The organism is Gloeocapsopsis sp. IPPAS B-1203 (genome assembly GCF_002749975.1).
GTDB lineage: Bacteria > Cyanobacteriota > Cyanobacteriia > Cyanobacteriales > Chroococcidiopsidaceae > Gloeocapsopsis.
Genome location: NZ_PEIG01000002.1, coordinates 345,752 through 402,446 on the forward strand (window position 1 = coordinate 345,752; position 56,695 = coordinate 402,446).

At 40.5% G+C, this 56,695-nt stretch carries 61 protein-coding genes, 1 tRNA gene and 1 pseudogene (1 of these 63 only partly in view); 32 read left to right on the forward strand and 31 right to left on the reverse strand.

Annotation, left to right across the window (positions count from 1 at the left end; genetic code table 11):
- Positions 1 to 305: 305 nt before the first annotated feature.
- From CSQ79_RS04985 to CSQ79_RS05020, 8 genes are all read right to left on the reverse strand, one after another.
- Positions 306 to 914, reverse strand: coding sequence for a hypothetical protein (locus CSQ79_RS04985; RefSeq protein WP_099700082.1), 609 nt, complete (start codon positions 912 to 914; stop codon positions 306 to 308).
- Positions 915 to 1,339: 425 nt separating this feature from the next.
- Positions 1,340 to 2,119, reverse strand: coding sequence for a GNAT family N-acetyltransferase (locus tag CSQ79_RS04990; RefSeq protein WP_099700083.1), 780 nt, complete (start codon positions 2,117 to 2,119; stop codon positions 1,340 to 1,342).
- A gap of 83 nt (positions 2,120 to 2,202) precedes the next feature.
- Positions 2,203 to 2,685, reverse strand: coding sequence for a hypothetical protein (locus CSQ79_RS04995; protein ID WP_099700084.1), 483 nt, complete (start codon positions 2,683 to 2,685; stop codon positions 2,203 to 2,205).
- Positions 2,686 to 2,794: 109 nt separating this feature from the next.
- Positions 2,795 to 4,243, reverse strand: coding sequence for a glutamate--tRNA ligase (gene gltX, locus CSQ79_RS05000; protein WP_099700085.1), 1,449 nt, complete (start codon positions 4,241 to 4,243; stop codon positions 2,795 to 2,797).
- Between the two features lie 137 nt (positions 4,244 to 4,380).
- Positions 4,381 to 4,454, reverse strand: a tRNA-Asp gene (locus tag CSQ79_RS05005).
- A 68-nt stretch (positions 4,455 to 4,522) separates the two neighbouring features.
- On the reverse strand, positions 4,523 to 5,377 hold the full coding sequence (locus tag CSQ79_RS05010; protein WP_099700086.1) for a sulfotransferase family protein: 855 nt from the start codon (positions 5,375 to 5,377) through the stop codon (positions 4,523 to 4,525).
- A gap of 179 nt (positions 5,378 to 5,556) precedes the next feature.
- Positions 5,557 to 6,696: an esterase-like activity of phytase family protein gene (locus CSQ79_RS05015; RefSeq protein ID WP_099700087.1), complete on the reverse strand. Its 1,140-nt coding sequence runs from the start codon at positions 6,694 to 6,696 to the stop codon at positions 5,557 to 5,559.
- A 46-nt stretch (positions 6,697 to 6,742) separates the two neighbouring features.
- Positions 6,743 to 8,224 (reverse strand): TM0106 family RecB-like putative nuclease, encoded by a 1,482-nt coding sequence (locus tag CSQ79_RS05020; RefSeq protein WP_289500567.1) that lies wholly within the window; start codon positions 8,222 to 8,224, stop codon positions 6,743 to 6,745.
- A gap of 152 nt (positions 8,225 to 8,376) precedes the next feature.
- Here CSQ79_RS05020 and CSQ79_RS05025 point away from each other — a divergent pair, with 152 nt between their 5' ends.
- From CSQ79_RS05025 to CSQ79_RS05040, 4 genes are all read left to right on the forward strand, one after another.
- A complete protein-coding gene (locus CSQ79_RS05025) occupies positions 8,377 to 9,567 on the forward strand; it encodes an aminotransferase class V-fold PLP-dependent enzyme (RefSeq protein WP_099700089.1) in 1,191 nt (396 codons plus the stop codon).
- 93 nt (positions 9,568 to 9,660) lie between these two features.
- A complete protein-coding gene (locus CSQ79_RS05030; RefSeq protein WP_099700090.1) occupies positions 9,661 to 10,737 on the forward strand; it encodes a glycosyltransferase family protein in 1,077 nt (358 codons plus the stop codon).
- 2 nt (positions 10,738 to 10,739) lie between these two features.
- Positions 10,740 to 11,153 (forward strand): secondary thiamine-phosphate synthase enzyme YjbQ, encoded by a 414-nt coding sequence (locus CSQ79_RS05035; RefSeq protein WP_099700091.1) that lies wholly within the window; start codon positions 10,740 to 10,742, stop codon positions 11,151 to 11,153.
- A 348-nt stretch (positions 11,154 to 11,501) separates the two neighbouring features.
- On the forward strand, positions 11,502 to 11,834 hold the full coding sequence (locus tag CSQ79_RS05040; RefSeq protein WP_099700092.1) for a hypothetical protein: 333 nt from the start codon (positions 11,502 to 11,504) through the stop codon (positions 11,832 to 11,834).
- Positions 11,835 to 11,871: 37 nt separating this feature from the next.
- On the opposite strand, the gene CSQ79_RS05045 is transcribed toward CSQ79_RS05040, so the two are convergent.
- The gene (locus CSQ79_RS05045) at positions 11,872 to 12,351 is read right to left on the reverse strand and encodes a PspA/IM30 family protein (RefSeq protein WP_143755420.1); all 480 of its coding nucleotides are present in this window, start codon (positions 12,349 to 12,351) and stop codon (positions 11,872 to 11,874) included.
- 185 nt (positions 12,352 to 12,536) lie between these two features.
- Here CSQ79_RS05045 and CSQ79_RS27420 point away from each other — a divergent pair, with 185 nt between their 5' ends.
- From CSQ79_RS27420 to CSQ79_RS05060, 4 genes are all read left to right on the forward strand, one after another.
- On the forward strand, positions 12,537 to 12,971 hold the full coding sequence (locus CSQ79_RS27420; protein ID WP_289500571.1) for a hypothetical protein: 435 nt from the start codon (positions 12,537 to 12,539) through the stop codon (positions 12,969 to 12,971).
- Between the two features lie 162 nt (positions 12,972 to 13,133).
- Positions 13,134 to 13,262: a hypothetical protein gene (locus CSQ79_RS27425; protein WP_289500572.1), complete on the forward strand. Its 129-nt coding sequence runs from the start codon at positions 13,134 to 13,136 to the stop codon at positions 13,260 to 13,262.
- A 96-nt stretch (positions 13,263 to 13,358) separates the two neighbouring features.
- Positions 13,359 to 14,168 (forward strand): Nif3-like dinuclear metal center hexameric protein, encoded by an 810-nt coding sequence (locus CSQ79_RS05055; protein ID WP_099700094.1) that lies wholly within the window; start codon positions 13,359 to 13,361, stop codon positions 14,166 to 14,168.
- Between the two features lie 457 nt (positions 14,169 to 14,625).
- Positions 14,626 to 14,934, forward strand: a complete 309-nt coding sequence (locus CSQ79_RS05060) for a DUF6679 family protein (protein ID WP_015188739.1) — start codon at positions 14,626 to 14,628, stop codon at positions 14,932 to 14,934.
- Between the two features lie 65 nt (positions 14,935 to 14,999).
- On the opposite strand, the gene CSQ79_RS05065 is transcribed toward CSQ79_RS05060, so the two are convergent.
- A complete protein-coding gene (locus tag CSQ79_RS05065; RefSeq protein ID WP_099700095.1) occupies positions 15,000 to 16,664 on the reverse strand; it encodes an MBL fold metallo-hydrolase in 1,665 nt (554 codons plus the stop codon).
- Positions 16,665 to 16,763: 99 nt separating this feature from the next.
- Entirely contained in the window at positions 16,764 to 16,886 is a 123-nt protein-coding gene (locus tag CSQ79_RS27430) for a DUF8629 family protein (RefSeq protein WP_015188741.1), read from the reverse strand.
- Positions 16,887 to 16,954: 68 nt separating this feature from the next.
- Between CSQ79_RS27430 and CSQ79_RS05075 the strand changes: the two genes are divergently transcribed.
- The 10 genes from CSQ79_RS05075 to CSQ79_RS05120 all read left to right on the forward strand — a co-directional run bounded on the left by CSQ79_RS05075 (position 16,955) and on the right by CSQ79_RS05120 (position 24,954).
- The gene (locus tag CSQ79_RS05075; RefSeq protein WP_099700096.1) at positions 16,955 to 17,560 is read left to right on the forward strand and encodes a DNA-3-methyladenine glycosylase; all 606 of its coding nucleotides are present in this window, start codon (positions 16,955 to 16,957) and stop codon (positions 17,558 to 17,560) included.
- 65 nt (positions 17,561 to 17,625) lie between these two features.
- Entirely contained in the window at positions 17,626 to 17,946 is a 321-nt protein-coding gene (locus CSQ79_RS05080; RefSeq protein ID WP_099700097.1) for an ArsR/SmtB family transcription factor, read from the forward strand.
- Entirely contained in the window at positions 17,925 to 18,464 is a 540-nt protein-coding gene (locus CSQ79_RS05085; protein WP_099700098.1) for an SRPBCC family protein, read from the forward strand. The genes CSQ79_RS05080 and CSQ79_RS05085 overlap by 22 nt, the downstream gene beginning before the upstream one ends.
- Before the next feature lie 89 nt (positions 18,465 to 18,553).
- Positions 18,554 to 19,150 (forward strand): ATP-dependent Clp protease proteolytic subunit, encoded by a 597-nt coding sequence (locus CSQ79_RS05090; protein WP_099700099.1) that lies wholly within the window; start codon positions 18,554 to 18,556, stop codon positions 19,148 to 19,150.
- Positions 19,147 to 20,184 carry an NAD-dependent epimerase/dehydratase family protein gene (locus tag CSQ79_RS05095; protein ID WP_099700100.1) on the forward strand — a complete coding sequence of 346 codons (1,038 nt, stop codon included), beginning with the start codon at positions 19,147 to 19,149 and terminating at the stop codon, positions 20,182 to 20,184. The genes CSQ79_RS05090 and CSQ79_RS05095 overlap by 4 nt, the downstream gene beginning before the upstream one ends.
- Before the next feature lie 151 nt (positions 20,185 to 20,335).
- Positions 20,336 to 21,790, forward strand: a complete 1,455-nt coding sequence (locus CSQ79_RS05100; protein WP_099700101.1) for a site-specific integrase — start codon at positions 20,336 to 20,338, stop codon at positions 21,788 to 21,790.
- A 134-nt stretch (positions 21,791 to 21,924) separates the two neighbouring features.
- Positions 21,925 to 22,752, forward strand: coding sequence for a 16S rRNA (adenine(1518)-N(6)/adenine(1519)-N(6))-dimethyltransferase RsmA (gene rsmA / locus CSQ79_RS05105; RefSeq protein WP_099700102.1), 828 nt, complete (start codon positions 21,925 to 21,927; stop codon positions 22,750 to 22,752).
- Between the two features lie 74 nt (positions 22,753 to 22,826).
- On the forward strand, positions 22,827 to 23,780 hold the full coding sequence (ispE, locus tag CSQ79_RS05110; protein ID WP_099700103.1) for a 4-(cytidine 5'-diphospho)-2-C-methyl-D-erythritol kinase: 954 nt from the start codon (positions 22,827 to 22,829) through the stop codon (positions 23,778 to 23,780).
- 5 nt (positions 23,781 to 23,785) lie between these two features.
- Positions 23,786 to 24,115, forward strand: a complete 330-nt coding sequence (locus CSQ79_RS05115) for a DUF3082 domain-containing protein (RefSeq protein WP_099700104.1) — start codon at positions 23,786 to 23,788, stop codon at positions 24,113 to 24,115.
- A gap of 638 nt (positions 24,116 to 24,753) precedes the next feature.
- On the forward strand, positions 24,754 to 24,954 hold the full coding sequence (locus CSQ79_RS05120) for a DUF2811 domain-containing protein (RefSeq protein ID WP_099700105.1): 201 nt from the start codon (positions 24,754 to 24,756) through the stop codon (positions 24,952 to 24,954).
- Between the two features lie 152 nt (positions 24,955 to 25,106).
- On the opposite strand, the gene CSQ79_RS05125 is transcribed toward CSQ79_RS05120, so the two are convergent.
- Positions 25,107 to 25,823: a response regulator transcription factor gene (locus CSQ79_RS05125; protein ID WP_502693908.1), complete on the reverse strand. Its 717-nt coding sequence runs from the start codon at positions 25,821 to 25,823 to the stop codon at positions 25,107 to 25,109.
- 335 nt (positions 25,824 to 26,158) lie between these two features.
- Between CSQ79_RS05125 and CSQ79_RS05130 the strand changes: the two genes are divergently transcribed.
- Positions 26,159 to 26,785: a CPP1-like family protein gene (locus tag CSQ79_RS05130; RefSeq protein WP_099700107.1), complete on the forward strand. Its 627-nt coding sequence runs from the start codon at positions 26,159 to 26,161 to the stop codon at positions 26,783 to 26,785.
- A 57-nt stretch (positions 26,786 to 26,842) separates the two neighbouring features.
- Here the strand turns inward: CSQ79_RS05130 and CSQ79_RS05135 are convergent, their stop codons facing one another.
- The 3 genes from CSQ79_RS05135 to CSQ79_RS05145 form a co-directional block, all read right to left on the reverse strand.
- The gene (locus CSQ79_RS05135; protein WP_099700108.1) at positions 26,843 to 27,541 is read right to left on the reverse strand and encodes an HAD family hydrolase; all 699 of its coding nucleotides are present in this window, start codon (positions 27,539 to 27,541) and stop codon (positions 26,843 to 26,845) included.
- A 103-nt stretch (positions 27,542 to 27,644) separates the two neighbouring features.
- The gene (gene hppD / locus CSQ79_RS05140) at positions 27,645 to 28,688 is read right to left on the reverse strand and encodes a 4-hydroxyphenylpyruvate dioxygenase (RefSeq protein WP_099700109.1); all 1,044 of its coding nucleotides are present in this window, start codon (positions 28,686 to 28,688) and stop codon (positions 27,645 to 27,647) included.
- Between the two features lie 100 nt (positions 28,689 to 28,788).
- Positions 28,789 to 29,502, reverse strand: a complete 714-nt coding sequence (locus tag CSQ79_RS05145; protein WP_099700110.1) for an SDR family oxidoreductase — start codon at positions 29,500 to 29,502, stop codon at positions 28,789 to 28,791.
- Positions 29,503 to 29,905: 403 nt separating this feature from the next.
- Between CSQ79_RS05145 and ftsH2 the strand changes: the two genes are divergently transcribed.
- From ftsH2 to CSQ79_RS05160, 3 genes are all read left to right on the forward strand, one after another.
- Entirely contained in the window at positions 29,906 to 31,789 is a 1,884-nt protein-coding gene (gene ftsH2 / locus CSQ79_RS05150; RefSeq protein WP_099700111.1) for an ATP-dependent zinc metalloprotease FtsH2, read from the forward strand.
- A 584-nt stretch (positions 31,790 to 32,373) separates the two neighbouring features.
- Complete coding sequence (gene sigC / locus CSQ79_RS05155) at positions 32,374 to 33,612, forward strand: RNA polymerase sigma factor SigC (RefSeq protein ID WP_099700112.1); 1,239 nt, start codon at positions 32,374 to 32,376, stop codon at positions 33,610 to 33,612.
- Between the two features lie 158 nt (positions 33,613 to 33,770).
- The gene (locus CSQ79_RS05160) at positions 33,771 to 34,226 is read left to right on the forward strand and encodes a Fur family transcriptional regulator (RefSeq protein WP_099700113.1); all 456 of its coding nucleotides are present in this window, start codon (positions 33,771 to 33,773) and stop codon (positions 34,224 to 34,226) included.
- Between the two features lie 36 nt (positions 34,227 to 34,262).
- Here the strand turns inward: CSQ79_RS05160 and CSQ79_RS05165 are convergent, their stop codons facing one another.
- The 6 genes from CSQ79_RS05165 to CSQ79_RS05190 all read right to left on the reverse strand — a co-directional run bounded on the left by CSQ79_RS05165 (position 34,263) and on the right by CSQ79_RS05190 (position 38,247).
- Positions 34,263 to 34,736: an SH3 domain-containing protein gene (locus CSQ79_RS05165; protein ID WP_099700114.1), complete on the reverse strand. Its 474-nt coding sequence runs from the start codon at positions 34,734 to 34,736 to the stop codon at positions 34,263 to 34,265.
- A 51-nt stretch (positions 34,737 to 34,787) separates the two neighbouring features.
- Positions 34,788 to 35,519 (reverse strand): TIGR04283 family arsenosugar biosynthesis glycosyltransferase, encoded by a 732-nt coding sequence (locus CSQ79_RS05170; RefSeq protein WP_099700115.1) that lies wholly within the window; start codon positions 35,517 to 35,519, stop codon positions 34,788 to 34,790.
- Positions 35,520 to 35,566: 47 nt separating this feature from the next.
- Entirely contained in the window at positions 35,567 to 35,881 is a 315-nt protein-coding gene (locus tag CSQ79_RS05175) for a carbon dioxide-concentrating mechanism protein CcmK (protein WP_099700116.1), read from the reverse strand.
- Between the two features lie 424 nt (positions 35,882 to 36,305).
- Positions 36,306 to 36,686, reverse strand: a complete 381-nt coding sequence (locus CSQ79_RS05180; protein ID WP_099700117.1) for a rhodanese-like domain-containing protein — start codon at positions 36,684 to 36,686, stop codon at positions 36,306 to 36,308.
- 201 nt (positions 36,687 to 36,887) lie between these two features.
- Positions 36,888 to 37,313, reverse strand: a complete 426-nt coding sequence (locus CSQ79_RS05185) for a hypothetical protein (RefSeq protein WP_099700118.1) — start codon at positions 37,311 to 37,313, stop codon at positions 36,888 to 36,890.
- 49 nt (positions 37,314 to 37,362) lie between these two features.
- Entirely contained in the window at positions 37,363 to 38,247 is an 885-nt protein-coding gene (locus CSQ79_RS05190; protein ID WP_099700119.1) for a M48 family metalloprotease, read from the reverse strand.
- 379 nt (positions 38,248 to 38,626) lie between these two features.
- Between CSQ79_RS05190 and mgtE the strand changes: the two genes are divergently transcribed.
- On the forward strand, positions 38,627 to 40,027 hold the full coding sequence (gene mgtE / locus CSQ79_RS05195; RefSeq protein WP_099700120.1) for a magnesium transporter: 1,401 nt from the start codon (positions 38,627 to 38,629) through the stop codon (positions 40,025 to 40,027).
- A 10-nt stretch (positions 40,028 to 40,037) separates the two neighbouring features.
- Here the strand turns inward: mgtE and CSQ79_RS05200 are convergent, their stop codons facing one another.
- From CSQ79_RS05200 to CSQ79_RS05220, 5 genes are all read right to left on the reverse strand, one after another.
- The gene (locus CSQ79_RS05200; protein ID WP_099700121.1) at positions 40,038 to 40,292 is read right to left on the reverse strand and encodes a hypothetical protein; all 255 of its coding nucleotides are present in this window, start codon (positions 40,290 to 40,292) and stop codon (positions 40,038 to 40,040) included.
- Between the two features lie 82 nt (positions 40,293 to 40,374).
- Positions 40,375 to 41,592: a M20 family metallopeptidase gene (locus CSQ79_RS05205; protein WP_099700122.1), complete on the reverse strand. Its 1,218-nt coding sequence runs from the start codon at positions 41,590 to 41,592 to the stop codon at positions 40,375 to 40,377.
- Between the two features lie 174 nt (positions 41,593 to 41,766).
- Complete coding sequence (locus CSQ79_RS05210) at positions 41,767 to 42,231, reverse strand: DUF732 domain-containing protein (RefSeq protein WP_099700123.1); 465 nt, start codon at positions 42,229 to 42,231, stop codon at positions 41,767 to 41,769.
- 148 nt (positions 42,232 to 42,379) lie between these two features.
- A complete protein-coding gene (locus CSQ79_RS05215) occupies positions 42,380 to 42,859 on the reverse strand; it encodes a pentapeptide repeat-containing protein (protein WP_099700124.1) in 480 nt (159 codons plus the stop codon).
- Between the two features lie 328 nt (positions 42,860 to 43,187).
- Positions 43,188 to 44,867: a serine/threonine protein kinase gene (locus CSQ79_RS05220; RefSeq protein WP_099700125.1), complete on the reverse strand. Its 1,680-nt coding sequence runs from the start codon at positions 44,865 to 44,867 to the stop codon at positions 43,188 to 43,190.
- 312 nt (positions 44,868 to 45,179) lie between these two features.
- Between CSQ79_RS05220 and CSQ79_RS05225 the strand changes: the two genes are divergently transcribed.
- The 3 genes from CSQ79_RS05225 to CSQ79_RS05235 all read left to right on the forward strand — a co-directional run bounded on the left by CSQ79_RS05225 (position 45,180) and on the right by CSQ79_RS05235 (position 46,867).
- A complete protein-coding gene (locus tag CSQ79_RS05225) occupies positions 45,180 to 45,938 on the forward strand; it encodes a WecB/TagA/CpsF family glycosyltransferase (RefSeq protein ID WP_289500581.1) in 759 nt (252 codons plus the stop codon).
- A 121-nt stretch (positions 45,939 to 46,059) separates the two neighbouring features.
- Positions 46,060 to 46,449, forward strand: coding sequence for a phage holin family protein (locus CSQ79_RS05230; protein ID WP_099700126.1), 390 nt, complete (start codon positions 46,060 to 46,062; stop codon positions 46,447 to 46,449).
- Between the two features lie 232 nt (positions 46,450 to 46,681).
- Complete coding sequence (locus CSQ79_RS05235; protein WP_099700127.1) at positions 46,682 to 46,867, forward strand: YqaE/Pmp3 family membrane protein; 186 nt, start codon at positions 46,682 to 46,684, stop codon at positions 46,865 to 46,867.
- 12 nt (positions 46,868 to 46,879) lie between these two features.
- On the opposite strand, the gene CSQ79_RS05240 is transcribed toward CSQ79_RS05235, so the two are convergent.
- Both CSQ79_RS05240 and CSQ79_RS05245 read right to left on the reverse strand, forming a co-directional pair.
- Positions 46,880 to 47,755, reverse strand: coding sequence for a histidine kinase (locus CSQ79_RS05240; RefSeq protein ID WP_502693911.1), 876 nt, complete (start codon positions 47,753 to 47,755; stop codon positions 46,880 to 46,882).
- A 148-nt stretch (positions 47,756 to 47,903) separates the two neighbouring features.
- Positions 47,904 to 49,523: a peptide ligase PGM1-related protein gene (locus CSQ79_RS05245; RefSeq protein ID WP_099700128.1), complete on the reverse strand. Its 1,620-nt coding sequence runs from the start codon at positions 49,521 to 49,523 to the stop codon at positions 47,904 to 47,906.
- A gap of 487 nt (positions 49,524 to 50,010) precedes the next feature.
- Between CSQ79_RS05245 and CSQ79_RS05250 the strand changes: the two genes are divergently transcribed.
- Entirely contained in the window at positions 50,011 to 50,868 is an 858-nt protein-coding gene (locus CSQ79_RS05250) for an SDR family oxidoreductase (RefSeq protein ID WP_099700129.1), read from the forward strand.
- 68 nt (positions 50,869 to 50,936) lie between these two features.
- On the opposite strand, the gene CSQ79_RS05255 is transcribed toward CSQ79_RS05250, so the two are convergent.
- The 3 genes from CSQ79_RS05255 to CSQ79_RS05265 all read right to left on the reverse strand — a co-directional run bounded on the left by CSQ79_RS05255 (position 50,937) and on the right by CSQ79_RS05265 (position 53,443).
- Positions 50,937 to 51,365 carry a hemerythrin domain-containing protein gene (locus CSQ79_RS05255; protein WP_099700130.1) on the reverse strand — a complete coding sequence of 143 codons (429 nt, stop codon included), beginning with the start codon at positions 51,363 to 51,365 and terminating at the stop codon, positions 50,937 to 50,939.
- Between the two features lie 86 nt (positions 51,366 to 51,451).
- Complete coding sequence (locus tag CSQ79_RS05260) at positions 51,452 to 52,489, reverse strand: hemerythrin domain-containing protein (RefSeq protein ID WP_099700131.1); 1,038 nt, start codon at positions 52,487 to 52,489, stop codon at positions 51,452 to 51,454.
- A gap of 384 nt (positions 52,490 to 52,873) precedes the next feature.
- Entirely contained in the window at positions 52,874 to 53,443 is a 570-nt protein-coding gene (locus tag CSQ79_RS05265; protein ID WP_099700132.1) for a hemerythrin HHE cation-binding protein, read from the reverse strand.
- Positions 53,444 to 53,709: 266 nt separating this feature from the next.
- Between CSQ79_RS05265 and CSQ79_RS05270 the strand changes: the two genes are divergently transcribed.
- From CSQ79_RS05270 to CSQ79_RS05290, 5 genes and pseudogenes are all read left to right on the forward strand, one after another.
- Positions 53,710 to 54,450 (forward strand): LmeA family phospholipid-binding protein, encoded by a 741-nt coding sequence (locus CSQ79_RS05270; protein ID WP_099700133.1) that lies wholly within the window; start codon positions 53,710 to 53,712, stop codon positions 54,448 to 54,450.
- Between the two features lie 222 nt (positions 54,451 to 54,672).
- Positions 54,673 to 55,215, forward strand: a complete 543-nt coding sequence (locus CSQ79_RS05275; RefSeq protein ID WP_099700134.1) for a DUF2231 domain-containing protein — start codon at positions 54,673 to 54,675, stop codon at positions 55,213 to 55,215.
- A gap of 99 nt (positions 55,216 to 55,314) precedes the next feature.
- A pseudogene (locus tag CSQ79_RS28805) lies at positions 55,315 to 55,523 on the forward strand (DUF167 domain-containing protein); the annotation flags it as partial.
- A 302-nt stretch (positions 55,524 to 55,825) separates the two neighbouring features.
- Positions 55,826 to 56,545 carry a V4R domain-containing protein gene (locus CSQ79_RS05285; protein ID WP_099700135.1) on the forward strand — a complete coding sequence of 240 codons (720 nt, stop codon included), beginning with the start codon at positions 55,826 to 55,828 and terminating at the stop codon, positions 56,543 to 56,545.
- Positions 56,542 to 56,695: the beginning of a hypothetical protein gene (locus tag CSQ79_RS05290; RefSeq protein WP_099700136.1), read on the forward strand. 296 nt of this gene lie beyond the right edge of the window; 154 of the gene's 450 nt are visible here — the first part of the coding sequence; the start codon lies at positions 56,542 to 56,544; its stop codon lies off the right edge, out of view. Before CSQ79_RS05285 ends, CSQ79_RS05290 begins: the two co-directional genes overlap by 4 nt.

Sequence of the window (56,695 nt, forward strand, 5' to 3'; positions counted from 1 at the left end):
CAATGAATTACAGTAGGTAACTTAAATGCATTTCTGGATGAGAAAAAGACTAAATTAAACGAGTGCAGATTGCATTCTAACAACTCAAGCTAAACCTATTTTTAATGGCATCTGAAAAAAAACGAGTTGTCGTCATTCGGGTAACGTACCGCAATTCAACATGATATTTAATATGTAGATAAAGTAGCTGTCGCTGCGGTTGTCCGATAACTAACTAATTATAATTATTCCGTTATTGGATGGTTTAAAACTACACACCAATGACGATTCAACTCGCCAAGTAGATACTCTATTAAGTTAGTGCTTTATCTTCTAGTGATACGCTCAAAACTTCCGCTTCTAGACGAGCCTAGACTACCATAGCTAGATAAATTTTCAATCAGGTTTATGCCGTCTATCGTAACACTACCTGCAGCTTGTGCTTCTCTAAAAGAACCATTAGAACGATAGCGTGTCATGTATGTTGGTGTTTGATAAGTATAACTGTATTTGTCGTTAGACGTAGAGCCTATGCCTGTCCATGTCAGTGCCACTGACGCAGTTTTGCTAGTCCCTGACCAGTAGTCGTAAACTACAAATGTCCCATTTAAAGAGGCTGAGCTAAGCTGATTGTCAATTGTGAAGTTGGCATCTGGACTAGAGCCGTATCCAGATGAATATGTTCCATTGCAATAATTGTAGTTATCGTAATATAAGTCTGCTCCCATCTGTGCAGTAGGTGCGCCTGGACCATCTTTAACCCTGCTAGTAAAAGCAGTAACGTAGACGGATGTTGAATTGCACTCGTCATACTGGTAAAATGAGGCATAAGCATTTTGCCCTTTAAACTGGTACTTAGTTGTGGTAGCAGCCACTGCTGGCAAGCTAAAGCTGAGGGCAGCTACAATGGTTCCAGCAACAATTGCTGTTTTCATGGTTTCTCTCCTAAGTATTTCTATTTATTTCCAGCTCGAATTAGGACTTAATAAGTCCTGTAAAAGTCTATGTCCGCAGAAAACACTTGCGGAATCAGGTTGGTAAGTCTGTTACCGCATTATTCTTTAGGACGACCAATAAATATATTCAGTAAAAATGGCTACTGTTTTATTTATTAAGTAACTTTGATATATCTCAAAGAACAGCAAGTATTCTTCGTAAGTTGCAATATATTTACAGTAATATCTCTGTAACTTACTGTGGCATTGCATTATCTATTTTGCATATTTAAGTGTTGAAAAATATTGATTATAGACAGAATGTTTGTCTATTAAATCTTTTATTGTATGAATACAAGTGCAAAGAAATTTGCCGTTATACAAACTCTTTGATCCCTACGATTAGTAAAAGTAATTATTTGTAGTTAGACCAAAGTTAATAAACATTCTTCAAACGTTGCTATCCACGCAAAGCCGAGTTTTTCATAACACGCGATCGCGATCGCATTATCTGCTTTCACATTCAAGCCTATATAATTCACTCTCTTCAAAAGTTCTTGACACAACCTGGCTACAACTTTTTTACTCAACCCTTGTCCGCGAAATTGTGGATGTGTTGTAATGTTACCTAACGCTGCGACTTTGTACTGTGGGGAATATACGTGAACTCCCGCAATACTAACAAGCGTGTTTTCGCATCGAATACCATAGTAATATCCAGTTTCTAGCATTCGCGAGTCAAACCAGTTTTCTGGATAGCTTATACGATACAACTCTGCTATTTCATCGGCATTTTCTACTGCAAGTTGAATAACTTCAGATGTATCAAAATTAGCTAAAAACTGACTATTAGTTAAAGCCATCTTTTTGTGCAAACCGTGGGATTGTATTTGGTAATCTTCCGCAAATACTTGAGCTAAGTCTTCACTAAGATGAGCATAAAATTGTCTTGGGAGAAGATGTATGATTGATCGCAGTAGATGTGCCATTAAAGTTGGTTCTGTTGTCAAGCCCAAGAGTACAGGTAAATCGGAACCTTTGTATATCAAAACCACCTGTTTAAGCGTATCTTCCTGCAAGCCGTACCAAGTTGTGTGTTGCCAGAAAAAATTGTCTAAATCTCCAATACTATAAAGATGGAGAAAAGTATTTTGACGTAGCAGCGCCTCTATTTCATTTTTATCGTGTAAGCAAACTATTTTCATCAGGACTTACGCAAAAACTCTTTGAAACTCTTATTCCTTCGTGTCCTAACGGCTTGTGGTTCGTTTTCAAAATACAATCTAGACTAACGCTTCTTGCTAATTCTCAAAATATAAGGATAATAGCTATCCCTATCAAATGACCCTACCCAGACATCATAGCTACCAGCTAGCCACTCTCCACCAATACCAGGATCTTTACCGTCAGCATCATCATTGCACCAAGTACCACCAGGACCGCGAACGATGATAGTAGTATCTTGAGGACTTTGTATTTGAAGTCGGAGATATTCAAAAAAATCTTTGAGTACCAGAGTATGGTCAGGTTCTGTATCAACAAAACCTACACATGGTCCATTGACAGTTTCCGTTCTTCCAGCAACTTTTTGTGCTGGTACTGAACCACCGCTAATTCCCCTTAGCGTCAACGGTGAGGAAAAATTGCGATCAATTGTCACGTTCTCAAATAAAGGTGGTGCTGGCTGTGCTTGAACTTGTAATGTTGTCATTCCAGAAATAGTGACGGAAATGGCTAAAATTAAGCTTTGATTTAGCACTTTATGGTGCATTCTATAGTTATCAAGGTCGGGGATAGAATAGCAGAATGTTGCTCTTTAATTCGACTTATAGTTAACAAAGATAGTTCCAAAAAAAAAGCCCGCCGCAGCGGACTTAGATTTATTTAGCAGTTGCGATCGCAATTTCTAATCGCGCTTTATCAAACTGCCTTTGATGTAAAATTACCCAAGATTGAATTAAGTCAGGACCTTGCATATCTCCAGTTAATGCTGCACGTAGCGATCGCATCACCAATCCTTTCTTGACGTTTTTCTCTTTTACTACGTGTTTAATGATATCCTGACTACTTGCTTCGCTCAGTTCAGTACCATGATTGAGTGCAGACAAAACACCTTCAAGAACTGCTTGTGAACCTGCTTGCTGTAACTGATGCGTTGCATCTGCGCTGTATGTTAATGAGTCAGTAAAAAATAGCCAACTCATATCTACTGCATCTTTGAGCCGAGTTAAACTAGGACCAATAACACGAGCGATTTTTTCTAACCAAATGCGATCGCCTACAGCATCAAATTCATATCCTGCAGCTTGCCAATAGGGTATCAACAAATCTGTCAGTTTCTCTACAGGCATAGAGTGTAGATACTGACTATTAATCCAATCTAACTTTGCCCAGTCAAATTTTGCCCCAGCTTTATTAACACGATCAAAACTGAATTGCTGTGCTGCTTCTTCTAGGGTAAAAAATTCCTGCGTTGAATCAGGTGGCGACCAACCCAATAACGTCATATAGTTTACCATTGCTTCGGCGACAAAGCCCATTTCTTTGAAGTCGAAAATTGAGGTAACACCGTCACGTTTGGAAAGCTTGCGCCCTTCCATATTTAAGATTAAAGGTGTATGGGCAAATTCTGGGACAGTTGCCCCAAAAGCTTCATATAGTAAAATTTGCTTGGCAGTATTGGCAATATGATCTTCTCCACGAATGACGTGGGTAATTTGCATATCTATGTCATCAACCACGACAGCAAAGTTGTACAATGGTTGACCAATTCCCTTATTTTCTGCCGCACGGGCAATAACCATATCACCACCCAAGTCACTACCGCGCCAACTCATCTGTCCGCGTACCATGTCATTCCAGACAATTTCGCGATCGTCTTCAATCTTAAAACGAATTACTGGACGGCGACCTTCAGCAGTAAATGCAGCTTGTTGTTCGGGTGTTAAATTGCGATGGCGGTTATCATAACGCGGCGCTTCGTTTCGTGCTTTTTGGGCTTCGCGCATCGCGTCTAATTCTGCTTCAGAACAGTAGCAGTAGTAAACTAGTCCTTTATCAAGTAAATCTTGCACTCTTTGGCGATACACATCCAAACGGCGTGACTGAAAAATTGGTCCTTCATCCCAATTCAGCCCCAACCACGTTAAACCATCAAGGATATTTTGCGTATACTCTTCACGCGATCGCTCAGTATCAGTATCTTCGATTCGTAGAATGAACTTACCACTATGATGACGGGCAAATAACCAGTTAAATACCGCAGTTCTTGCGGTTCCAATATGTAGATTTCCTGTAGGACTAGGGGCAATGCGCACTCTAACAGTCATGTTAACTCTAAATTTTAGATGTAAAGTTTAGTGAGAGAAGCTTGAAGCTTCTACTATCGTGTATTTCCAATAACCAATTGGCACAGGTTAATTATGTTAACCTATGTCTCGCCTACTTTGAGTACTTACGATGAGAACGGGACTGACGGGGCTCGAACCCGCAACTTCCGCCGTGACAGGGCGGTGCTCTAACCAATTGAACTACAGTCCCAATTTTTGACCGATTTCTATCTTCGCATACTTTTTCTGAGCTGTCAATGCGAATAATTTCTCATGAGGTCAACTTGCGTATAATGTCTTCCATTCAGGAAACTGACGACCTAACAACTCACTCAACGTCTCAACTTGTTTAACTTGAATTGGTCTAAGAAACGCTTTGACTGGCTCTAAATCTACAACTTCGCGATCAACATAAGTATTTGACCAACTCTTTGCCCATGTACGCATTGATTTAGGTACTACAGGCTTTACCGCTTGCCAATACTTAGAGTTACGCAAACTACCAGCAAGAGATTTTTCTTGCCACAAGACTTTACGAGGTGTAACATTCTTCCGTTCTTCAAGGTTTTGGGGAACAAAGGACGAATCAACTCCCAACCACGCAAACAACTTTTGCATTTCTTTGGTAGCGTCTTTTTTTAAATCTTCAAGGGTGAGAGTTGCGACTCGTTCTTTACCGAAAGTATCAAAATATAACTTGAGTTGCATCGCATAATCACTAACTTCCAAATAGTGAGGCTGTTGCTGAATTGCCGTCACAATATCACGTCTTTCCTTAAAATAGGATACATGAAACCAGTAATGGCTGATTGTACGTTCTATTGGATCTCGCATAATGTAAATAAAACGAGCATCAGGATTGAACTGTGCTATGAGTTCTGGTACACCACTGTAGTATGGAGCTTTTGAATAGTTTGTACTCGATTCTCCCACTAGCAAAGCGTCCCCAGCATTCTCAAAAAGCTTGAGATATTCTTGTTCACCCTTCTCCCAATTAGAGTGATTAGAGAAAAACATTGGCTCTTTGGGACTACACATAAAAATTTGAGGATGATTATTTAAATAGTTGTGCAGTGACGAAGTTCCTGCTTTCATTGCACCGATAACAAATAGATTGGGGCGTGGTTTTGACATATTCAATTACTTCCATCGACCTTTTAAGTTTTATTGCTGCAATCCTTAGTACAGTCGCTCAATAGCTCTTGCTGAATAATTTTAGGTAACTAACAAATTCATAATGTGTTGTACCTTACAGTAACCATACTTTGTATAAGTATAAGTTTATACAGTAGAATCGCTGCAATTGTGAAAAACTAATCCTTAAATTGAGATTGGATAGTAAGAGCTAAAAATTGAGTACGCTGCGCAGGTTGAAAGTTATTATCGCTAACTAGGATTAACGATCTTTGCCCATCAGTCAACTCCGGACCTAATGTTAAGCCTTCGATGTTATCTAGTGCAATGTTTTTCAATGTTTTGAGATCGAGCAACAATCTTTTCTTTACTGGTTTGATGCTACTGAAATCAACTTGACGCAGACTATCGATATCACTGATATCATCGGCTTGTGCTAAAGAAACTGCGTACAAGCGAATGCTGTATCCTAAACCTGTAAATGCGCGTTCTAAGCTAATGAAATTGCCGTTATTGTCTATAGCTAGTAAATCAACTAGCCCGACACGCATAAATTTAGGTAGATTGATTTGTGTTGGTACAGTTTCAGTGATGTACAGGTACTCATGCGATCGCACTCCTGAACGCAAGTCATATTGTAAAATTCGGCAAGGCGAACTAGTATCAGGTTGACCAATTGGTTCATCTTGCAATAGAGCATTTTCGGTTGCACTAAATAAATATTGCTGATTAGGCGTCACTGTTAAACTTTCAAACGCATTATTATTGCGAATACCGCGATCGCGACTTGCAGTTGGTAAAAATCTTTCAGGTATGGGTAGCGATCGCAACTCTTTCCCACTTGCTAACGAGAACTCTTTGATAAATGGATCGATTAATCTTTGTGTATCACCTTCGGAAGAAATAAACACAGTCTGGCGATCAGTTACTGCAATTCCCTCGGCATCAATATTATATTTGGCAAAGGGTTGATTCTCGGCATTGAGTAGAGTTGTAACTTTTAAAGGAGTCACATCACCTTGCTGTAATCCCTGTTCTAAATTAATTTTTAAAGTATAAAATCGTGCTGGTGCTCTTTCGCTGCGATCGTCAGAGATGGCGTAATAAACATTTTTATTAGAATCATAAGTAATTCCTGATAACCCACCGAGTTCCGTCCCCTGATGAGAAAATCCTGTGGGTAATGTTGCTTCCCCCAGAAAATTAACTGCAGTGACTGGTACTGCGGGCGTAGGTTGGCGTGTAACAAAAATAACACTCAATAATAGACAAAAAAGCACCAATGTAATTGGCTGTAATAGTTTGCGGCTCAATGACATAGAAAAAAGGGTCAGGGTTCGGAGGTCAGAGAAATGATTTTGACTTCTATGGTGTTCTAATCACTTGGAGATTGGTAGGAGGTAAATCAGTAGTAAAATCTATCAACCAATCTTTGACATGGCGTGTAGCATGACAATCATCTTCGTTATAGCGGACAATGGATTCAAGTAACGTGCGATCGCCAGTTGCCAACCATTGATCGTACCAATAAATACAATGCGAACCATTCGCTTGCTGATCGCGCCACTCAAACCCCAACCACCGCGCGATCGCTTTTAAAGTATAGTTTTCTACAGGTAAAGCCACTGTTTGCGTCACTTGCTCGTAAACATCTACAAACCGTGCTAGAAGTGTTTTAATTTGCTGTCGTGGAGTGTGATAAAGTTTGCCCAAACGTTTGATAGTATCGACCTCATAAGCACAAAAATGATAAATTGGTGCAGTCGGATACTGGTGAACTAAATCTAAAAACTGTTGCCAAATCCTTTCTTCTTGGGCGGGTGTTTCGGCTAGGAGTTTATGGAATGTTTCGGTTCCTGTTTGACGATCGACAACTAAAACTCCCAACAAGTAATCTAAATTGAGATCGGGTTCAGCTTCAATATCAAAGTAAAGTTCTATAGGTGCTTGTGGTATGGGCGTCTCTCCTGTGCCTATTCTACAAGTTGTATCCAACAAAATCGGACGATTTTCAAAAACAGCTTGAGCTTGTAAAACTAATTTCTGTGCAACTTGGCGATCAAATCCTGGTAAAGATTCTAATTGTGCAGGATTGACTTGAGTCAAAGATTCCAGAGTGACAACATTTAATGCTTGTAATTGAGTGTAGCGATTAGGAGTTACTCCAGGAATTAGCGAAAGATGTTGTTGAGATTTAGCGATCGCATAACACTGAGTATACCAACGACAAAGACTACATCGCTGTCGAGAAATAAAGACTTCCGGTGCTAATTTGGCTTCTAAAATTTCCAGACATTGCGCCAAACTACGTTGCATCTGGGACGTCCACCTAGCAATATCCACGGTATAAACTTCTGGACGACGCAGAAATAACCATGCCGATTTTGGTGAAATTCCTTGGATATGCTCTAATACGTAGGCATTATACGCCGCAATAATTTGATATTCTAGCTTGGGGCGCTTTCCCAATTCTATTTGAGCAGGAATATAAACCCAGTCACCAAACCATGAGTCTCCAGGTTGTTTGATCAGTAAATCTGGACGACTTATCAGGGTATATTTTTCTAAATAGTTGGTGAGTAAGACTCCTTGACTAATACGCTCAACGCCTTGCTGCATCAGTTTTAGTGTTGCGATCGCACCTGCTTCCCAATTTCCTTTGTAATAATCAGGTTTTTGAGGATCTTGTTGTGCTAAAGCATTTTGTTGATGAACAACTTTGTCTTGTTGTAGCCGTAGTAAAAAGTCACTAGGAGTATCTCGCTGGCTGCGATCGCCATGAGTATCTAAAAAAGCCCGTCTTTGACAACGTTGATATTGCAGCAGCAGTTCAGCAGTCATTAGCATGACTCTAGACTAGCAATTTTTAGGGGTCAGGGGTCAGGGATCGGAGGACGCTTGCGCAGACCTACGGTTCAGAGGAGATATTTTAGGTTTCCTGATTTCTTTATTATGTGTGCGATCGCGTCATACTATTCACTAACGAGCTACTTCTGATAATGACGAGTATTTCTATTACCCCAACAGCACAACACCGACAACGATTTCCGGCTTTAGCAAATAAAGCTTATTTTAACTATGGCGGTCAAGGACCAATGCCGCAAGCGGCGATTGATGCCATCAATCAAGCACAAGAATACATTCAAACTCATGGTCCCTTTTCCACAAAGGTGAATGGTTGGATTGTTGAGGAAGTCCAACAAACACGACAGGCGATCGCCTCAGAACTCAATGCGCCTGCTGAATCAATGACAATCACAGAGGACGTGACAGTTGGCTGCAATATTGCTTTATGGGGTATCAACTGGCAAGCAGGTGATCGTATACTACTGACAGACTGCGAACATCCTGGTGTCATTGCAACAACACGAGAAATTGCCCGACGATTTAATGTCGAAGTTTCGTTTTGCCCTGTTATGGCGACTCTCAACAGCAGCGATCCGGCTGAAGTGATTGCCCAACACCTTACACCAAATACGCGACTCGTCGTTTTAAGTCACATTCTGTGGAATACAGGTCAAGTTTTACCTATAAACAAAATTGCCCAAGTTTGCCGAGAGTATAACAGTAGAATACAAATTTTGGTTGATGCAGCCCAGTCAGTTGGTTTATTGCCATTGAACTTAACTGAGTTACAAGCAGACTTTTATGCTTTCACAGGTCATAAGTGGTGGTGTGGTCCTATGGGGGTCGGTGGATTGTATGTTCGTCCCGAAGCAAGGGAATCGCTGCAACCAACATTTATTGGCTGGCGTAGTATCACGATGGATAGTCAAGGTAAACCTGTAGATTGGCAACCTGATGGGCGACGTTATGAAGTCGCAACTTCTGCTTTTGGACAGTATTGCGGATTAAGAGCAGCGATCGCAACACATCAACAGTGGGGAACTGCGACACAACGCTATGAACAAATTCTGCAACTGAGTCACTATCTTTGGCAACGGTTAAACGAACTATCAGATATTGTTTGTTTACGCACTACTTCCCCTGAATCGAGTCTTGTATCATTTCAGTTAAAACAACAAAAACCTGGTAGACATCAACAGCTAGTACAGTACTTAGAATCACAAAACATGATGACGCGGACACTCCTAGATCCTGACTGTGTTCGCGCTTGTGTTCACTACTTCACCACAACAAGTGAAATCGATCAACTCATCGCCGGAATCGAAAGTTATTGTGGAATATGACTAGTAGGAGTGTGGGAGAGATTTGATTATTGTTTTTTACTACCCTACTCTAAAAACCCTGACCCCCGACCTCTGACCTCTGACCCCTAACATATGTTTCCCATCATCTACGTAGCCGTTACTAGCCACGGATTTGGTCATGCAGCGCGGACTGCATCGGTTGTGGCGACGATTAAAAAACTCTGTCCAGAAGCATTATTAATTTTCGTGACAACGACACCACGCTGGTTCCTTGAATCGTACATTCAAGATGATTTTATCTATCGTCCGCGATCGTTTGATGTTGGTGTAGTACAAAGCGACAGTCTCAAAATGGACAAAGCCGCTACACTCGAAAAAATGCAGCACATTCGCACTCAACAAAACGCAATTGTTGCTGGGGAAGTTAACTTTATTAAGCAAAATCGTGTCGGGTTAATTTTGGCAGACGTTCCACCTTTAGCTGGAGTCATGGGTAAAACCGCAGGGGTTCCGTGTTGGACTATTAGTAATTTTGGTTGGGACTTTATTTATCGTGATTGGGGAAGTGAATTCCAAGAAAGTGCCGATTGGATTTCTGATTGCTACAGTCAATGCGATCGCTTACTCCGCTTACCATTTCACGAACCAATGAGTGCGTTTAAAAATATCACAGACTTTGGGCTTCCTGGTGGTTCTCCATCCCACCCAGCCGATGCGCTACGATCTACATGGAATATCACAACACCAAAAGAACGCACAATCTTACTAACTTTCGGTGGTTTAGGTTTACAGCAGATTCCTTACGACAATGTGCAGCGATTTCCTGATTGGCAATTTATCACGTTTGCTCGTAACGCCCCAAATTTACCCAACTTACTCAAAATCACCGATCCGCAATATCGTCCAGTTGATTTTATGCAGCTTTGTGGCAGAGTTGTTTCTAAACCTGGTTTTAGTACGTTCGCCGAAGCTATTCGACAACAAGTGCCTATTGTTACTTTGACACGCGATGATTTTGCGGAAGCAGCTTTGTTGATTGAAGGTATTAAAGATTATGCCCACCATCAAATTATTAGCCCAACAGAATTTTTCCATAACGGTTGGGAATTTCTGCAACATGAACCTTTGACACCAAGAAAATCTCAAGGAATCGCCCTTGATGGCAATGAAGCGATCGCCCAGACTGTTTTAGAGTATTTCATTAATTAACAATGCATTACCAAAAAATTCTTAGAATTCCCACGCAAGGCAAATCTCTTAATAATGTCACTACCAAAATTGAATCAATTGTTGCTGAATCAGGTGTAGAAACAGGAATTTGTCATTTATTCCTGCGTCATACTTCTGCTAGCCTTGTAATTCAAGAAAATGCTGATCCTGACGTGCTGAAAGATTTAGAAAACTTCTTAGCGAAACTCGTTCCTGAAGATGCTTATTATATCCATAGTGCTGAAGGACCTGATGATATGCCAGCACATATTCGTACAGTACTTACACATACATCAGAACAAATTCCGATTGCTAAGGGTGAGTTGCTGTTAGGTACTTGGCAAGGAGTATACATTTGGGAGCATCGACGACGTAGTCACAATAGAGAACTTGTTGTTCACATTAATGGGATGTAGTTTTAAAAGTTTTGAGTTTTGAATTATAAAGAATCTCCCTAACTCAGCACTTATAACTCTTCAAAAACTCCTAATTTTTTTGAATGATTTCGCAAAGCGGTGAATAAAGTTATCTTTGTCTAAAGAATAGAAGTTAACTTGATATTTTTAATCACTCTAAAGACTTAAGCATTATTACTGTAAATAATCAACCTGACTCCTATATTACGGTTAGCCTGTAAAATATAATACGGTTTTTTCTATAGATATAGATTTACAAGTTTCTTTCTAGCGAAAGAGTCAACTGACTCGTATATTTTCTAAATTGAATTTAGTAAGTTCATGATATTCAACTTACTAAAAAGTATTATGGCTAAGCAACTGAACAAGAAACCAATCGAACAGCCCGTAAGTCGAGATTGGCATACACGAGAAGAACCAACTGCTAAAGAAAGAAATTTAACAGTTAACCCTGGTGATATCGTTACTGACGAGGCAAAATCTGTTGAAGAAAAAGCTCAACAAGTTGCTGTAGATGCACCTGATATTACAGGTGACTGGATTTTAGTTCCCACTTACTTTATCGTCGAATATCCAGACGGTAAAAAGCAAGCTCTGCACCATGTCAGAGATGCTAAGAAGATTTCTGATGTCATTCGTTTAGCGCGAGTTGATGATAAGGGAAATCGCATTTGGTGGTAATGCTTAGTGCTAGACTCCACTTCTAATCGACAAGTTATCAAACTGCTTTAGCTTGTGCTTCTAGCATTAAAACTTTTTCTTCTATCCGATCAAAGGCTTCTATCGCGCTGCTGGTACTTGAATATCTTCTGCTACTGTACATCTTATCTGCAATAAGTTTACTTTTTCCTGCCTTCAATTTTTGCTTCAGGTTATCAATATAAACTGTTTGCTTATCTAGTTTAAGTTTAAGTTGATTGGCAGTCGCAGTAGCAATTTGTTTTTGCTCCAAGGCAAGATGAGCCAATTTTTGATCGCATTTTTGTTCTGCTAATTTAACTCTGCGTTGCCACTTGTTAACTTCAATCTCTGCTTGATTGTACTTTTGCAGTGCGATCTTTTGATCGGTGAGTGCCTTAATTAAAGAAGAATACAAGTTCTTTAGGTGTATTACATCTAGATCTATACCTATATAATCATGCAAACTCATAATTTCTGACCTACTGTCGTAAGAATAGCAATAAATTGATAGCTTCAAATTTACAAATAATTACTTCAAATTACAACTGTAGTTTTAAGTTGATTTGATGAAGAACATATAAAGTTTCTAAAAAAAGAGAATTAAGGTTTATTGCAAAATATATTTGAATATTTTGCATATTATCTCTTTGCAAGAAAGTTAGATATCTAAATTTAAAAAACTAAGGAAAGGGGCAAGATTTAATGATTAATGTATTTAAGTCAAATCAGTTAAATTCTCAAAGTACATCAGAACTTAAAGCTGAACTATTAAAGCGAGTTAAAGGACGAGATACTGATTCTTTAAACACCAAAGTTCAGTATTATAAAAATATTCTGACACCGTATATTGAGGAGTTGACGCAACGAAATCCTTACCCAGTAGTAGCAGAACAAATTTCCCTTGTTCTTGGCGTGTGGACACCTGTATGGTCAACGATACCTTTTCACGATACTTTACCAGGGCGGAATCGAGAGCAGTCGTATCAAATTTTTCATGATGACAGCTACTACGCCAACATTGCTCGATATACTCCAGGACAAAATACTTTCTGGCAAAAATTGTCTACGAAATTACCAGCAATCGATTTAATGGTAATGCAAAAGTATGCGGTGAAGGATAACACATGGTACATCTAAAATGTAGGTATTGAGCAAGCTTTTCGGAATAGAGAAGTTCCACTATCAATTGAAGATGCAGAATCTTGGTTTAGTAGCGTAGTCAGTAATAAATTTCAATCGGTACAAGAAGAACTTCCGCAAGCGCTTGATTTAAAATTAGACAGCAAGACTATTAAGAAATTGGAGAAAACTTACCTAGCGACTCCCCAGTTAGAGCATCTTTATGTCGATCGCGATTTCCGAATTGTGAAAACGCAACGCGAAGCAGCACAGCGACCAAGTTATACAATTGCCATACGCAGACAGTAATCTGTCCGGTTGCCGAATTATGATGTCTGTGTAGGTTGGTAATAGGTAATTGGTAATGGGAAAAGCCAATTAGCAAGACTTGATATCGAATAGCATATGAAAATTGCGGAACTAATCGCTTGGTTTGAAGCATGGGCAAACCCTGCTTGGCAAGAAAGCTGGGATAATTGTGGTTGGCAGATTGAACCTAGAGTTTTAGAAGAGTCAGCACGAGTTCTTGTATGCTTAACTCCAACTCTGGCAGTGATGGAAGAAGCGATCGCCCTCAAAGCATCAGGAAATCCTGTCAACTTAATCTTTGCCCATCATCCTTTAATCTTTAAGCCTGTTAAATCTTTACAAACTGGAGATGCGATCGCCGAAATAGCACGATTGGCATTTCATCATCAAATTGGCATTTACACAGCGCACACGAATTTCGATCAAGTTGCTGATGGTACGGCTGATGTTCTAGCGCGGATGTTAGAACTCAAGCACACTACTCCCATTGTAGAAACGCAAGCAGGGTTAGGATACGGTCGTGTAGGGGTTCTAGAGCCTACTTTAACTTTACAGGAACTTCTTACCAAAATTTACAATCAGCTCCAACCACCTGATCTCATCTTCTCTCCGGAAGCAAACCGAGAGCAAACAATTGAACGTCTAGCAGTGTTAGGTGGTTCAGGGGCTAGTTTTATTTCAGACGTTGTTAAAACTGGTGCACAAGCCTATTTGACTTCTGATTGTAAATTCCATCAATTCCAGGAAAGTCGCGATCGCGGTTTAATTCTCATCGATGCTGGACATTATGCTACTGAACGCCCTGCTTGCGCTCATTTAGTCGCAAAATTGCAAGACTTAAGGCTTGAATGGGTACAATTAAGTCAAAAAGATGAAGACTTTCGGCAATTTTACGGTAAATATTAACTAATAATTTTGCTATAAAAAGATGAAGTATCGCAAAACAATGAGTTAGAATCATTTACATTAGGATCAAGCCATATGAGTCCCTAGACTCGAAAGTTATATCACTTGACAAAAAGTGGTAACAAAAAATACCGAATTAACGGTAATTAATGTGTTTTGCCAATCAAAGAAAAGTTCTAGTCAATGGCAAGCGCTGGCTTGATTGAGGCAAATGTCTCATTGCTGTAAACTAAACCCAACTTCTTTGAATAATGTTGCAAATTCAACATCTCAAGCTCAGAAGCGGTCTACATAGCTAGCGACTTAGGAGGCAAAAAATGATAAAAACAATAAAAGTTGCTGGCAAGAGATTTTTCACACAAAGTGGAAATCCTGCAAACTGAGTAACACTCCACTGGGACATCACCCAGAACTATGTACAGATTTAACCTACGTTGTAAAAGGGCAGAAGCGATAGATGCTACACCGCAAGATTTATCAATTGTGTGGCGACGGGCGTGAAGTATGCGTTTTCTTGCGGGACCAGCAACGCTGGATAGAACGCGCCCGCATCATCGATATCGAAGGGGATTTAGTTACCCTACGTTATGAAACAGAAGAAGAAGACGAGGTTTGTTCTTGGGAAGAAATGGTTCGCCTAGAAAGCATTGGTGCTGTAACTCAAAAACTAGCTTCAGTACCACGCGGCAACGCTGAACCATTAGTTTCTGAAGATTGTCCAGAGGCAGAGCGAATTCGTCGTTATACTGACTCTAATCCTGATTAAAGTGGCTAGTAAAGAGAAAGTAGGAAACAAAATAAAAGTTTCTTACTTTCCCAAATTCTCAAAAACTATTCTTCATTATTGCGCTCATAAGCAGGGCAGTAACCTTCTGGTGTCACCTTAAACCCGAATAGAGGAGACGCTTGATTTAAACAGCGCTGTCCGCGCTGAAATTTACAGGTAGCGCAGCAACTAATCTCGCTAGCGATTAAGCGATCGCTTGTTTGATTAAGTAACTCGCGCTGTGACAAACCACGAATAACTAATTCTTCACCTTGCCAACGGGCTTCAACTAATCCTGTATCTGCAAAAACACGCCAACGAGGATCGGCAATAATTGCTTCCGGTAGTGTAATTGTGATTACTGTGCCCAACTCATTTAGTTCACCTTCATAGTTCGTTTCTGGCGCTGCTGGTTGGATAAAGGTATCGCCAACTGGTAAATCTACAATTGTGCCACTTGCTGGAGAATGTAAATGGTAGCGATTTTGCAGTTCATCTAAACCAGTCAGATCTGCGAGATATGCAGGCGAACCATGCACGAAAATAACGTGTTGTGGTCTTAAGTTATGAATCAGTTGCGTAATTCCAGGACCATCACTGTGCTGTGCGAGTAAATATGTTTCTACAATAGTTGTCGGTACTAACGAGGAAGATTGAGGTACTAATTCTGGCAATGATTGAGGATGGGGAAGCAAACGCCCTGGCTTCTCTGGTAGGAGAATCAGCCAAGGACCTGTTTTGGGTTGGCAATATTGTTGTAAATCCGCGCTTTCATCAGTGATAACGATGCAGGGATTGCCGACATCAGCCCGCTGCTGCGGTGTTATTCTGCGCATTCGGGGACGTACCCGTTCGTCCCAAAATAATGGTTGATGGCGAGCAAAGTTTTGCACTGCTGCAGGTAGTTGAGGTAGCATTTCTAGGTAAGCATCGCAGCCAGCAGCAACCATACCATCAACCCAAATATCTAAATCGCGACCGGTGAAGCTGTGATGACTCCGCAGTAGCATGAGAATTTCTTGTCCAATTCCCAGCGTTGGAGTTGGCATCAAAACACAATATCCTTGAGCGATCGCGCGATTGATCCGTTCTGCTAGTTGATTTTCTTGATTTCGCCGATGCGGATGTCTTGCTGTACCGTAACTACCTTCAATAATTAATACATCTGGCTTCAACCCGCGCAATTCCTCTAAAGGCATTCCTTCAACTAACCGCGAGTTAGATAAGAAAAAGTCACCTGTGTAGAGTACTGAATATGTGCGCTGTGGTGTGGTGTAAGTCAGTAAAATTGCGGCTGCACCTGGTAAATGTCCCGCCGGAAACAACTCCGCACTCAACCCATCTTGAAACTCCACAGGCGATCGCCACGGTAATGCTTGACAAAACTGCGGAATCTGGTTTGTTCCTAACCAGTTGAGGGGTAATAATTGCGTTGTCGCTTCGCTGGCGTAGATAGGTAATGAAGGAAAAGCTTGATGTAGGGCGAGTAAGCCTTGGGCGTGATCGGGATGCGCGTGAGTGCACAAAACCAAATCGGCTGGTGGCGATCGCTTGCCTTTTTTTAGGATCGAAATATCTTCAATACCACAGTCAAGTAAAATACGATATGGTCCCATCCGTACTAGTAAGCACATGCCTTCATCAGCATGATGAACGCTGTATGGGAAACACTCTAGTTCGGAACTTGTTTCTCCAGCAGGACGGGAGGCTGTAGGTATACGTTCGCTCATGTACACCTCCACCTAAACCCAGTGCAAGCTAGAAGCTAGAAAATCAATGATCTGATTGATGAACCTCACCCCTGATTTAACTATACGATTCCTGCTTTTCTAATGGGCAGAACCGTTACCGTGGTAATTATCTGTATCATAAAAGCCATTTTTGGTACCAAAGAATAAGCACGACACAGTAAAAATGACTGTTAATCCCACGAGAATCAGCTTTACATCCATTTTTACACTCCCTCAACCTTCACTTCAGGATAAAATTACCAAAGTCAACTTTGACTATAGTAAATTGCGTGAATTCAACTACACTCAATCAGATTGTAGAACCTTCTTGGTTAGAGCGTCCATCTCCTGAAGTTGCGCCAGACCTACTTGGCTGTACGCTTGTACGTAAATTCCCTGACGGACAACTTCTGCGGGGGTTAATTGTGGAAACTGAAGCTTATGCAGTTGGAGATCCGGCGTTTCATGCTTATCAACGACGCACTGAACGTAATGCGGTAGTCTTTGGATCTGCAGGTAGAAGTTATGTTTATCTCATCTACGGGATTTATCACTGTTTCAACGTTGTCACAGATGTTGATGGTGTTCCAAGTGCCGTTTTAATTCGTGCTTTACAACTAGAGTCTTTATCAGAGAACGCATCATCGAAACCTCACCGAATTGCGGCTGGACCTGGAAAATTGTGTCTAGCTTTACAGATTAATCGCAATTTAAATGGTTCAGTTCTTCAACCAGGTGAACCACTGTGGTTAGAACATCGTTCTCCAGACTTTCAACAACAACTTGACGATCGAACTACTGCTTTTGTGCAAACTACCCGCATTGGGCTTACTCAAGGCGTCGATCTACCGTGGCGGTGGTATATCAAAAATTGTCCTGCTGTTTCTAAAACTTGACATTTAAGTGATTACTTATATATTCTAAAAATAGTTAAGCATTTACTTAAGTATTTGCTGTTTTTATGCGAGGAGATATTTTTTATGCGATCGCCGATCCGACACGTCGGGCAATTTTAGATCGCCTGCGAGATGGAGAACAACCTGTAAAACAACTTGCAGAACCTTTTGCAATGTCTTTACCTGCAATTTCGCAGCATTTACAGATTTTGTGTGAGGTAGGTTTAGTTACTCAACGGCGCTTAGGGCGTCAGCGGATATATCAACTCAATCCCGAACCATTGCAAGAAGTGAAAAATTGGGTTTCACATTACGAATTTTGGCAAGAGAAACTCGATAACCTGGGTGAATATCTGGAGGAGTCATGTTCCGAGTCGCAAAATTAGAAGCTTTCTATCCTTATCCGCCAGAAAAAGTTTGGAAGGCGATCGCCAATCGTTCTTCATTAGCAAAATGGTTGATGGAAAACGACTTTGAACCGCGTTTAGGGCACAAGTTTTGTTTTCAATCGCAATTACCAGGGTTAAACGAGGTTATTTACTGCGAAGTACTGAAACTTGTAGAACCATACGAACTTGCTTATTCTTGGCAAGACAATGTGATGGAATCTCCCTCAATTGTGAATTGGATACTTACACCTGTTGACGGCGGTACGCAACTGCATTTAGAACATCGCGGATATCAACAGGATGCGATCGCTATCAGTCAACCTAAACGTCCTACTCAATCTTGGCAAGCACAGCTAACGCATCAAGTCTTGGTAAGCGATCGCATTTCGGAATCCCAACAACTTGGCAGTATTCTCCTCAATTCCTACTTCAGTGGTAAATGGGAATATCTAATCAATGACAAACTTGCGGAAGTTTTGGCACAGGAAACACAAGACAATTTCGCACTTTCTTAAGGAAGCTACTTAGAACTGCTATCACTCTAAATATTAACTGTGGGGTAGGCATCTTGCCTGATCACTGAGACATCTTTTTGGTAACTACAATGAATACTCCCATCCCACTTAGCATTCCAGTCATTCAACCTTTTCTTCATAAAGACCAAACGTTCGATATTTATTCGCGATTACTTGCTGAGCGAATTGTCTTTTTAAAGGGCGAACTAACTGAGGAATTAGCTAACTTAATTGTTGCACAACTACTATTTCTTGATGCTGAAGATCCAGAAAAAGACATCTCCTTATTTATCAACTCTTCTGGAGGTTTAGCAACCGCAGCAATGACAGTTTACGATGCCATGAAACAACTTCGTACAAATGTTACGACAATTTGTGTTGGTACTGCTGCTGCAATGGGTGCTTTTTTACTATCTTCTGGAACTAAGGGCAAAAGATATGCTTTACCACACTCCCGAATTAAATTACAGCAACCAACAGGAAATACTGAAGGAAACGCAACTGATATTGAGGTAGCTGCTCAGGAGATTTTATATCTTAAAGAAACACTGAATCAAATTCTTGCTGAAAATACTGGAAAAACTCAAAAGCAAATTGAAGTTGATTTAAATAGAAATTTATTTCTGAGTGCCGAAGAAGCAAAAAAATACGGCTTAATCGATAATATCGTCACAAAAATACCATGAAAATCTTGATTATAGGAGGAACCAATTTTATTGGTCCAGAAGTAGTGCATCGACTTCATACAATGGGTCATGAGATCGCTGTATTTCATCGAGGAAAAACTGTAGCTGAATTACCAATAGGAGTGGAGGAAATTAAGAGCGATCGCACTCAACTTCCTGAAATGAAAAGCGAGTTGCAGCGTTTATCTCCTGATGTAGTTTTAGACATGTTTGCTTATACTGAGCAAGATGCACTGACCATAATGAAGTCATTTAAAGGCATTGCTCAACGTGTTGTTGCGATTAGTAGCATGGACGTGTATCGTGCCTACAACGTCCTTTTAGGGAAAGAATCTGAGATTGTTCCTGTACCACTCACCGAAGATTCGCCATTGCGTCAGCAACTCTATCCTTTTAAGGATATGCCACAAAGAGCGCTCAACGCTCCGGCTGATTACGACAAAATCTTGGTGGAACGAGTCGTGATGAGCGATACTGATTTACCTGGTACAGTTATCCGCTTACCAATGGTATATGGACCAAAAGACCCATTGCATCGGTTGTTTCCTTATCTAAAAAGGATGGATGAAAATCGTCCTGCAATTTTGTTACCAGAAAATTTTGCTCAATGGCGCGGTTGTTATGGATATGTAGAGAATGTCGCACACGCGATCGCACTCGCAGTTACAAATCCACAAGCCACAGGACGTATCTATCATGTGGCAGATTTACAAGTTTCTGAAATCGAACGGCTTAGTTACTTTGGGAAGGCTGCTGGCTGGCAAGGTGAAGTAATATCTGTTCCTAAACGCTATTTACCAGCAGGTTGGAATTTACCTTTTAATACCAAACAAGATTGGTTAGTTGATACAACACGAATTCGTCAAGAACTCGGTTACAGCGAGGTGGTATCTCAAGCAGAAGCGCTGACACAAACAATTAACTGGGAACGCAGTAACCCGCTGCTAGAAATGCCTCAATGGACAGGATTAGAGTTGTTGGATTATGTTACTGAGGATGAAATTTTATCTCGATTGAGCTACTCTCAGATATAAGAAAGCTTTGTTGAAACGAACCACTCCAGACACTGAGGAAAGAGATTTTTATAAATAATTTGAGCTTACTATAATACAAACGTGAAGGCAGGATAGTATTGTAATCTTGATGCAGTCTGGTAAAACATAAGAAACTGCAATCAATCGATTCATGCCAAGCCAGCAATTTAATTCTTACGATCCGCGTCAAGCCAAATGGAATGGTATTTCTATTGATAAATGGCAACCATCCGACTGGAAGCAATGGAAACCAAATGCGGGAAAAGACGAGACGGCGAAACTAGAACGCGAGTATCTGAGGATTAAGTATGCGATCGCTCAAGCAAACACTGCATTAAGTATCGATCGAGTAAAAGTTAAACTCAAGCTAACTACAGCTAAATCGATTGGGTTGCAAGGTACTTTTCCTTGTAAACCTGGCGATCTTGGTAAAAATGGAAGTTTCAACAAACAATACACAATTTCCTTGGGGTTTTCTGCAAGTGATGCTGGTATAAAAACGGCTGTCGCCAAAGCACGGGAATTAGATCTACTGTTAATGACAAAGCAATTTCAGTGGACGCCAGAACTCTTAGGCAAGCAAGCTCAAAAAATTGCATTACCACATGATGCTGCAAAACCGATTAGTGAATTAATTCAAGAATACGAGCGAGAATTTTGGAAGACTCACGAAAAAAATCGCCAAGGATTCCGTACTTGGGAAACTCATTATCTACGACATCTCAAAAAACTTCCTCAAGATGTTACCTTAACTCAAAAAGCCTTAGAACAAGCCTTAGAATCAGTTCCACCCAATACCTCAACAAGGTATTATTTAGCTTGGCAACTCAAAAAGTTTTGTGAGTTTTGTGGTGTTGATGGTAATAAGATTATTTATTCGTATACTACTCCTCAACCATTACCAAGTCTTCGCAAAATCCCTACTGATGAAGAGATCATTCAAGGTTTTGATACAATAGGAACTCCTCTATCACCCTACGCTAGTAAAGAAAATCTGACACAACCTGAACAGTGGCAATGGGTATATGGAATGTTGGCGACTTATGGTTTAAGACCTCATGAATTATTTGCTGTAGATCTCAAAGCTTTCACTGCTCCATCAAATATATTTCATTTAGTTACACTCGATCCTAGTCTTACTGGTGGTACGAAAACAGGCGAACGTACGTGTGGAATTCCACCATTGCATCCTCAGTGGGTTGAGTTATTTGATTTAAAAAACGTGAATCCCTACACAGGAGGAACTTTAAATAACAAAACTGCGAGGATTCACATTCGGTTTAGAACGACTGATATAGGTTTTAAACCTTATGATTTGCGCCACGCCTATGCTTTGCGCGGACATCGCTTGCGTATCCCAATTAAGACTATGGCTGATTATATGGGACATACGGTACAAGAGCATACGAAAACCTATCAAAGATGGATGAATGAAGATACAAACTTAGAAATTTATAAAGAAATAGTTATTCAAAAGGTAAATACTCAAGAAGCACTCAAAGTCAGGGTAGATGAATTAGAGGTCGAAAATGCTGTTCTCAAAGCTGAAATTAAGACCTTGAGGGAAATAGTTATCAAACATCAGCTTGGTAAACTACTAAGTTAAATAATGTACTTTTAAGCACATTTTTGTCTCAATGTCAATCAATGCTAGAAAGAAAATGACGGCTTAAAGTAAGAAAGAATTAAGAAACAATAGTGATAGAAAAATCTCAATACTAAGCCTGAAGAGAGTTATAGATGGTAAAACCGCGCAGGGCCCTTGCGCAGCATTGGCTCAAAAATGAAAAAGCCCTCAACCAAATTGTCACAGCAGCCGCAATCACAACACACGATCGCATCCTCGAAATCGGTCCTGGAACCGGCGTATTAACTCGTCGCCTATTACCGCTAGCCGAATCAGTAGTCGCTGTAGAAATCGACTCTGATTTATGCGAATTGTTAGCTAAAAAGCTGGGAAATACTGAAAACTTCTTACTCCTACAAGGCGATTTCCTAGAAATAGATTTACCCACTTTATTAACTCCCTTCCCTAACTTTCGCTCACCCAATAAAGTAGTCGCAAATATTCCCTACAACATCACTGGACCAATTCTTGAAAAACTACTCGGAACAATCGCAAACCCCAATCCTCAACCCTTTGACTCGATCGTACTGCTCGTTCAAAAAGAAGTCGCCGATCGCTTGTACGCTAAACCAGGGTCAAAAACTTTTGGCGCACTATCTGTCCGCGTCCAATACTTAGCCGAATGTGAATTCATCTACCACGTATCAGCAAAAAGCTTTTATCCACCACCAAAAGTAGACTCTGCTGTTGTTAGATTGCGTCCGCGACAACTACAATCGTTACCACTAAATCCACAACATCTAGAAACTCTAGTCCAAATCGGGTTTGGTGCAAAACGCAAAATGTTACGAAATAATTTAAAAGCGATTGTGGAACGCGATCGCTTAACTGAACTACTAGAAAATTTAGAAATCAATCCCCAAGCCCGCGCCGAAGACCTCAGCGTCAATCAATGGATATCCTTAAGTAATCAACTAGAAGCGGTTCTAGCCACTAATTAACGTGGACTGGGAGTTAAGAAAGTCTTACCCTCATAACTCAAAACTCATAATTCAAAACTCAAAACTATTTAAAAATGCATTCTTATTCACTCATTGCACCTGCCAAAATTAATTTATATTTAGAAATCATCGGCGATCGCCCCGATGGATACCATGCCTTGGCAATGATCCTCCAAAGCATCAACTTAGCCGATCAAATCAATATCCGCGCTGCAAGTACAGATACAATCCGCGTTCGCTGCGAACATCCTCAAGTCCCTACCGATAAAAGTAACTTAGCGTATAAAGCAGCAGCATTAATGGCAAACCAATTTCCCAATGCTTTTGCGCAGCATGGTGGTGTAGAAATCACAATCAACAAACAAATTCCTGTCGCTGCTGGATTAGCAGGAGGATCGACAAACGCCGCCGCTGTGTTAGTCGGAATCGATTTATTGTGGGAACTAGGACTCACGCAATCTGAACTCGAAGAACTCGCCGGACAACTTGGTTCAGATGTTCCCTTTTGTATTGCAGGTGGAACAGCGATCGCTACAGGGAGAGGTAACGAACTTTCGCCATTACCAAACTTAGATCATTTATATGTCGTCCTAGGAAAATATCGCAGCCTTGCAGTTTCTACAGCATGGGCTTACCAAACCTATCGACAGCAATTTGGTGACTCTTACTTAACCGACACCCACAGCCTAACCTCACGCGCCTCAGCAGTCCACTCTGGAGCAATCGTCAAAGCGATCATCCGTAAAGATGGTGTGCAAATTGCTGAAAAACTCCACAATGATTTAGAGCGTGTCGTGTTACCAGAGTATCCCCAAGTTGCACAGCTACGGCAAGTGTTTCAGGAAGCTGGAGGTAATGGTACTCTGATGTCCGGTTCAGGTCCTACAGTATTTACTTTATGCGAGTCGTACGAGCAAGCACAACAAGTAAAGCAGTATGTGAGAAGTGCAATTCCCAATCCAGATCTGGAACTCTGGTTAGCCCAAACGTGTAGTACAGGTATTCAAATAGCCACTAGTACTAAGTAAAGAACATGAATAACCAAGATAAGACTGATACTAAACCTACAAATACCACAACACAGACACCAACTCCGCTGCGTTGTTTAACAGGCTCTCTCATTTCTGGGGGACTTGCGATCGCACTATATTCACTCACCGCTGCGATCGCCCAGACTTTTGCCGCTAAGCCTATTCATTCTGATAATCCGGCAGTAATTAACATTGCCTCCGCAGTTCGTACCTTGGTAGTTGGAATGACTGCATTGGGGACTGGAATATTTGGTTTAGTCGCCCTAGGCTTAATTGGCTTAGCAATTCAAATTCTAATTCAGCAAGCCACCAAAAAAGGTTCACCTAGTTAAATCATCACACTATCATCGTTTACCGTCGCGGCGATCGCTTGGCTCTTTTTTAAATGCACACTGATTAGGAAGGAAATGATATGACCCGCGATCATTTCACTATGCTTTCAATTGTTATGTTTTCCTGAAGAAAAGAACCGTAGTTACAAAAACGAGCTTTTTGTTAGATGCGAGACACATTTATCAAGCTTTCCTCCGCTTCTTACCTATTTTGAAACTTCATTCTTTGCAATTCTTATTTTTGTCTCAACTTTTCCCCACACATTCCCCATTTTTTCCACAGGTAGATCTGGTTTTTTCCACAGATTTAACTCAGTTTTCCACAGGTCATAACGTTAAATAATCATTTGATGGCGGATCTGTGGATTTTGTCTGTTGTGACTGTCTTTGACCTCAATACGGAGATTATGTAAAGTTATGTAATGAAAATTAGCCTGAAAGGTTGATTTTCGCGTGAAGATTTTTTTTATATAAAGTCTCTTGTAATATTTCGCAGCATTGACTAGCTGGTGATTTATGCCGCACAATAATGCACCTACCCCGCTATTAGCTTGACTATTCTTTCGTGGTGGGAAAGTCCCAGAAAGCTTGAAATAGTCTGCAAGAATTCTTGTCACCTTTATTTAGGGAGATTCTCAATGAACTCTACAGTTAGTATCCTGACCGAAATTCCTGAAGAACTACATGAATCACTCAAAAACTACTTAGAAAGTCATCCTACCTGGGATCAAGATCGCGTATTCACTGCTGCGTTATCGTTATTTTTGCTCCAAAATGGCAATGGCGATCGCCGTGCTGCTAGAGTCTACCTCGAAAGCTTGTTCCATCACTGCAACTAGACAACTAAAATCAGCGAGAACGTACTGAAGATTGAAGATTGCTATATTTTTTTGTATAGCACTTAAAATTTCAACTAACAACTTCATACTAGTAGCGGCTGCCTTCCACCAAGAAAAGATGTTGCAGCCGCTTGACAATTTGTGTATTTGGCTTAATTGTTCGACTCTGGGAGATTTGGAGCTTCAAATTTATAACCAACACCACGAACAGTCTGAATCAAAATAGGTTGAGTTGCATCAATCTCGATTTTCTTACGTATTTGACCAATATGCACGTCTACAACCCTCTGATCTCCTACGTAATCGTAATCCCAAACTTCTTGAATGAGTTCTGCACGCCGCCACACTCGCCCTGGATGGCTAGCTAAAAAACGCAACAAGTCAAATTCCAGAGCCGTTAAAGGAATGAGTTGATTATTCAGTGTCACCTCCCTACGCTCAGGATCAATTACCAGCTTTTCAAAGGTCAAGCGCTGTTTTTCTGCTGCTGTGACAACTCGCTGACGCTTCAAAATAGCAGCAACTCTGACTTCTAATTCTCCTAAACTAAAAGGCTTGGTTAGATAGTCATCTGCACCTTGAGCAAATCCCCGAATTTTGTCAGCTTCATCAGCTCGACTCGTCAACATTAAGACGAAAACCTTTGTGCGATTCTGCATATCTTGGCAAAGAGTATAACCAAGTACATCCGGAAGATTAACATCAAGAATCACTAAGTCAGGGTTAAATTGCTCAAAAGCAGTTAACGCAGTCTTGCCATCTTCGGCAGACTCCACCTGATAGTTCTTGCTTGATAAAAAGCGTTGGATTAAATTACGGATAGCAGGATCGTCATCAACGACAAGAATCTTGGCAAGAGCCATAGTCATCACTTTTTACAACAAACAAAAGGATCAGTAGGTACACAAATGTTGCGATCGGGCAAGTTCAGCAACAAAAACGGCAATGCTTAAACAATTATCAGCTTATAAGTCTGTAATGCCAAGCGTCTTCCGCAATTCTACTATTGCTTTTTACATATAATGACGGAGAGACAAATTATTCAGTGTTTCTCTCACTCGAAAACTCGGGTTGTGCTAAATTGAGTATTGGTAATCTTTAGTCGATGGTTAAATTAACCTGGTCAGACACTGATAAGGTATTCCAATCGACACACTCTGATATTAAGCTTTCCTTTACTGGCTGCTCCCGCGATTGAGTCAACATGGGCGATCAAAATTACTACGAAAAGCTTGGGGTAAGCGAAGACGCGACATTCGATGAAATTCAAGAGGCTCGCAATCGCCTTCTGCAACAGTACAGTGGCGATTATAAGCACCTAGAAGCAGTCGAAGCAGCTTACGATGCCATATTGATGGAAAGGTTGCGGATGCGTCAAGAAGGTAAAATTAAAGTACCTGAAGGTATCCGTTTTGCAGAGCGGCTTACACAAGTACCACCGAAAGAAAATTCATCACCAGTACAAAAATCACCAGAATGGTTACAGCGGTTAGTTGATCAGCCAAGTTTAACAGACATCATTTTGCCAGCAACTGTATTTTCAGGATTAAGTGCTTTAAGCATTTTTTACACGGCTGCTAGCGCTCAAATTCTACAAATAGCATTGATTGTTGGTGTCGGCACTAGTTTCTTCTTTCTATACCGTAAAGAAAAGAAGTTTGGTAGGGCAGTACTGTTAACTGGAATGGGCTTAGTGACAGGACTCATTGCCGGAGCAATATTTGGTAGTTTACTTTTACCTCAACTCAGTAGTTTAGGAATCTCAGTTGAGCAATTTTCTACAACTCTGACGTTTATTTTGCTGTGGTTGATTAGCAGTTTCCTGCGATAGAAATACTGAAGTAGGTAAAGGAATTTAAATAAAAATTCCTTTACCTAACGTTATTGCTCAAACAACTTGAGGTAAAGACTTGTATGAGAGGATATCCACTGCCTCTTGCAAGTCATTCACGATTAAATCAGGCTGATAAATCTCTAATTGAGCGCGATCGCGAATACCGCACAACACAGCCATCACTTTAACTCCATGTTTTTTAGCAGTCACAATATCAGCTTCTGTATCGCCTACCATCCATGTCTCATAAGCGGGTGGTAGCTCAAGAAGTGCGCGCTTCATCAATAATGGTTTATCATCAACATCGCGCGTCTTTACATAATCATTACTCAAGCAATAACACCGATTTTTTGGAAAAAATTTACCAAGATCGTGTTGATTGAAAGCGTATTCTAGTTCTCGCACGCGACGCATAGTCATAACAGCCAGATCTATGCCAGCCTGTTGCACTTCTTCTAAAGCTGCAACTGCACCTGCTGCAAGGCGATCGTACTTAAAGTATGGTTGAGTGTGAACTGTGTCGCGTCGCAGTTGAGCAAATTCTTGTGCTTGTAATTCATCTAAACCAGAAGCTATACCGATATTCTTCTCTGAAACCCTTGCTCTTTTTAATTCCCAAAACTTAGATTTACTAAGTTGTCTAATGCGCTGGTTCGGAAGTTTAGTTTTCTGCAGGCAAAGTTGGTAAACCTGATAGTATCTTTCTGATACATCAATGATTGGACCGTCAAAGTCTGTGATAAGTCTTAACATTTAAATTTAGAGTGTAAAATTTATTTACACATTAGCTAAATTCTTACACAGTTAAGTTTTAACTTTCTAATCAGTGTGTTTAAGATTACTAATCTAATAGTCATTATTGAAGACTGCCGCGCTTGTCTTGTTCGCGTTCGATCGCTTCAAACAAAGCACGAAAATTACCTTCGCCAAATCCAGGCGCTTGCCGTCGGCGTTCAATCAACTCAAAGAAAAAAGTGGGTTCGCCAAAAATTGGTTGCGTGAAAATTTGAAGTAGCAATGCATCAGGATTTGTATCCTGCCAATCAACCAAAATCTCTTGTCGGGCAATTTCCTGAAATTCATCTGTCGATAAAGGAATTTGTCGTGCTTGCAACTGCGTGTAGTAGTTCGGAGGAACAGGAAGAAACGCTAATCCCCGATTGCGAAGTTTTGCGACACTCGACACAATATTCGTTGTCTGTAAAGCGATATGTTGAATTCCAGATCCGCGATTAATATCCAAAAACTCTTGAATTTGAGAATTAGGAGACGCAGGTTCATTGATTGGTAATTGAACTTGGCGATCGCGCGAAACTAAAACCTGGCTGTGTAAGCCTGAGCGATCTGTGTGAATCTTAAACGATTGCTTTGTTTGAAAACCCAAAGTATTTTGATACCAAGTGACGGCACGCTCTAAGTCACCTGCGGCTACATTCATAACAATGTGATCGATGCCCGTCAAAGCAAAGGGAGAGGGAGATAAAAGGTTTTGTTGATCTTCACTTTCTATCTTGTGCTCGATCAAAGTATGGGATAGAGAACCCCAACCAGCAATTTTGCCAGATTTAATATTCTTCTGCCCATTGTGACGTCGCTCAAGTGGTTGTAATATTTTTGCCCCGTGGGCGATCGCCTGATGCCAAACTCTATCAAGATCCTCAATACTAAACGCAATATCAGCTACACCAGGTGGATGCTGCTGCAAAAAATGTGCGACAGGACTCTGGGGCAGGAGTGGAGAAGATAATACAAAGTAGACAGTGCCACTTCTGACAACTTCAGTATAAGTGTTTCCATCACTGACGCCACGGGTGACTGATTGAAAACCTAAATGTTGAACAAACCAGTTACTAGATGCTTGGGCATCTTCTACATAAAAATGAACGCGATCGATCCTCATATCCTCCAAAGATCCAGCACAACAGCTTATCTGTGTGTAAATTTTGCCTAATTTGGCTGGATTTGCAGGTCATTCTTAAGCAAGAAACCTCCTCCATTAATTAGAAGAACAAATGACTTTCTGGCTGAAGATTAATTTCCATGGGTACAGCTTGTGGTTCAGCTGATAATGCATAAAAAATCGCATCCGCAGCCGTTTGAGTACTGAGCATTTTTTTTCGATCTACTTTTAACTGTACGTTATCCCAAAATGGAGAATTTACTCCACCAAAGTAGAATAGCGTGAACTTAACACCAAATCGCTTTAACTCTTCTGCCATACATCTACTAAAACCAACAACAGCAAATTTAGAAGCACAATAGGCTGCAGCCATTGGCATTGAATGCTTACCAAGAATTCCCACAAGATTACAAATATGTCCATTTTTGCGCTCTTGCATCAATTCGGCTGCTGCTTGACTTGTGTAGAAACTACCCTTAAAGTTAACGTCGAGCATTGCCTCTAAATCAGCAGGTTCCAAGTTCCCATATGGCTTCATAACTCCTGCACCAGCAGCATTCACTAAAGCATCAATGTGACCAAACTGGGCAACAGCTTTGTCCATCAATGTATCAACTTGTTGCCGATCTGTAATGTCTGTAGGCACGGTTAAGACTTGTCCGGCAGTTGCACTGAGTTGACTAGCAAGATGAGAGAGATTGTTGCTATCTCTTGCTGCTAATATTAACTGCGCTCCTTGGTTAGCCAGTTTGTGGCTTAACGCCGAACCAATACCACCAGTTGCCCCAACAACTACAACAACTTTGTCCTGCATACGTTTATTTACATTTCTTTACATCTTTTTTTATCATACTTGGATAAAACGCCTACATCCAAAGCAATAGAAGTACGATATTCTCAAAGGTTTAAGACAAATAATTAAAATTACGTTACATTTAATTAAGATTCCAATTGACTTTAACCGCACTTCAACTAATCCATATCAGGACTGGGAAGCAGCGGCAAAAAAGTTAAAAATATCAATTAAAAGCTCTTTTTTTAGCAATGGTCAATATGTTTAGGACATTATAGAGGCTCAGAATTATTACTCTAACTGACTTTTAACCCTGAACCGTAGGTCTGCGCTTAGCGCGTCCTCTGACCCCTGCTATAGAGGGTACAGCACCCGATAGTAGAAAAGCTGAACTGTTGTATATGCATTGAAAGGCAACTAACTGATGAAACTTTCCTGGAGAGTACTCTTACTGTGGACATTGCCTGCACTGGTGATTGGCTTCTTCTTTTGGCAAGGAGCATTTGCTACCGCTCCCACAGATATGAGCAAGAATACAGCCAGTACCCGCATGACCTATGGTCGCTTCTTAGACTACCTCGATTCTGGTCGTGTCACGAGTGTGGATCTATATGAAGGAGGTCGTACAGCAATTGTAGAAGCCGTTGACCCAGAATTAGACAACCGCGTTCAACGTCTACGGGTAGATCTACCTTACAATGCTCCTGAGCTAATTTCTAAGCTCAGAGGTGCTAACATCAGCTTTGATTCTCATCCACTGCGCAATGATGGAGCAATTTGGGGACTACTTGGTAATTTAATCTTTCCCATCTTGTTAATTGGTGGCTTGTTCTTCTTGTTCCGACGTTCTAGCAATATCCCAGGTGGTCCTGGACAAGCAATGAACTTTGGTAAATCCCGCGCTCGATTTCAAATGGAAGCCAAAACAGGTGTCAAGTTTGATGACGTTGCTGGAATTGAAGAAGCCAAAGAAGAACTCCAAGAAGTCGTCACCTTCCTCAAACAACCGGAACGCTTTACTGCTGTGGGTGCTCGTATTCCCAAAGGCGCGCTGTTAGTCGGACCACCAGGAACAGGTAAAACACTTCTGGCTAAAGCGATCGCCGGCGAAGCTGGAGTGCCATTTTTCAGTATCTCTGGTAGTGAATTTGTCGAAATGTTTGTTGGTGTTGGTGCTTCCCGCGTCCGTGACTTATTCAAAAAAGCCAAAGACAACGCGCCTTGCTTAATCTTTATCGATGAGATTGATGCAGTAGGAAGACAACGTGGAGCAGGTATCGGCGGTGGTAACGATGAGCGCGAACAAACGCTCAATCAGTTACTCACAGAAATGGATGGATTTGAAGGCAATACAGGAATTATCATTATCGCGGCAACGAACCGTCCTGATGTTTTAGATTCTGCATTACTGCGTCCTGGAAGATTTGACCGTCAAGTTATTGTGGACGCTCCTGATGTTAAAGGACGTCAAGAAATTCTCCAAGTACATGCACGAAATAAGAAACTGGACGCGAATGTGTCATTAGACGCAGTAGCAAGACGGACACCAGGATTTACAGGAGCAGATTTAGCCAACTTGCTCAACGAGGCGGCAATTTTGACAGCCAGACGACGTAAAGAAGCAATCTCATTGTTAGAGATTGATGATGCGATTGACCGAGTTGTCGCAGGGATGGAAGGAACACCGCTAGTCGATAGCAAGAGCAAACGTTTAATTGCCTATCATGAAATTGGTCATGCCTTAATTGGCACTGTGCTAAAAGACCACGATCCCGTGCAGAAAGTTACACTGATTCCACGCGGACAAGCACAAGGACTGACATGGTTTACTCCTAGTGAAGACCAAGGATTAATTTCGCGCGCACAATTAAAAGCACGAATTACTGGTGCTTTGGGCGGAAGAGCCGCAGAGGATATCATATTCGGCGCAGCAGAAATTACGACAGGTGCCGGTGGCGATTTGCAGCAAATTAGCGGTATGGCACGCCAAATGGTAACTCGCTTTGGCATGTCAGATTTAGGTCCACTGTCGCTAGAAAGCCAGAGTGGTGAAGTATTTTTAGGTCGTGATTGGATGGCACGCTCAGAATACTCTGAATCTATTGCTTCTCGGATAGATGCTCAAGTCCGCGCCATTGTAGAAGAGTGCTACGAAAACGCCAAAAAGATTATGCGAGAAAATCGTGTGGTCATTGATCGCCTAGTCGATCTGTTAATTGAGAAAGAAACAATCGATGGCGAAGAGTTTCGTCAAATCGTTGCTGAGTACACTGATGTCCCTGAAAAGCAATCTGTATCAGCAATGTAAACGCTCCCAAGTCACTAAAATATTAAGTTCTGTAAATAAGGGCGATCTATTCGCCCTTATTTTTTTATATGAAGTGAACAAGCCCTACTAATTTAGAAAATCCTTGTTATAACACGCAAAGATAGATACCTAAAAGGCATGACACTATCTTTTAGTGCTGTAAAGCTATAGACACTAAAAATAATACAAAAAATCTCTTCTCTTGTCTTTAAAACAAAGCACTAGCTGATCTCAGGAAATTGGCAGCGTACAGGTGTAGATTAGCCTAGCCTTTGACGAAGGTCACAGCTATTTTGCCTGCAGTATTTTTATAATCTGTTGTCCAATATAGCTACAAATTTGCTGCTTTTTAAGTAGCGTTTGTTTCTTTTGTTACTGTTTATAGAGTGTTCTAGCTGGATTTCTTAAGTGTAAATGCTTAATCTAGGATGTCAATAGTATTAAATCAAACACAAAATAACTACTTAAAGATTTAGTTAACGGAACTCTCTAACCTGTTATTCCATCTTAGATCGCGGGAACAATAGCAACAGGAAGTAGCTACGCACCCTAAATTATCACCTGGAGCGATTGAAACGACCCCTATGCCAGCAACATCTTTTTACGCCTACACCGCTTACGAAGAGCAATCCCCTCAAGATTTTCAGCAAGAACCTAACGAAGCTGATTTAATTGAAGGAGATCTGATTGACTTCGATATGGAGTCTAACGATGCGGCTAACTTGCAGCCAGTTAATCGTCGCACCACCGATTTGGTACGTCTGTATCTACAAGAAATTGGTCGAGTGCATCTTTTAGGGCGAGACGAAGAAGTTTCCGAAGCTCAAAAAGTACAGCGTTACATCCGCTTGGTAGAACTGCGTTCTCAAGCAGCCAAAAATGGGGATGAAATTATGATTCCCTACGAGCAGCTAATGGAAGTTCAAGAGCGCTTAACATCTGAATTAGGACATCGACCTTCCCTGGAACGTTGGGCTACTAGCGCTGGCATAGAGGTCTCAGAACTCAAACCAACACTCATTAAAGGAAAACGGCGTTGGGCTGAAATTACTGGTTTAACAGTGCAAGAGTTAGAGCAAATCCAAAGTGAGGGCAACCGCGCTAAAGAACACATGATCAAGGCAAATTTACGCCTAGTTGTGTCAGTTGCGAAAAAGTATCAAAATCGCGGTTTAGAGCTACTCGATCTTGTACAAGAAGGAACGCTTGGTTTAGAAAGAGCTGTTGATAAGTTTGATCCAACTAAAGGTTATCGATTTAGCACTTATGCATATTGGTGGATTCGCCAGGGTATTACGCGAGCGATCGCTACCCAAAGTCGGACAATTCGCCTACCAGTTCACATAACAGAAAAACTCAATAAAATCAAGAAAGCACAACGGAAAATTTCACAAGAAAAGGGTCGCACACCAACGATTGATGATATTGCAGCAGAGTTAGAAATGACACCGCCGCAAGTCAGGGAAGTTTTGTTGCGAGTACCTCGTTCAGTATCTTTAGAAACTAAAGTAGGTAAGGAAAAAGACACAGAACTTGGAGACTTACTAGAAACAGATAGTATTTCACCAGAAGAAGTGTTAATGCGTGAAGCCCTCCAACGCGACTTGCAGCATTTGCTGGCAGATTTAACTGATCGCGAACGTGATGTCATTTTAATGCGCTTTGGTCTAGGAGATGGTCACTCATACTCGTTGGCAGAAATTGGACGCGCATTAGATCTTTCTCGCGAACGGGTACGCCAGATTGAATCCAAGGCTTTACAGAAGTTACGCCAACCTAAACGCCGTAACCAAGTTCGGGACTACTTAGAGACTTTGGGCTAAAGTGCGAGGTATGAGGGCGTGGAATACCATGCCCTGTTTTTAGTTCACAAATCCGCCACTTGCTATTAGAAAACATTTGCAATAAATATGTCTTGTTGACAATTAATGCAAATCTTTTTTATAATTATCAATAAATATGCTTTGTTGAGAAGGTTGTCATGACTGTTTATACAGCTACCTCGCTCAAGGCGGAACTCAACGATCGTGGTTGGCGTTTAACTCCTCAGCGAGAAGTCATTTTACACGTTTTTCAAGAGCTTCCTAAAGGCGAACATCTTAGTGCAGAAGACCTATATCATCATTTAGAAGCTCAAGGAGAAGGAATTAGCTTATCCACGATTTACCGGACACTAAAGCTAATGGCGCGGATGGGTATCTTGCGGGAATTAGAGTTAGGAGAAGGACACAAACACTATGAAATCAATCAGCCCTATCCCTACCATCATCATCACTTGATCTGTGTTCGTTGTAATAAAACAATCGAGTTCAAGAATGATTCAATTTTGAAAATTGGTACAAAGACAGCCCAGAAAGAAGGATACCATTTACTGGACTGTCAGTTAACAATCCATGCGGTGTGTCCTTCATGTCAAAGAGCGTTATTACCTTTATAGACAGATAAAGTGAACAAGGAGAAGTGGTATCACACACTATTCTTCGATTTTTTCGATGTTACCTGCTTTGATCCAACCTTCTTGTTCGCCGTTCTCTATACGTATTCTTTGCCAACCCTCGTCAGAACTTGTTTCTAAAACCGTAAGTTCCTCGTTGTAACCAACTCCACCAATTCGCTCAGCCTCTAAGCTTGGCTCTGAACGTACGCTCAAACCTTGTGCCCACGTCACTCGTGCCTTGTATGTTCCAGGTGATAGGGATGTTGAAGATGCTTCAGTTGTGTTTGCAGTAGGAGTTGCTTGAGTACTAGATGAAGCTGTATAAGGAGATGTTGCAGGAGTAGAACCTCTAGCCTTTACTTCAGCACTATCATTGGAAAATATTGGCTTAGCTGGAGGAGTTGCTACTCTGTGTAAGAAGTACAAAGCGGCTGCTACACCACCGCTAATTAAAATAGCTAAAGCTAAGCTAATGCCAAGTAAAAATTTTATAACAGTCTTCCATCGCATTTCAGGAACCTCTATCAAACCTTTTAAGTTGAATTCTACGCTCGTCTTGCACTAACGAATATCTTCATAAAACTGCTTCAAAAAAGACGCAGAAACACCAAAACCCCATAAAAAACCGATATAAACATAGATTGCAGTTGCTTTCAAAGAACCCCAACGCGCTACCCGTCTATCCGAACTTTGCACAACACGATTCACTTGACGTAATCGTCCTTGCCGCACTAGCTTTAAGCATAAATCTGCTTCTTCCAAGATAGGCAGCTGATTGTCGAACCCACCACAAGTCCAAAAGTCAGTGCGACGGCAAAACATGACTTGATCGCCAAAAAGTAATCTAAGTCCTTTAAAAAAAAGATGTGGTCGAAACAATAGAGGAGCGTAATAAGTTTTGAGATAGTTGTGTAGAGAAACTCCCCAACGTGTAGTCTGTGCTCCTACCATTAAGGAAATAAAACCACCGCCGGCAACAGTTGAATCTGCTAAAGTTTGCTCAACTACTGCGATAAAATCATCAGGAACTAAAGTATCAGCATGCAAAAAACACAGAATGTCTCCTGTAGATTCAGCTGCTCCCTGATTCATTTGTAACGATCGCCCTCGCCCTTGGGCATGAATAACTTTGATACCAGCTTGTTGTGCGATCGCTACTGTTTGATCTTCACTTCCGCCATCGACAACTACAATTTCCCACGCAGGAGGTTCCAAGAAATTTAGATTGCGCAGAGTACGCTCTAAACAACTTCCTTCGTTTAAAGTAGGTATAACTATTGAGATACCAGGCATCGAGTTGTAAGGATTAAAATGCGGGGCTTGAAATAGATACTAATAAGCTAAACACGAAACTGTTCTACTGCTTGTCTGTAATGGATTGGCAGCACAGACTCGACGTTTTCATGAGGACGAGCAATCACATGGTATGAGAGTAGTAACTCTTCTTCTGTATTAACTCGTTTTACCGAATCTACCCCTGCATTCACTGAGGTTTGCACTTCCGACACATCTCCTCTGACAATAATAGTATATCGAGCACTGCTTACTTTTTCGTAACCTACCAAGGTTACACGAGCAGCTTTTACCATGGCATCTGCTACTGCTAAAGCAGGAGGAAGACCCTTAACTTCAACCATACCAACTGCTGCTGGCATCTTTTATCTCCTAAACTGAGCGAATCAATGACACTGACTGTAAGCAGCAAAATGTTGATATCCCAATTGCTGCTGATGAATATACTGCCAGCACACGAAAAATAAGCTAGAGCGCTTCTAGCGTAACTGTTTTATGTCTTCTAGTAAAGAGTGTCTGATTGCCTTTATAAGCTCTACTATTCCCTATTTGCTGCTGTAGTTGAGAGAATTTTGATATCAATTACGTTGAATTACTATGATTAATTCAGGTCAAATAGCTGCCAATTTTCCTATTTCTATCTGGGATAATCTAGTTAATTTGTTAGTGTTTTGTGCAAATCAATACTGTTTAAAACGTAAATAATGCATTGTGAAATAGCTTGCTCTACAATTTTAAACAAGACCATTTTTACAGTTTATTTTTAACTAATTTTAAGTAGATGAATTAAATTGATAATGTCTGCACAAGCGATTCAATAGGATAGCCAACTGCTTTCCAAGCAGCAACACCGCCTCGTATTTGTGATACATTCTGATATCCCACGGCTTGCAATTTTTGTGCTGCTAGTGCAGTTTCTTCATCAGTTTCGCCGTAAATATAAATATCACGCGTCAGTTCCAAAGTAGATAGGGTACGGTCTGCTAACTCTACTAGTGGTATAGGAATTGCTCCTAAAATATGACTATAGTTATACTCACTGCGATCGCGTACGTCGATGATTGTGAGCGCTGGATCTCCCCAATCTAACCTTGTTTTCAAGTCATAAACGAGTGAGTGGGCTTGTAAAGGTGGTGGAGTAGGAATAATTCCTAAAAATCTATGCATAGATTTGTCATTTTTGCTCCCTTCTCTTGAAATGTAACAACTATTTTTACAATTCGCAATTTCTTGTATAAATAATGACTTGATTATTTAAAAAATAGAAAAATTCATCTATCTTAAGAGAGTTTTTTATATGTAAATGTAGAAAAAAGTGCTAGAAACATTAATGTCTAGCACACCCAAAATTGAAGTACACAAAACAAATTAACGAGAACGAGGAGTCGTCAAAATGTCCCAAGCAGCTTTAGCAGCATCTGCTAAGCGATCGCCCAAGTCAGCGACTTCTTTAACAACTGATTGCCAGTTCTTCTCAGCTTCTTTCTGAATCAAATAAAAAGAGTATTCAATGCGATCGCGCTCGATAAGTTGATTGCCTTCAATCGTTTCCCGTGCTCGGCGTACGGCATTAAGATATGCTTCACGAGTGAGTGTTCCTGCTGATTGCGCTTCTACTTGAGCGCGTTTTTTAAGGGCGTCTATTAAAGCTTTCGTTTCATTTTTGAGATCGTCACTTTCCCCAGCCATTTCAGTGTCCACAAGTTCGTTGGTTTGGGGACTTATTTCGTTGGTTGATTGTGGAATAATTTGAACTTCTACAGAAGTATCAGTGTTATTGGGTTCAGAAGTCATGGTTATCTCTCCTAGTGTGATGGCTGATTAAATGACATAGAAGCTTTGATTATCGCTCAAAAGAAAATTTAGATGGCGATTGAGGAAGTTCTTGTTCTAATTCCAATAACTGTTGAACTCGCGCTTCTGTTGGTGGGTGACTAGAAAACAAGTTACTTAAAAACTGACCAGAGATAGAATTTACAATTAACAGCGGCTCAAAAGCTGGATTAGCATTCATGGGTAACTGACGTGCTGTACTCTCCAAGCGTTGTAAGGCACGAGCTAATGCTCTTGGATTTTGCGTAATTCTAGCAGCTCCCGCGTCTGCCTCAAACTCTCGCGTGCGTGAGATAGCTAACTGAATGATAGTTGCCGCCATTGGCGCTAAAAAAATTGTTAGAAGTAAGCCCAGAGGATTTGCTCCGCGATTGCCATCGCGTGAAGCAGGAAACCATAAGCTGTAGCTGACGATTTGTGCCAACATCGCAATTGCACCACCAAGTGTAGCTGCCACAGCTTGAGTTAGGGTGTCGCGATTAGCAATATGAGTTAGCTCATGAGCAATGACGCCTTCAAGTTCATCTTCAGGTAGTGCTTGTAAAATGCCTTCTGTAACTGCTACTGCGGCATGTTCAGGATCGCGTCCTGTCGCAAAAGCATTCGCAGCAGGGCTGGGAACAATATAAATTCCTGGCATTGGTAAATTGGCGCGATCGCATAAGCGTTGTACCATCCGATGCAAATCTGGTGCTTGATTAAAGCTTACTAGTTGTGCGCGGTATGCTGCCAAAGCAATTTTATCTGATTGATACCACGATACTAAGTTTGTCACTGCTGCTAAGGCTATACCAATAACGACACCACCCAGCCCGCCAATGACCCAGTAGCTAATTGCAATCAGTAAACCACTCAGCAAACCTAAGAGCGCAACGGTTCTCAATTGATTTTTCATATCATTGATCCTAACAATGCTGTTTTTTCGTAATAATTCACGTTTAGTTACAGCATTCCTTAAGTTGCACTTTGATTGTATCGACCTAAACTCAGATTCTGGGGAAGAAAATGCTAATAACTAGGTACGGTTTTGCCTACTAATCAAGTGTGAATTTGAGCAATAGTCTAGCGACTGAACTAGAGTTATGAGCTAAAGCAAAACTATCTATGTAGATAGATGGAATTTTGATTCGTTGCCAGGAAGTGCTAAAAGAGAGATGATTACTACTGCGATCAGTATGAGTAAAAAAAGCTTATGCTGATCATCTGAAATTTAGTCAGATTACATAGACTAAAAGCAGCCATTTTTTGCACTTTCTGGTTCAGGACGGTAGGCTTTGACTGAAACTAACAACTTCTCCTCATCATTTCAGGATGTTTCGCGCAAAGAACTGCGAGAGTTAGTGCGTAATCAACTGCGATCGCTCCTCGAACGAGGGGATTTGCAGGGAGCCAAGGCGATTTTAGAACCAGTACAGCCTGCAGATATTGCTGAGGCAATTGAAGGATTGCCTGAAGCAATGCAAGCTCTGGCATTTCGCTTGCTATCCAAAAGCGAAGCAATTGAAGTGTATGAATACCTTGACACGAGTGTTCAGGAAGCACTGATTGTAGAGTTTAAAAGTCAAGACGTTCTAGATATTGTTGATAAAATGTCACCCGATGACCGAGCGCGGTTGTTTGATGAATTACCAGCTAAGTTTGTGACTCGGCTTTTAGAGCAACTAAGTCCCACCGAACGCCAAGCTACAGCTCAGTTACTCGGTTATGAAGCGGGTACGGCTGGGCGAATTATGACACCTGAGTTGATTTCTTTGAAAGAAGATTTTACGGCAACTCAAGCATTAGAGCGAATTCGTCGCCTAGCAAATGCAACAGAGACAATTTACTACTTATATATTACAGACGCGGCAAGACGTCTGACAGGTATTTTATCTCTGCGCGAGTTAGTCACAGCTCAACCACAGCAAAGAATTGGCGAAATTATGACTCGCGAGGTGGTATTTGTTTATACTGACGCCGATCAAGAAGAAGTGGCTCGGTTAATTCAACGCTATGACTTTTTGGCTGTACCTGTAGTAGATCGCGAACAACGTCTTGTTGGGATTGTAACGGTCGATGACATAATTGATATTTTAGAGCAAGAAACCACTGAAGATATTTACACTTTGGGCGGTGGTGTCCAATCTGGAGGAGACAACTATTTTCAAACTGATTTAATTACAGTTGCACGCAAGCGCGTTGTTTGGTTATTTGTGCTGCTGTTAACAAATACTGTTACAGGGACAATCATTAAGTCTGAAGAAGAGATTTTACAGAAAGTCGTCACTCTTGCTGCTTTTATTCCTCTATTGACTGGTACTGGCGGTAATGTTGGGGCGCAGTCATCAACTGTCGTCATTCGCGGAATGAATACTGATGAGATTAACGCGCTAGGTCCTTTTCATGTAGTATGGCGAGAAGCGATCGCCGGAGCTTTGTTAGGCTCGATGCTAGGTAGCATAGCAACGATCTGGAGTTACTTTTTGCAAGGAAGTTGGTCAGTGGCGATCGCTGTCGGACTAAGTTTAGTATCAATTTCTATTTTGGCTTCAGTGTCTGGTTCGGCACTACCATTTTTGTTTCGTTCACTGCGTTTAGACCCAGCTTTAATGTCTGCACCCTTTATCACAACAGCAGTTGACGTGCTGGGGGTACTCATCTACTTTAACTTAGCAAGAGCAATTCTCCGGCTATAGAACTAATGAATTACAACTCAGAAGGCGTGTCGGGTGCAACCACTTCACCTCCTAACTGTAGCGGCATTTCTTGTTCGTCAATCAATTCACTCAGTTCTTTTACTTGTAAGTTCATTTGCTCGCAGGCTACTTTAAGTTCTTTAGCAAATGCATTCACATCTCCACCATAGCCACATTGATAAGCCGCAGTTTCGATTCCTTGCTTAGCATTGGCTCTGGCACAGTCTACTAAATCGGTGCCTTGCAATGGTGTATTTGATGGCATAACTTACTTATCGTTACTTACTCAATGATTGATAGAGTAGCAATTGAACGTACTAGAGACATCCTTCTTGTGGAAGAAGCGCTTAGGAGGGAGACAGTGGCGGTTCTTCAGTAGATCCATTGTTTTGCTGCCAATATTTCCAAGCACTGTACGCTAGAGTGACAACACCAGTCACGATTGCTTTTTCGTCTACTTCAAATTGCGGGTGGTGTAAGGGATGATTAATCTTTCTATCTGGGTAGCCTACCCCCAAACGAAACATGACTCCAGGAGCCTTTTCCAGATAAACTGAGAAATCTTCTGCACCTAAAGATGGTTCAGGTAAAATTTGGACGCGATCGCTTCCCCAAGCTTCTTCTGCTGCAATCTGCAACAGTTGTGCTAAAGATAAATCATTATTCACTCCAGGAACTCCAAGATTGTACTTTACCTCACACCGCGCGCCATAGCCTTGGCAAACATTCGCAACCATTTGTGAAATCCAACTCGGTAACTTTGCTCGAGTTTCTGGATGCAGCGATCGCACTGTTCCTAATAACTTAACTTGATCGGCAATTACATTCGGTGCTCTACCACCTTGAATTTGACCGATCGTTAACACGATCGGGTGTAGAGGGTTTTGTGTGCGACTAATAGCTTGTTGTAATGTTGTAATCACTTGGGAAGCAATCCAAATCGCATCAATTGCTTCATGAGGTCGTGCGCCGTGTCCTGATTCCCCAATAATAATAATTTCTAACTCATCAGCAGCAGCAGTCAATGCTCCGTAGCGCACTCCAATAGAACCAGCAGGAATTGAAGGAAAAACATGAAGCGAAAAAACTGCTGAAACGTTTTCCATAACTCCGTCAGCAACCATCCAGCTAGCACCTTGGGCGATTTCCTCTGCTGGCTGAAACAAAAACCTGACATTTCCTGGTAAGTGTTCAGCAATTCGTGACAAAACCATTGCTGTGCCTAGCCCTACTGTTGTGTGGACGTCATGACCGCACGCATGCATGATTCCTGGTGTTCGAGAAGCATACTCTAACCCAGTTCGTTCCTGAATTGGTAAAGCATCCATGTCAGCACGGATTGCTAACAATCGAGAGTCACAACCTCCTCCTTGCACCTCTCCAATAACGCCTGTTCTTCCTACCCCTTCTCTGACATGAATTCCACAGGATGATAGGACTCCTGCTACAAAAGCAGCCGTTTGATACTCTTGACCACTTAATTCTGGATGAATGTGAATATGGCGACGAATTTCAATCAGGCGCGGTGCTAGTTCAGTTGCTATCTCTTTTATCTGGGTGAGCATTGATGCAATATGTAGTTACCTACTCCCCTATGATAAAGAATAGTTTAAGTTATAAATTATTTGTGAGTAACTTCAGTTATCGATAAACAAGCTACTTCAGTAATTGTGTACTCCTTCTCTACCGAAATAGAACTATAGCTTGATTATGCTGCACAGTAATTTAGATAAATGTTTTTATGGATTATTAAACTGAGGGCAGTAGTGCTTAGTTGCCAAAGTAGCAATGACAGAAGAATTAATATTATCAACTTTGTTCGTAACGCCTTGTGTTTGGTACATCTTGATATCTTCTAGCAAAAGACCTGCTTCTAGTTCGTTACAAACGCTTTTTGCTTGCATGATATTAGACTCTGGGGATTCTTGGACGCTGGCTAACAATTTATCTCGAACATCCGGATAGCCCATAACAGTACGTTTGTAATCTGCAAGGAAAGCTTGGTCGCTTTCTGCCGCATTTGTTGCTTTTGCCAAGTGGATACTGTCTAATTGACAGATTGATGCAGATAAATCGACTACTTGACCTGATTTAGTAGTGATATAACAAACGTAGTCAGCATCTTGAGCGAGTGTTGCTGTAGAAAACCCTGGTATAAACGAGACAGCGGTAATTAAGATTGCGCCCAGACGTAAATTCTTCATTGCGTCACCAAGTATGTTCTTCTCTAATTAATCCCAAACTTGGCAACCCAATAACAGAAATCAAAAATGACTGCTGAATTATTGTTAAAGTTAGTTTACTATTTTATTGACGACAACATCAGTATATATACTGATGTTGCAAGACAATTTACCAGTAACGACGATCGGGTGTTACGACTCCATTAGGCATTGTTGTCAATCTAAACTTCGCTCCTCGGAAGTTAGTAACCAACATCCTTGCACCACGAAAATTAGCTCCCTCTAAGTTAGCAGCAATGAAACCTGCAAATGTCAAGTTTGTGTTTTCTAAGTTTGCAGTTCTGAGATTAACTCCTGTTAAAGTAGCACTTGTCAAATCAGCACCACGTAAATCTGCTACGTCTAAGTTTGCACCACTTAAATCAGCACGCGAGAGGTTGCTTTGAGATAAATTTGCGCGCATTAAGTTAGCTTCTCGGAGATTAGCGCCACTTAAATTCAGTTGATTGAGCGGTGCATCACTAAGGTCACATCGAGGACATGCCCTAGTTTGCTTTAATTGCTCCAAGTCTTGAGGACTATATGCATATGCTGAAGCCATGAACCATACAGGAGCTAACATGACAACGGAAAGAAGAGTGAGTTTCATTGCGTAACTAACTGAATTACTAATTAAGTGTAATCTAGGAGGCTGTGTTAAATTTATAGCTTAAAGTCTGAGACGCTAAGCTAAAAAATGTGTTCCACTACATCAAATCTTTAAGTTTGATATTTGGTAGTGTTAACTATTGCACTAGGAAGTAGCTAATCTTAATTCAGAGAAAAATAAGGTAAAGTTCAGTATAGTTAAGAACAACTTTTAAATTGTTTTTCTTAATACTTTGATAAAAAGTTGTATAACTAGCACGAAACAAATATGGCTCAGCTACAAGTAAGTTATTTAACTTTTTCTTGAAGCTTGAGATGCCAGAATCACTTTAGCGCCAGCCTAAAAAGCGCAATATAGGAACAACAATGTAATAGCTAATACCCAGCCAAAAGCCTAAAATCATGCCTAAAGTAGCAAAAAAAGCGATCGCAGCGGCTAAATCTAACCAAGTGGGTGACGTGGCGATCGGAAAGTTCCAAAAACCAGGGGGATAAAGATTCAAGCTTGTCAAAAGCAAAAAAACTGCAGCACAACCAATAGCAGTAACTGTGGAGTGGAATAAATAATGGCTAGGTAAACCTAAACCCAAAGTCAGAAAAGCAACAGCGATCGCAATTGATCCGGCAATCCCAATATTACCAGTATTCCATGTCAGCAACTGCCATACTAACCAACTTAAGCTATATCCAAATAGCCCCATTAGTGCTGCAGTTAAATACCGTCGTCGTTGACCAAAGCCACCTGCAGCGGTGAGTCCCCATGCAGTTCCCATACCAACAATTGCAAATAGCAGAACGTCTGCTACTACAGTAATTGGTGTTGCTAGTAAAAAAGTCAGTTGTTGTGATAAAAGATCAGCTAAAGCATTTCCCAGGGGCGACCAGTATGCTAGAACAAAGCCAATAAGGGTTGCTACACAACTGCCACTCGCACCTAATAGCATTTCCCAAAATGTATCAAAGCTAGCCCGCAATCCATGAGCGATCGCTTTGAGAAAAAAAACAGTTGTTTTCGACAGCCCAACTGTCAGAGAACGAAAAACAATTCGCGAATTCCAGCTATTGAGAAGGCTATTAAACCAAGATAACCACCCTAAAGGCTTGTGCGCTTTCGTTAAGCGTTCTTGAATAATTAGTGCATTTGCTGGTCTTTGACGAACATCATCTTGCACCATATCATCTAGCAAATTAGCAACAGCAGGACTGACATGAGCAAAAGCACGCCACTGCAATTTTCCTGTCATCGGATCTTGTAAGTCTGAGATCGGTTGACCAGTCAGCATCTCAATCATTGTCCGCCCTAGTGCGTAAAAATCTGCAGCAGGTCCAACAACCCCTCCGGCTATTTGTTCGGGTGGACTGTAACCAGAAGTAAATAATCGCGTTGAACGATCTGCTAGGTGTGATGTTGCCGCAATCTGCTTTGCGCCACCAAAATCAATCAGAACCAGTTGTCCTGTAGATTCTCGTAGCATTAAGTTTGAAGGTTTAATATCTCGATGGATAATCTGGCGATTGTGCAACTTGTGTAAAATCTCTATTGCCTGTTTTAACCAAGCTAAGACCCATTCTTCAGGACAACCTTGAGGATGGTTTTCTAAAACTTCTTGTAAAGTCTGACCGTTGATTTTTTCCATTACCAGACAGGGTAATGAAAGCTGTTGAGAGTCCTCTAGATCAATCTGAAAATAGCCATCAGGTTCTACTCTCGGTACCCCTGGATGTTGCAGATGCTGAAGTACGGCTGCTTCTTGTTTAAATAACTCTAATGCCTTGGGTGAAGAGTCTATGAGAACCTTCAGAACTTGTTGAGTTTGCAACTGTAAGTCCCAAACTGCATAAATCGTGGCAAACCCCCCTGCACCTAACTTCTGTAAAGGTACATAACGACCTTTTAACTGCAGTGGCGCACCACAGCGATCGCAAAACTTGCTTCCCCAAGTCTTCGGATAAGGACGCGGGCAATTTGGGTTAATGCAGTGAATTGCACGCTGAACCAAGTGCGACACAACTATCAAAATAAGCAGGCTTTCTCGATTTTACACAATACTACGTTAAGACTCTTGAAACTTATCTTTACTCAAGACAAGGTTTTTAAAATTATTCTATTTTGTCAGCTCTTACCTGAAACTCAATAGACATTGAATGCTATATTTACGATGAAGCAGAAATTTTATATCTTGTATAGTAATTTCAACTAATTTATGAAGATCTCTCTAACTCTTTTTTTGCGTACTTTGCGTGCTTTGTGGTTCGTTCCAAATAAAGCTTACAACTCAAATAAAATTACTATATTACACTTATTTAACTTAAGGTAAGACATGAGCAAATTTGAGGAAGTAAAACTTCTGAAAACAAAATTTCACAAGCTTAATGTTTGTCAATTGATAGATTATATAGTACAAGCCGCGCAAATTGACCAAAAAGTGATAGTAAGTAATGTGAATGTAAAAGCAATAAATCTTGCTTATGAGTTAGATTGGTATAGAGACTTTATTAATAATTCAGATTTAGTATTTTGTGATGGATTTGGTGTTTTGTTAGGGGCAAAATTGCTAGGCTACGACGTAGAATCTACGTATCGTATGACATGTCCTGACTATATAGAAAACTTAGGATTAGCTTGCGAGCAACACAATGTATCCTTGTTTTTACTTGCTGGTAAACCTGGTGTAGTTGAAAAAGCGATCGCTCAGATGAGTGCTGTTGCACCTAAATTACAAGTGCAAGGACATCACGGCTACTTTAAAAAATCGGGTGATGAAAATGAGCGTGTTATTCACACAATCAACGCATTCAATCCAGGAGTTCTTTATGTCGGCTTTGGTATGCCCTTACAGGAGCATTGGATCTTGCATAATATAGAACGCCTAAATGCTCGTGTTTTCTTGCCTTTAGGTGCTTGTCTAGATTTTTATACTGGCACTGTATATCGCGGTCCAGAGTGGATGACTGACCGTGGATTAGAATGGTTAACACGCTTAGCCACTGAGCCAAACCGTTTGTGGGAACGCTATATCATTGGTAATCCATTATTCTTTTATCGTGTTTTCAGAGAGCGGATGAGTAAGAATAAATAGAGCGGTAGACACCTCAATAGATCTATCTTCTTGGAGAGGTTTGCTATTGCAGAATCATAGAAGATGATCAGTATTAGAATCTCTCTGAAATTTTCAGTCACAAATTCAGGAGAATGTATTTATGACTGCAGCTTTTTTTACTCTGCTTGCTACTGCTCTGAGCTTACTAGTTGTTGATATTGTTGTTCCAGGGATTGATATTGCAACATTTCCTGCTGCTTTAATAGCTGCTTTTGCAATTGGATTAACTAATTCTTCTGTTAAACCAGCGCTTACTAAGTTAGCTTTGCCACTTAATTACGTTACTTTGGGCTTGTCTTCAGTAGTGGTTAACGGCTTGTGCTTTTGGTTGGCAGCATTATTTGTACCAGGATTTGCAGTATACAGCATTGTAGGGGCACTTTTGGGACCAGTAATTTTATCTTTCGTAAACACATTTTTGAGCAAGTACTTTGCTGAAAGAAATTTAGGAATTACTACAACTCAGACAAACACAGAAATCAAGTCATAGTTTTGTGCGATAGTTAGACGGCTAATTCTACCTCTGAGGTATATATAAGTAGTAATAAAGATATCTCAGGAGAATAGCCGTTATCTGACATTTTTTTTGAATTGATTTCAATCTAATAAAAATAGAAGTTGAGTATCTATCCAAGTGGTAATAATTCCGGAGGTGGAGGCAAGCAAAATATAAATGCAAGACAATGATAAAAGGTAGTTCAGTGTAAAGTAAGAGTAACAACATGAAATTACTACGAATAGCTACTGGTATCCTTCTACCTCCTTTGGGCGTGTTTTTAACAGAAGGTATTAGCACAGCTTTCTTGATCAACATTGTGTTAACACTTCTAGGCTGGCTTCCTGGAAGTATTCATGCCGTTTGGATTATTGTCAAGCATGAAGAAAGAGTCAATAAGCAAGTGTATTAGCTTAACTAAAACTTAGAAAACTGGGTGTATTATTAATAATCTTGTTTTCAAAGGTAATAAAACCGTACTTAAAGTTAAAGTACGGTTATTTTGTGGACACTTCAAGCATTTATGTTGAAGGTGGCTTTTATCACGCAAAAGTTCATTTGCTGTATGCAGCAACTCTCTAAGGACATTTTTAATTTGTCTTTCTTTTTTCGCGATCGCAACACCAGCATCTCCTAGTTTTTCTTCTAGTTGCGATCGCTTTTGTTCAACTTGTTCAGCCATAGGTTCAGCTTGAGCGCGTGTTTTGCTATACCAAGTTTTAGCTTCATCTAAGTACTCTTTGACTTCTTCGTATCTTCCTCCGTAACGTGCAGCTAGGTTAGCGCGTAAAATTGCCGCTTGAGCTTGGAGTTGAGCATAACGCTTTTGAAGTATCGCAGCTTCCTCGCTATTTTTCACTGTATTGACTGCAGATTCTATTGCTACTTTAATGTTAGGCGCAGTTTCTTTTCCAGTATCTTCAATATCTCCTAGGAGTCTTTCAATTTCCTGTTGCAGTTCTTCTTCTTCAGAATCAAGTTTTGCTTGTAATTCTTTAACTTCAGCATGAGTCTTGGCGTTTTCTTTGCGTCGTAAGCTCGTGACACCATCAATTGCACCTTCAATTGATGCTGTAATTTCTTCTTTGAGATCTCCTCCTTGTTGCTGAATGTTTTCAACGACAGCTGAGACAGCATCTTTGACAAGCGAACGAATTTCGTTTGAGCCTGATTTAAATTCACCTGTTACTTGGGAAACAGCGTTTTGAACAATCTCGCGAATTCGAGATGCTCTGAGTTGACCTGTTTCTTTAGCTTGTTTGAGGTCAGTTGTAATTAGTTCTTTGATGTTTGACATGATTAACTCCTGGTAGAATCATGTTTTTATACCAGGTTTTATCTGATTGATAATCAGTGTTAGCTTGACCGTGGCACTGTCTTTATCATGACTTAGAGATTTCTTGTGCAGGTACTTCCTTTAGATATAAAAGCTTATTAGCATTAGCAACTTAAGTTGTTCCGTTCCAAATAATAGGACCACAAGCATCTAATTCCCAAGTATGGTTATTAGAATTGTGCCGAGTTTCTTCATCTAAGATTTTCACAACTTTGTTATAAATCTCCTCAGCTTGTTGTGGAGAATCACCAATGCTAGTTAAGCCTAGTTTGCCAAACTCTGAAAGGCATCCCATCAGATGAAATACTGTACCTGTTTCAGTTCCGGTATCAAAATGTAGCCGATGATAAGCAATAATATCCATCAAATCGCTAGGAAGTAAACCACGATAGCGTTCTTTTTGTAAATTATCGGTGGCGATGTAGTATTTAGGACGACCATGAGGACTATAAAACATTCCTGTTGCGGGGTCATAGCGTCCATTAGTGAGGAGTTTTAGAGTCATAAAAGGATGAGTTGTCCCACCTTTACGCAGATTAATTTCAATTGCTTGTAAGTCCCAGTGATGTCCACCGTGATGATTTGGTTGTTGTACAGCAATAAAATCAACGCCGAACCGCTCTAAAGCACCTTTCTCAGCTAGTTTCTTCCCGACTTTAATACCTAATTCCTGCAAGCGCATCCGGTAAGCTTCATCGGCGGGGAAGCGACAGCCAAGATAGATTTGACCATCAGGACCTCCTAAGATTTGGTCATGAGTTGATAGAATTTCAACTTCACCACTAGGAGTGATTCGACCTTGAACGCTAGGCGATCGCTTAACTTCTCCTTCAATGAATTCCTCAACAATTGCTCCGAGTTCAGGAATTCGGGTGGAAAAATTTGCCCAGTTTTCAGATGTCGCTTGAAAACTCATGGTACTGAAGTGCTCAGTGATTGAGTCGATTCGCTGTTCGGATGTAGCGTTTCCTGGTGCTAAGTGCTGTAGTGGTCTTAAGTCAAGTAAAGCATTAGCTTCACCAGAAATTCCTTCGTTCAGTTTAACAACTAACCTTTTGATTTCCGGTTTACGTTCCCAAAGATTGACAGCTTCTGCGGCTAACTCTGACACACTCCACACGCTACCACTACCATCAGGATGAGGTACTCCACTTTCGGCAAAAATTTGCCGACTTCCACTTTTTGTTCCCCAAATAGATAGTTGTGGATCGCAAGCATACAATGGTACTCCTACACGCGCGGACAACTCACTTTCTAAAAAAGAAGAGTTGTAGCAGATCATATAAGCATTTTTGAGATCAATTGCTTGGCGTATTCGTTGAATTAGGCGCGGGCGTTCGAGAATTTTTTGTGTCAGTGGTTTAAGTGATGAATCGTAGGTAGAAAGTAATAGTAGCCGATCGCGGGCGTGGGAGAATGGAATTCCTGGTAAAAGCTGTAAATAGTAATCAATGACACTCGGGTGAATCGGTTGCGACGTGACGTAGATTAGGCGAGTGCGGGGGTTTTGCAGGCGAATTAAAGAGAACAGCAAACGCTCTTCATAGTGATGACAGCCTGGAATTTTTAATAGTTCGCGTTGGTCTACACTCAAAGAAGGAATGACCAAAATATCTGCATCACTCTGGTCAAATAACTCTATTGTCGGCCAGCGATCGCGTAACTGAGATTGTAGCTGTCTAAATACTTCGATATGCTGTGTTTCTATTAATGAAGGATCTAACGTTTGCATCGCCCCAGCCCACAGATTTTAACTACAGCAATCTTACTCTGGTTAGTATTGTGTACAACATACTTCTTAAGAAACAGTAAGGTTAATAACATCATCACTCAAACTCAGTAGCTAGGCATAATTTCACTTACTCTATTTCTCAACAAGTGACTACAAATCTACATTTTTTTGAATGAAAATCAATGTGAATTAATTCTATGTCTTAAGAATGAGCATTTTAAATTTTGCTTTCCACCTCTAGGGCGATAAAGTCGAAGTAACTGATAGATAAGTTAGTGCTTGAAGATTAAAAGCAGTTTGCTTTCTCTCAGAAATATGTATACGGGCATTTGTCTGATAAACATTGACGTAGCTGTCTGAGTACTGAAGTAAGAGCAATACAAAAATCTTTTGCCAAGGAAAGTGAAACTTAGACCGCAAACAGTCATCCAAGTTCTAGGTTTGAATCAACTGATTTTACTCGGTTCATTTTTTAGGATCATAATTTATGCCAGAACAGTCATTGCAACCGCCACAAGAGCAAGACCAACAACCAGGTCTAGAGTCGGAAATGACACCAAAACCAAAGGCTGACGACCCACAACATCAAGGTAGTGGTAAGTTGTTAGGCAAAGTCGCTGTCATTACAGGTGGAGACAGTGGTATCGGACGTGCAGTTGCGATCGCTTTTGCTAAAGAAGGTGCTGATATCGCGATTATGTACCTGAACGAACATGATGATGCGAAAGAAACAAAACGCCTTGTTGAAGAGAAGGGGCGTCGTGCGATCGCGATCGCGGGTGATATTGGTGATGAGAAGTTCTGTCAGCAAGCTATAGAACAAGCTGTACAAGAATTTGGCAGACTTGACATTTTAGTCAACAACGCTGCTGAACAGCATCCGCAAGAAAGTATTGAGGATATTACTGCACAACAGTTGGAACGGACATTTCGCACTAATATTTTCTCAATGTTTTACTTGACTAAAGCAGCATTAAAGCACCTGAAAGAAGGTAGTACCATCATTAATACAACCTCTGTCACTGCATATCAGGGTAACAAACAGTTACTTGATTACTCATCAACAAAAGGTGCCATTGTTGCTTTTACGCGATCGCTTTCAGAAAGCTTGGTCAAAAAAGGAATTCGCGTCAATGCTGTAGCGCCAGGTCCAATTTGGACTCCTCTTATTCCTGCTACTTTTCCAGAAGATAAAGTTGCAAACTTTGGCAAACAAGTTCCTATGCAACGTGCTGGTCAACCAGAAGAAGTCGCTTCCTGCTACGTATTTCTGGCTGCTAATGACTCATCATATATTTCTGGACAAGTGCTACACCCAAATGGTGGTACAATCGTTAACGGTTAATCAGATTTGACAGTGATATGATGGTAGTCCGCAATAGCGGGCTTTTTTATTCCTCTTTAAACTAATAGTTATCTCAAAAAATCTTGCCTTTCAACAAGTTCATGAGAAAGTTGTTGTCGTTCTATATTGGTTAAACACTTGCTAGCTTCTAATAAAATATCTGCTTTTTCTTGTCTGTAAGACTTGACTAAATTGTGTATGTCAGAGGCCTTTTGCGTAAATTCTTTTGAAGCAGGGCTTAATAACTCAAGCTCCTCTAGGAACTGCTGAATTTGAGAATATTCTTCTTCATTTATCTTGATTTGCTCGCCATTGCTTGGGTATCTTTGACGCAAAAATGGATAAAGAATTTGTTGCTCTAATTGTGCAAGTAAAGTAATTTCTTGAGTAATTTGATTGAAAAGAATATACCTCTTCTGAGGATCTGCACTACAAAGTTCTGATAGTAAATCTACTAACTTTTGATATTTTTGCTTAATTAAATCAATAATATCCATAAAAAAATAGACCTCACTCAATAAAGAAACCCACCACAATTAGTGGTGGGGATTTACCCTAACTAAACTGTAAACTATTTAGTAAACTAACTAGCAGCCATTTGATCTTGCAACTTACTCTTAGCTTCTTTAAATTTTGTAGCGAGTTGCTCACTTTGTTCATCACTAAAGTTGTTGCGGATCGCTGTAAACATTGTACTTTCTTCTTGGCGAATATGATCGCCTACCACATCCATGAGTTGCTTAACTTGATCCTTAAATTGAGAAGATGCAGGATCTAAAGCTTTGATTTGATCTAGCATTTTCTTCATCTCAGCTTGCTCGTCATACAATTCTTGGGTGTCATTTTCACCATAGTATGGACGAACGGCTGGATAAACAACTTCTTCTTCTGCTTGTGCATGAACCAGAAGATCCTTGTACATTTGACCGAAGTACTCTTGAATTTTTTGAGGATCGTTAGTAGCCCCAATTTCTGTATATAAAGTATTCACCTTCGCATGATCCATCCGGATAATATCCTGAATGTTCATGTCTTTTTTGTCAGAACCTTGAGTAATTACACTACCAATAACACCAGTAGCAGCTGCAGCTGCATCCTGGATTCGAGATAGTAATCCTTGGTCAGGCTCTTGTCCTGTCAATTCTCTCACACCAAGGCGTTCAAGCAGAACTTTAAATTGCTCTTGATGACCGCGATTTTCAAAGTTAACTGTGTTGATTGGACTAATTGCCGCTTGGACATCAGCACCAATCACTTGAGCTACCTTGTGAATTAGAACCCCAGTCATAAACTGCTTGTGCTTGAGAAGTTCAAACTGTGCTGCTTTTTCATAAGTGCTCAGTTCAGAACCTTGCATTAGCTTCTTGACAGTCTCTACAAACTGCTGTGTTGTTTGCTTTGGTTCTCCTTTGACACCATATTGAATGTATGCTGTTTCAATGACGCCAAGGTTCTTTTGGTCAGACTCAAGCATACTCTGGAGGTCTTTTTTACCCTCCTCGTCATTGACTTCAGACAACAACTGCTGCTCGCTAAAAATCAATAGTTCTTGAATGGCTTTTAAATCTGCCATTTTACTACCAAGTGCAGAGCGCTTTGTATCATCTAATGTTACAGGCATTTGTATCTTTCCTCTCTTTTAGCCAGCGTTCTTAACTTAGAATATATCTAGGCTACTCTGGGTAGTTCCTCTTTCTTATGACTGATTAACTCTCGTAGTTTGATAGAGAATAACTGTTGAAGTTATTTACAAATAAAAAGCCTGTATCTTTAAAACTTTCCGGTTAAAAAATACGGAACAATTAAAGATAAAGGCTATATTTTGAATTTAGGTATTTAAGCTATTTTTAGCTAAAAACCTATCTTTAGATCAATGTCAAAAGCTTTGATTTCAAGTATTCACCCTAGCGATAGATGTCTTTTTTTAATTCAAAACACCATTCATGTATACAAAAATGCTTTCTTGGAATTCTAGAGTTGCACTTTAACCTACTATACAGCTCTCTCAGCTAGCTGCGCTACCAAATACCCCTCTTAAAGCGGAAACAGCATCTTGAACTCTTCCCCAAACACCTTGGTCAGGATCTTTTCCTACAAGTTCGCGGGTACTCAAAATTTCTAAAACACCTTTGAGTTGTTCTTGATGCGCTCTATTTTCAAAATTGACTTGATTGAGAGGTCCGATCGCTTCTTCTAAATCTTCTCCCACAACTTGAGCTGCTTTATGAACTAAAAGACCAGTCATCGCTTGCTGGTGTTTTAACTTTTCATGCTCGAATACTTTCTCATATGGCGATAATTCGTCACCTGTCATAAGGTTTTGCACAGTCTCAACCAGCTTGTGAACTTTTTCTGGTGCCTCAGCCGAAACACCGAGTTTAGATATACTATCTTCGATAACCTGAAGATTCTTTTGATCGTCCCTCAGCATATCCTGTAGGCGATCGCGAATATCTGTATCACCAATAGCACTTAATGTTTGCTCGTTGCTAATGACTAGATTTTGGATTGCTTTCAAAGTAGCTAATCTGCTAGCGATCGCTTGGCGCTGTGTTTCATCAAGCGTAGTTGCCATACTATTACTTCTCCTATGACTCTGCTATAAACGAGAATAATTTTCAATAACGAGCTTTGCATAATACAATTTGGTAATTCATCCCTCTTATGAGTGATTAAACACGAGCAAAACTTAAAATCTTAAGATAACTGTGTACACAAAGTTGCATCAACCAATACAAAGAGAATTAAACTGTACTCCACCAGTTGACAGATACAAGGGTAGAGGCAAATCGCTAGATTGGCAAAAGAAATAGACTTACGTTCAAAGGAAAATAGCGGTTAATGTTTGACCAACCTGGAATGGGAGAAGAAGCACTTAACAAAGTAGCCGAGATTGGGTTAGCGAGCCAGCTTGACGAAGTGGAAAACTTAGACGTAGATATTAAAACCGATCCACTAAAGCTTATTCAAGGAGAAGTTGACTCCGTCACCATTGATGGCGATGGCTTGGTAATGCAAGGCGATCTCCGAGTAGAAGAACTTGATATGCAAATGAGTAGCGTTGCTATCAATCCACTGAGTGTTGCTCTTGGTAAAATTGAACTCACTAAGCCGACAGAAGCTAGTGTTCGTGCTGTTTTGACAGAAGCAGATATCAACCGCGCATTCAATTCAAGTTATGTGCGCCAACAATTACAACAGCAGCAAATCCATGTGGATGGACAACCTGTAACTGTTGATGCTCAACAGGTAGATTTTCGCCTACCAGGAGGAGGTAAAGTAGTACTAAATGCCAGCATCATGCTGCAAGAAACAGGAGAAACGCATCAAGTTGCTTTTTCAGCTGTACCATGTGTCAGCACCAGCGGACAAACAGTCTCCTTAGATAATGTCGAATATGGAGATACAGAGGAACTGTCACCAGAACTAACTCAAGCTTTGATAGCAGAAACGAGTGAAATCTTAAATTTAAGCAACTTTGACTTGGAAGGAATGACGTTGAAGATTAACAATTTACAAGTAGAAGCAGGCAAAATAACTTTGCAGGCTCAAGCACGCGTAGAACAAATTCCTTCTGGTTAAAATTGTCAGTATAAATAAGTAACACTTATAGCAATAGTCAATATAATTAAGAAGTTATAGAGGCTCAGAATCATTGTCTTGTAAAGTTTGCGCTCGTCGGAAAGCCAGTTCCTACAACGGGGGACACCTCCGCACACAACTTTCCGCTGCTCCAACTTACTTTTAACCCTGATCTCTGACCTCTGACGTCTGCTATAGTTTGTTCCTTAAGCAGGAGAACACATGGAGACACAGCAAACAAGGGGAACACCATATCCCAATATTCCACCAGTTATAGAAAGTGACGATCGCGAATATCGCGATCCTGGCGTACCTAGTACAGTTGCGATCGCCGGACATCCACTACATCCGCTCAGCGTTATTTTTCCAATAGCATCTTTAGCATTAGCTTTAGTCACTGATGCTGTTTACTGGTTCACGCGCGATCCATTTTGGGCTAGAGGTTCATTTTGGCTGATTGTGGCAGGTTTAGTAACTGGGCTAATTGCTGCAATTATTGGTATGAGTGATTTTTTACAGATTGAGCGCGTCCGCAAACGTAGCGCTGGTTGGGCACATATGGTTATCAACGTGTCTTTACTCGTTTTGACGGCAATCAATTTATACATTCGTTTGGGAAACTATGAAGCAGCAGTACTGCCTTGGGGATTAGTTATTTCTACCATCGTTGGTACTCTCACAAGTGTTTCTGGATGGTTTGGTGCTGAATTATCCTACCGTCATAAAATCGGTGTAGTAGGACCAGGAAGCCGTCTTCAGCCGTAGTCAATGAGACAATTAGCTTCTTACAAAGGGTAAGTTATTGCTTACCCTTATTTTTTATATATTTATGACTGTAAAACCAAATTTAGGTATATAAAAATCATGAGAAAAAAGATTAAAGTTAAGCCTAATTCTAAATTTCAAAGTATTAATGAACAAAATGAACAAGCAAATGGTGATCTCTTAGTTCATCTAAAATCACTCCAGTTGAAGGAAAAGCAAATGCAGAATTAATTAAAATATTTTCAGAGAATTTTAAAACACCCAAGACTAATATCAAAATTAAATCTAGCATTGCATCACGGCAAAAAAATAGTAGAAATTGTTGCACATTAAATACTCATTATTCTTTCAAAATAAAATATTTTAGTTATACAGTAAACATTTTAATTTGACATTCATTTGATAAAAAGTAAAATACGTAAAATCACTGATGATTGTCTAATTTAGAAAAAAAAGCAATTAAAAATTCGTAATTTTAGCGATGCCTGAAAGCTTAATCATATTTAAATTTTAATTAAAAGTTGTTGAGAAACTAGCATTTCAACGTCTTCATTATTTTTTTATTAAGAGAAAGCAAAACGTCTAATATTCATAGTGGAGTAGTTACTCAATGATTGTTACAGCAGATAGTGGACTTATTAGTAATAGCAAACTAGTCAAGAAGATAATTCATCCTCTTAAGCAGAAATATGCTGAAAGGCATGCTCATTACAGGTTTGAAGACTTTTTCCATTTTCAAACCGATGCGGGAGTTGTAACTGACTGGAATGATGGGCGCAATCTTTTTGCTAGTGAAGATTTCATTATCGGTTTAATTGAAGGCTTAGAAGAAGAAATTGGCAGTGCGTCTACTGTTGTGATGTACAACATTGGCTATGAATGGGGTAATCAAGACGCACAGTTTTTCCAAAATTGGTTTGAAAAAGAATATCAGAAAAAGATTCTCGAAGCTAACTCTATGTTTATGCTAGAGGCTTGGTGGTGGCCTTTTACTACCCAGGGTTGGGGTAACTGGGAAGTAGACATGAGCGAGCATAAAAATGGGTTTATGTTTGTGAATATTTTTGATTCTGCAGTTGCACGCACATTAGGCGATGTTGGAAAACCTGTATGCCATATTTATGCTGGTTTATTTGCTGGTTTCTTCAGTCATGTTGTAAACAAATCTCTTAGTTGTATTGAAATTCAGTGCTATTCAATGGGAGAAACTTATTGCAAATTCCTGTTAGGTACGAAAGATCGAATTGATGCTGCAACTTTTTGGCAAAATGAGGGGGCGACAGCAAGAGACATTGAGAAGCGATTGCAGCATGGAGAGCTTCTGAGATGAGAAAACAAAATTCCCAATTATATTTATCAGTACTAGACTTTTTTAAATCTAACTACTGGGAAGCTCAACATTTAGCAAGCGATACAGAGCAAGACTATAGCCACTTTCTACAATCTTCTTGGCAGCATTTATCGGTAGAGAAGTTTCTAG

Coding starts and splice junctions, on each gene's coding strand:
- CSQ79_RS05210 (WP_099700123.1), bottom strand. CDS start 42,231: ATGAAGAATTTACGTCTGGGCGCAATCTTAATTACCGCTGTCTCGTTT.
- CSQ79_RS05245 (WP_099700128.1), bottom strand. CDS start 49,523: ATGCAAACGTTAGATCCTTCATTAATAGAAACACAGCATATCGAAGTA.
- CSQ79_RS05055 (WP_099700094.1), top strand. CDS start 13,359: ATGAAAATTGCGGAACTAATCGCTTGGTTTGAAGCATGGGCAAACCCT.
- CSQ79_RS04995 (WP_099700084.1), bottom strand. CDS start 2,685: ATGCACCATAAAGTGCTAAATCAAAGCTTAATTTTAGCCATTTCCGTC.
- CSQ79_RS05190 (WP_099700119.1), bottom strand. CDS start 38,247: ATGAAAAATCAATTGAGAACCGTTGCGCTCTTAGGTTTGCTGAGTGGT.
- CSQ79_RS05160 (WP_099700113.1), top strand. CDS start 33,771: ATGACTGTTTATACAGCTACCTCGCTCAAGGCGGAACTCAACGATCGT.
- hppD (WP_099700109.1), bottom strand. CDS start 28,688: ATGAGGATCGATCGCGTTCATTTTTATGTAGAAGATGCCCAAGCATCT.
- CSQ79_RS05145 (WP_099700110.1), bottom strand. CDS start 29,502: ATGCAGGACAAAGTTGTTGTAGTTGTTGGGGCAACTGGTGGTATTGGT.
- CSQ79_RS05260 (WP_099700131.1), bottom strand. CDS start 52,489: ATGCCTGTAACATTAGATGATACAAAGCGCTCTGCACTTGGTAGTAAA.
- CSQ79_RS05015 (WP_099700087.1), bottom strand. CDS start 6,696: ATGTCATTGAGCCGCAAACTATTACAGCCAATTACATTGGTGCTTTTT.
- CSQ79_RS05170 (WP_099700115.1), bottom strand. CDS start 35,519: ATGCCTGGTATCTCAATAGTTATACCTACTTTAAACGAAGGAAGTTGT.
- rsmA (WP_099700102.1), top strand. CDS start 21,925: ATGGTAAAACCGCGCAGGGCCCTTGCGCAGCATTGGCTCAAAAATGAA.
- CSQ79_RS05090 (WP_099700099.1), top strand. CDS start 18,554: ATGAATACTCCCATCCCACTTAGCATTCCAGTCATTCAACCTTTTCTT.
- CSQ79_RS05255 (WP_099700130.1), bottom strand. CDS start 51,365: ATGGATATTATTGATTTAATTAAGCAAAAATATCAAAAGTTAGTAGAT.
- CSQ79_RS05250 (WP_099700129.1), top strand. CDS start 50,011: ATGCCAGAACAGTCATTGCAACCGCCACAAGAGCAAGACCAACAACCA.
- CSQ79_RS05035 (WP_099700091.1), top strand. CDS start 10,740: ATGCATTACCAAAAAATTCTTAGAATTCCCACGCAAGGCAAATCTCTT.
- ispE (WP_099700103.1), top strand. CDS start 22,827: ATGCATTCTTATTCACTCATTGCACCTGCCAAAATTAATTTATATTTA.
- CSQ79_RS05135 (WP_099700108.1), bottom strand. CDS start 27,541: ATGTTAAGACTTATCACAGACTTTGACGGTCCAATCATTGATGTATCA.
- CSQ79_RS05060 (WP_015188739.1), top strand. CDS start 14,626: ATGCTACACCGCAAGATTTATCAATTGTGTGGCGACGGGCGTGAAGTA.
- CSQ79_RS05215 (WP_099700124.1), bottom strand. CDS start 42,859: ATGAAACTCACTCTTCTTTCCGTTGTCATGTTAGCTCCTGTATGGTTC.
- CSQ79_RS05085 (WP_099700098.1), top strand. CDS start 17,925: ATGTTCCGAGTCGCAAAATTAGAAGCTTTCTATCCTTATCCGCCAGAA.
- CSQ79_RS05065 (WP_099700095.1), bottom strand. CDS start 16,664: ATGAGCGAACGTATACCTACAGCCTCCCGTCCTGCTGGAGAAACAAGT.
- CSQ79_RS05285 (WP_099700135.1), top strand. CDS start 55,826: ATGATTGTTACAGCAGATAGTGGACTTATTAGTAATAGCAAACTAGTC.
- CSQ79_RS04985 (WP_099700082.1), bottom strand. CDS start 914: ATGAAAACAGCAATTGTTGCTGGAACCATTGTAGCTGCCCTCAGCTTT.
- CSQ79_RS05120 (WP_099700105.1), top strand. CDS start 24,754: ATGAACTCTACAGTTAGTATCCTGACCGAAATTCCTGAAGAACTACAT.
- CSQ79_RS05270 (WP_099700133.1), top strand. CDS start 53,710: ATGTTTGACCAACCTGGAATGGGAGAAGAAGCACTTAACAAAGTAGCC.
- CSQ79_RS05225 (WP_289500581.1), top strand. CDS start 45,180: ATGAGCAAATTTGAGGAAGTAAAACTTCTGAAAACAAAATTTCACAAG.
- CSQ79_RS05040 (WP_099700092.1), top strand. CDS start 11,502: ATGGCTAAGCAACTGAACAAGAAACCAATCGAACAGCCCGTAAGTCGA.
- CSQ79_RS05175 (WP_099700116.1), bottom strand. CDS start 35,881: ATGCCAGCAGCAGTTGGTATGGTTGAAGTTAAGGGTCTTCCTCCTGCT.
- CSQ79_RS05125 (WP_502693908.1), bottom strand. CDS start 25,823: ATGACTATGGCTCTTGCCAAGATTCTTGTCGTTGATGACGATCCTGCT.
- sigC (WP_099700112.1), top strand. CDS start 32,374: ATGCCAGCAACATCTTTTTACGCCTACACCGCTTACGAAGAGCAATCC.
- CSQ79_RS05020 (WP_289500567.1), bottom strand. CDS start 8,224: ATGCTAATGACTGCTGAACTGCTGCTGCAATATCAACGTTGTCAAAGA.
- CSQ79_RS05100 (WP_099700101.1), top strand. CDS start 20,336: ATGCCAAGCCAGCAATTTAATTCTTACGATCCGCGTCAAGCCAAATGG.
- CSQ79_RS05200 (WP_099700121.1), bottom strand. CDS start 40,292: ATGCCATCAAATACACCATTGCAAGGCACCGATTTAGTAGACTGTGCC.
- gltX (WP_099700085.1), bottom strand. CDS start 4,243: ATGACTGTTAGAGTGCGCATTGCCCCTAGTCCTACAGGAAATCTACAT.
- CSQ79_RS05230 (WP_099700126.1), top strand. CDS start 46,060: ATGACTGCAGCTTTTTTTACTCTGCTTGCTACTGCTCTGAGCTTACTA.
- CSQ79_RS05010 (WP_099700086.1), bottom strand. CDS start 5,377: ATGTCAAAACCACGCCCCAATCTATTTGTTATCGGTGCAATGAAAGCA.
- CSQ79_RS05095 (WP_099700100.1), top strand. CDS start 19,147: ATGAAAATCTTGATTATAGGAGGAACCAATTTTATTGGTCCAGAAGTA.
- CSQ79_RS27420 (WP_289500571.1), top strand. CDS start 12,537: ATGATTAATGTATTTAAGTCAAATCAGTTAAATTCTCAAAGTACATCA.
- CSQ79_RS05025 (WP_099700089.1), top strand. CDS start 8,377: ATGACGAGTATTTCTATTACCCCAACAGCACAACACCGACAACGATTT.
- CSQ79_RS05180 (WP_099700117.1), bottom strand. CDS start 36,686: ATGCATAGATTTTTAGGAATTATTCCTACTCCACCACCTTTACAAGCC.
- CSQ79_RS05235 (WP_099700127.1), top strand. CDS start 46,682: ATGAAATTACTACGAATAGCTACTGGTATCCTTCTACCTCCTTTGGGC.
- CSQ79_RS05115 (WP_099700104.1), top strand. CDS start 23,786: ATGAATAACCAAGATAAGACTGATACTAAACCTACAAATACCACAACA.
- CSQ79_RS04990 (WP_099700083.1), bottom strand. CDS start 2,119: ATGAAAATAGTTTGCTTACACGATAAAAATGAAATAGAGGCGCTGCTA.
- CSQ79_RS05030 (WP_099700090.1), top strand. CDS start 9,661: ATGTTTCCCATCATCTACGTAGCCGTTACTAGCCACGGATTTGGTCAT.
- CSQ79_RS05205 (WP_099700122.1), bottom strand. CDS start 41,592: ATGCTCACCCAGATAAAAGAGATAGCAACTGAACTAGCACCGCGCCTG.
- CSQ79_RS05265 (WP_099700132.1), bottom strand. CDS start 53,443: ATGGCAACTACGCTTGATGAAACACAGCGCCAAGCGATCGCTAGCAGA.
- CSQ79_RS05130 (WP_099700107.1), top strand. CDS start 26,159: ATGGGCGATCAAAATTACTACGAAAAGCTTGGGGTAAGCGAAGACGCG.
- CSQ79_RS05275 (WP_099700134.1), top strand. CDS start 54,673: ATGGAGACACAGCAAACAAGGGGAACACCATATCCCAATATTCCACCA.
- CSQ79_RS05185 (WP_099700118.1), bottom strand. CDS start 37,313: ATGACTTCTGAACCCAATAACACTGATACTTCTGTAGAAGTTCAAATT.
- CSQ79_RS27430 (WP_015188741.1), bottom strand. CDS start 16,886: ATGGATGTAAAGCTGATTCTCGTGGGATTAACAGTCATTTTTACTGTG.
- CSQ79_RS05080 (WP_099700097.1), top strand. CDS start 17,626: ATGCGAGGAGATATTTTTTATGCGATCGCCGATCCGACACGTCGGGCA.
- ftsH2 (WP_099700111.1), top strand. CDS start 29,906: ATGAAACTTTCCTGGAGAGTACTCTTACTGTGGACATTGCCTGCACTG.
- CSQ79_RS05165 (WP_099700114.1), bottom strand. CDS start 34,736: ATGCGATGGAAGACTGTTATAAAATTTTTACTTGGCATTAGCTTAGCT.